Genomic DNA, 56,480 nt, shown 5'->3' with positions numbered 1-56,480 from the left:
GTCGGCGACCAGCACCGTGCCCGCGCGGCGGGAGACGATGACCGACACGCCGAAGACGACGCGCCCGGGGATCGGGTCGATCGCCATGCCGATGCCTTCGAGAGCGACGGAATAGGACCGCGTCGATCCGGTCACGATGGCATCCGCATCCCCGGTCGCCACCATGCAGGCGCCGAAGACATTGCGGTCCTGGTTCACCAGGCGCTGGCAGTCGCGCAGCAGGAAGCCTTCGCGTTGGCGCTTGGCGTAGAGGAATTCCGCATAGCGCCGGTTGGAATCGGACAGCCGCGCATTGTGGATCTCGATGCCGTCGGGCATCGGGATGCCGAGTGCGGCGGCGACCGCGTTGATCCGTTCCTCGCGCCCCACCAGCACGGGCGTGCCGTAGCCGGCGTTGCGGAAGGCGATGGCGGCGCGGATCACCTTCTCCTCCTCGCCTTCGGCGAAGACCACGCGCTTGGGGTTCTGGCGGACGGATTCGGCGATCGCCTCCAGCGCGCCGACCGTCGCATCCAGCCGGTTGGCGAGGTCGCGCGAATACCGCTGCAGGTCGATCAACGGCTTGCGCGCCACGCCGGATTCCATCGCCGCCCTGGCGACGGCCGGCGACACGCGGGAGATCAGCCTCGGATCGAAGGCGTTGGGGATGATGTATTCGGGGCCGAAGCGCAGCGCCTTGCCCGCACCGGCGCCGGCCACTTCCTCGGGCACGTCCTCCCGCGCCAGCATCGCCAGCGATTCGGCCGCGGCGATCTTCATCGCGTCGTTGATGGTGGACGCCCGCACGTCGAGCGCGCCGCGGAAGATGAAGGGGAAGCCGAGGACGTTGTTGACCTGGTTGGGGTAGTCCGAGCGGCCGGTCGCGATGATGCAGTCCGGCCGGGCGGCGCGCGCCTCATCCGGCGTGATCTCCGGGTCGGGATTGGCCATCGCGAACAGGATCGGCTTCGGCGCCATGGCGCGCAGCATGTCGGGCGTCAGCGCACCCTTCACCGACAGGCCGAAGAACACGTCGGCGCCGTCCAGGGCCTGCGACAGCGTCCGCGCATCGGTATTCACCGCATGCGCCGACTTCCACTGGTTCATGCCTTCCGTGCGGCCGCGATAGATGACGCCCTTGGTATCGCACAGGATGACGTTCTCGGGCCGCATGCCCATCGCCTTGACCAGCTCGGCGCAGGCGATCGACGCCGCGCCGGCGCCGTTGATCACCAGCCGCGTCGTCCGGATGTCGCGGCCGGTCAGGTGGATGGCGTTGATCAGCCCGGCGGCGGCGACGATGGCGGTGCCGTGCTGGTCGTCATGGAAGACCGGGATGTCCATCAGCTCGCGCAGGCGCTGCTCGATGACGAAGCATTCCGGCGCCTTGATATCCTCGAGGTTGATGCCCCCGAAGGACGGGCCGAGGTAGCGCACCGAATTGACGAAGGCGTCCACATCCTCGGTATCGACGCAGAGGTCGATCGAATCGACATCGGCGAAGCGCTTGAACAGCGCCGCCTTGCCTTCCATCACCGGCTTGGATGCCAGCGCGCCGAGATTGCCGAGACCGAGCACCGCCGTGCCGTTCGAGATGACGGCGACGAAATTCCCCTTCGCCGTGTAGTCGTAGGCGAGCTTCGGATCGCGATGGATGTGGATGCAGGGTTCCGCAACACCCGGCGAATAGGCGAGCGACAGGTCGCGCGCGGTGATCAGCGGCTTGGTCAGCCGGATCTCGAGCTTGCCGGGCCGGCCCTCGGCATGCATCGCCAGCGCTTCTTCCCCCGTCACGCGGGCGGTGCGCGTGTCCTCGGTCGGCGGCTGCTTCGCGTCATCCATGGAAATCGTTCCCGTCGCCCGTGTCTTTGGTTGCGCTGACGCCATTGTGCAGCCACGGGCTGCGCCCGGCGACCCCCTGGCTTCGCAGGCGCGGTAGGCTCCGCCCGCATTGGCGACAAATTGCTCCGCCATGGATGGGCGGGAGAAACCATGGCCGCCCACCGGGCGGTGCCGGAGGAGATACTGCCCGGTGGCTGGCGATCGGGAGGCGGGGATGCGGCACCTTTGGTGCCGGCGCGACGGTGCCGCGCGGATGGCCCGGCCGATCCGCGCCTTGGCGGCGTGGCTGGCCTTGGGCCTGGCTTTCGGCGGTCCCGCCGCGGCGCAGCCACGCACCGCGGCCGCGCCGGGCGGCTGCGACGTCGCGACCGCCGCGCCGGTGCGCGACATGCACGCGCCGGTGCGCGACATGCAATTGTCATTCGCCCGCGTGCTGCCCTTTGCCCGCGACGTGCTGGCGCATCATCGCGTCGCGGCCTCGATCCAGGGCGATGGCCGGGAGGCACGGATCGAACTGCATCTGCGCGACGTGCGCGACCTGGAACTGCCGGAGGGCCATCCGGCCACGACCTATCGCACCGAGGTCGACGGCGCCGCCATCCTGCAGGACCGGCGGTCCCGCCACCCGGCGCTGTGGCGGGTGGACACCGCCACCGTCGCCGCCGCCAACCGCGCCTACGACGTGCGTGACGCCGGGCCCGGCACGCCGCCGCGGCTGGAGGAGGCCGAGCGGGATGACGCGCTCGACGACTATGCGCTGATCGGCCTCTACACCGATCGCTACACCGGCTTCGCGGCCATGGTGCTGGAGGCGCGCGGGGCGGGCGCCCGCCCGCCGCATCGCATCTACGCCATCGCCGGCACGCATGTCTTCGAGCGCACCGACCTGCGCAGCTGGGCCTCGGGGCTGACCATGGGGCGCGCGCAATATGTCTCGAACGCCGCGCTGCGGATGATGCGCGACGCCGCCGATTATGCTGCCGACATGCGGCGCGGTGGGGAGGTCTTCGTCACCGGACAGAGCCAGGGCGGGCTCGCGGCGCAGGGGTTCGGCGCGCTGCTGCAGGCCTATCTCGATGCGCGGGGGGGGCGGCACCACCTGGTGCATGTCGTGTCCTGGGGTGCGGCTGGTGCGCGGGAGACGCTGGCCCGCGCCATCGCCCAGCAGCGCGCGGGCGGCGGGCGCGGTTTTCCCGCGCAGATGGAACGCCATTGGGCCGAGACCGAACCCGGTCATGCGGCGACCATGGCGGTGTGGGATGCCATCGCGACGCAATGGGCGCGCATCCCGCCGGGCGGGGAGGATGCCTGGCTGACCGCCGTCGCATCGCGCATGCGCGTGGTCGGCTTCTTCTTCGAGATCGACGTCTTCGCGCGCGGCGGCAGCTTCCTCGGCACCGCCTTCGCCTTCCCCACCGCGCTGGTGCTGCCGGAGGAATGCGACATGACCGTCGCCGAGATCATCATCGGCATGCAGCCCGGCGCCTTCGGCGTGCGGCTGGAATCGCACTTCCTGAAAGGCTACCGGCGCGCGGTCGGGCGCGGCGCGATCGCGGTGGCGCGCCCGGCCAGGCCCGCGCGCTGGGAATGGTTCTCCGACCTGATGCCAGTGATCGAGGATGTCGGCGACATCTGGCTGGAGGTGCTGCATCTGTCGCGTGACGCGGCGCAGCCGGCGCATTGGCAGGCCTGCACCGGCAGTGCCGAATGGTTCACCCAGGCGAACCGGTTCTGCCGGGCGGATCACTGGCCGGGCTGTGGTCCGGCGCCGGGGGAGGAACGCTGGTGCCTGGTGCGGCGCGGCCGGCGGTGAAGCGTTTTCCGCTGAGGCGGAAGCGGCGCCAGCCCACACCCCGACCGTCGGCGTGAGTATCGTGAAATGGGAGGCCGGCTGGGGGTGTGGGCCGGTGCCACCGGTTCTACGGGGTTCCGAGCCGCGCCCGCACCAGCGCCAGCGCCGCGGCGAAGGCGGCCTCGGCATCAAGCGCGGTGGTGTCGAGCAGCAGCGCGTCCTCGGCCGGCTTCAGCGGCGCCACGGGGCGGTTGGCGTCCTGTGCGTCGCGGTCGCGGATCTCGGCTTCCACCTGGGCCGGATCGGCGGCCACGCCGCGGTCGCGCAGTTCCAGGCAGCGGCGGCGGGCGCGTTCCTCCACGCTGGCGGTGACGAAGAGCTTCACCGCGGCATCGGGGAACACCACCGTGCCGATGTCGCGCCCGTCCAGCACCGCGCCGCGGTCCCGCCCGAAGCCGCGCTGGAAGTCGAGCAACGCGGCGCGCACGGCGGGGATCGCCGCCACCGCACTCGCCGCCATGTCAGCCATCGGCCCGCGCAGGTCGGTCCGGTCCAGATCGGCCGGCGTCAGGGCGCGGGCGGCGGCCTCGGCCTTGGCCGCGTCGCGCGGGTCGGCCCCGGCATCCAGCACGCGGCGCCCGACGGCGCGATAGAGCAGACCAGTGTCGAGATAGGGCAGGCCGAGCGCCGCGGCGAGCCGCCGCGCCAGCGTGCCCTTGCCGGCCGCTGCCGGGCCGTCCACGGCGATGACCGCGCCGTTCGGCGTCGTGAAGCCCGGCGGCGCCATGGCGTCAGGCCGGCCCGATCGGGCTGCCGCCGGCCAGCCCGTTCATCAGCGCGGCGAAGCCTGGGAAGGAGGTGTCGATGAAGGCCGCATCGTCCACCGTGACCGGCGCGCGCGTGGCAAGGCCCATGACCAGCGCCGACATGGCGATGCGGTGGTCCATGTGGGTTTCGACCGTGCCGCCGCCGGGGATGGCCCCGCCGGTGCCGTGGACGATCATGTCGTCCCCCTCGATCTCGACCTTCACGCCATTGGCGGCGAGCAGCGCGGCGGTCGCGGAGAGCCGGTCGCTTTCCTTCACCCGTAGTTCGGCCAGACCCTTCATGCGCGTGGTGCCGCGCGCCGCGGCGGCGGCCACCGCCAGCACGGGGTATTCGTCGATCATCGAGGGCGCGCGGCCGGGCGGGACGGTGACGCCGGACAGCACGGTGTATTCGGCGACGATGTCGCCGACCGGCTCGCCGCCGGCGATGCGCTCATTTTCGACCCGCAGCGCCGCGCCCATTTCCCGCAGCGTGGTGATCAGGCCGGTGCGCAGCGGGTTGAGGCCGACATTCTCCACCACGACGCGCGATCCCGGCACCAGCAGCGCGGCGACGATCGGGAAGGCGGCCGAGGACGGGTCGCCCGGCACCAGCACGGGGGCGGCGACCAGTTCCGGCTGGCCTTCCAGCAGCACCACGCGGCCTTCCGGCGTGTCCTGCACCGAAACGGCCGCGCCGAAATGGCGCAGCATGTTCTCGGTGTGGTCGCGGGTGGGTTCCTTTTCCACCACGCGGGTGGTGCCCGGCGCGCAAAGGCCGGCCAGCAGGCAGGCGCTTTTCACCTGCGCCGAGGCAACCGGCAGCACGTAGTCGATCGGCAGCGGGTCCGCGGCACCCCGCATGGCGAGCGGCAGCCGCCCGCCCTCCCGCGTCCAGAAGGATGCGCCGGTGGCCGAGAGCGGGTCGGTCACCCGCTTCATTGGACGCTTGCGCAACGATGCGTCACCCGTCATCACCGCGAAGACCGGATGGCCCGCAAGCAGCCCGAGCAGCAGCCGCGCCGCCGTGCCGGAATTGCCCATGTCGAGCACGTCCGCCGGTTCGACCAGCCCGCCGACGCCGCGCCCGGACACCCGCCAGGCGCCGGGGCCGACCCGTTCGACCTCCGCCCCCAGGGCGCGCATGGCGGCGGCGGTGCGCAGCACGTCCTCGCCTTCCAGCAGGCCGCTGATCTCGGTGGTGCCGACCGCCAGGGCGCCGAACATCAGGGCGCGGTGGCTGATGGATTTGTCGCCCGGAACGCCGAGCCGGCCGGTGAGCGGGGCGGCCGGCGCCTGGGCCTTCAGGGGGCGGGGATCGGGATGGGACATGGGCGGCGTTTGACATGGCCCGGCAGGGCGTGGCAATGCGCCCGACCCTTTGCACAGGCGCGCGGAGCCCCGTGCGCGAGACGGAAGTATCCCCATGGCGAAGCCCGAACTCGGCCTGAAGCGCAGCTGCGTGGCCTGCGGCACCCGCTTCTATGACCTCGCCCGCAGCCCGGCCGTCTGCCCGAAATGCGGCACGGAACAGCCGGCCGAACAGCCCCGCCTGCGCCGCGCGGCGCCGGCGCCGATCCCGGACGAGAAGCTGAAGAAGCGCGCCGCCTCCCCCGAAGCCGAGGCCGACGACATCGAGGTGGAGGACGTCGAGGGCGACGAGGCGATCGAGGACGCCGAGGAGCTCGAGGACGACGCCGACGAGATCGACGAGGCGATCGAGGTCGAGGCGGAGCGCGACGAGGAAGGCTGATATTTTCGCGGGGCCGCCGGGAGCGGCCCTGCGAAGGGTTTTTGTGCGTCCCTGGTTTTGTTGCGCCCTCAAACGCCAGGCGGGCCGCATCCGCGGCCCCTGGCTTCGCGCCGCGCACTGGCGCGCCGAGGGCCGTTGACGGTCTGGGCGCGGTCGCGCTGTGCGCTCCCGGATCGCGGCCCGCGCCCGCCGAACAGGTCATGTGCTGCGCGGCTTGTCTTCGTGCCGCGGCTTGGCGTTCCCGGTTAGGGCCGAGATCCGCAGGTGCCGAACGGCGCGGCGGCCGTTCTTTCGACGGATCATGTTGCCGGGCGGCGTTGCAGCCTCCATCCTTCCCGAAGCTGGAGGAAGGGCTTCACCGATGACCATGTTGAACCGACGCGGCGTCCTGCTGGGCGCCGCCGGGCTTGTTGCGGCGGCCGCCTCGCGCCACCCCGCCTACGCCCAGGCCCCGGCCGGGCCGTTCACGCTGCCGCCGCTGCCTTACGCCGCGAACGCCAATGAAGCCGCCATCGACGCGATGACGATGGAAATCCACCATGGCCGCCACCACGCAGCCTATGTGGCGAACCTCAACGCCGCGGTGCGCGAGCACACGGCCCTGGCGCAGATGCCGGTGGACGAGATCCTGATGCGCCTGTCCCAGGCGCCCGAGGCCGTCCGCACCGCCATCCGCAACAATGGCGGCGGCCACGCCAACCACACCATGTTCTGGGAGATCATGGGCGGGTCGGGCGGTGAGCCGACCGGCGACCTCAAGGCCGCAATCGACCGCGACCTCGGCGGCATGGACAAGTTCAAGACCGACTTCAACACGGCCGGGACGCGCGTCTTCGGGTCGGGCTGGGTGTTCGTCGCGGTGACGCCGGCGGGCAACCTCTCGCTCGTGTCGAAACCGAACCAGGACACGCCGCTGATGGATGGCGGGCGCACCCTGATGGGCAACGATGTGTGGGAACACGCCTATTACCTGCGCTACCAGAACCGCCGGGCGGATTACCTGGCGGCGTGGTGGAACGTGCTGAACTGGGAGAAGATCGGGGAGCGGTACGCGGCGGCGAAGGCCGGGACGTTGCGGGTCTAGCTGCCGGCATCCTGAGTGTTGCCCGTATGACCGCCGTCCGCTGGCTGGCGCTGTTGATCTCGGAGATCGCGGTATTCACCGCGATCTTCTTATTGCACCCCCCTACGGATTGGCTGCTGCTGACCATCGCGCCCATTGTCATGCCGATCGTCGTGTTCGGCTTTGTCGTCATAGTGGCCGATGACATCCGATCTCGCTTCGTCGCGGGAGGAATCGCGCTCTTCGGCTTCCTCTGGCTTGGCGCGGAGCTCTGGCCGGTGGCGAGGGCGTATGGATATCTGCCGCCCGCAGCATCGGTGACCGGCGTCGCCTACTTCGATTCCCGCCGGAGCGCGCGGCAATTCTGGCCGAACCCTCCATGGACTCGGAATTGTTCGATGACGATCTTTGACCTTGATCCGAGGACGGCCAGCCAATGGATTGGCGAAAGTGCCGAGGCTCGACGCGAGACACCGGCTTTCCGCGAACCCCGGCTTTGGTCAGGCGCAGGCACGCTCCCCCCGTGGGTTAGTCAACACGCCCCGTCATATCTGTCCAACCCAAGACTAAATGCAATGTATCACATGATCGACTTCGGACGATGCGGCCCGACAGGGCATGAATATACTCTAGGATACTCTGGAAATATGCTATTCAGTGAGCTCCTGGGCGTGATTGTGCTCATCGATCCACACCCTCGCTATCCGAAGGCCATGGTCGTTTCCTCTCCAGAGTTGTAGTCGCGCCGCTCTGCCCGCCGCGGGGCCGGAAATGCGATCCCTGGGATCGGACGGCAGCGGTCCCGACCTTGCCTCCCGCACCGCCCAGCGCCATACCGCCCTGGATTTGCAAGACTGGGAGCGCCCGATGCGCGTGAAGGACGTGAAGAAGGTCGTGCTCGCCTATTCCGGCGGGCTCGACACCAGCGTGATCCTGAAGTGGCTGCAGACCACCTACCGATGCGAGGTGGTGACCTTCACCGCCGATCTCGGCCAGGGTGAGGAGCTCGGCCCAGCGCGCGAGAAGGCGCTGCTGCTCGGCATCAAGCCCGAGAACATCTACATGGATGACCTGCGCGAGACCTTCGTGAAGGACTTCGTCTTCCCGATGTTCCGCGCCAATGCGCTGTATGAGGGCATGTACCTGCTCGGCACCTCGATCGCCCGGCCGCTGATCTCCCAGCGCCAGATCGAGATCGCGGAGAAGGTCGGCGCCGACGCCGTCGCCCATGGCGCGACCGGCAAGGGCAACGACCAGGTGCGGTTCGAGCTGTCCTATTACGCGCTGAAGCCGGACATCAAGATCATCGCCCCCTGGCGCGAATGGGAGCTGACCAGCCGCACCCGGCTGATCCAGTTCGCCGAGGAACACCAGATCCCGATCGCGAAGGACAAGCGCGGCGAGGCGCCGTTCAGCGTCGACGCGAACCTTCTGCATTCGTCCAGCGAGGGCAAGATCCTCGAGGAACCCTGGGACGCGCCGGATGAGATGGTCTGGCAGCGCACCATCTCCCCGATGGACGCGAAGGACGAGGTCACCGAGATCACCATCGAGTTCGAACGCGGCGACGCGGTCGGCATCAATGGCGAGCGCCTGTCCCCGGCGACGCTGCTGACGCGCCTGAACGCGCTCGGCAAGGAGAACGGCATCGGCCGGCTCGACCTGGTCGAGAACCGCTTCGTCGGCATGAAGTCGCGCGGCTGCTATGAGACGCCGGGCGGCACGATCCTCTATGTCGCGCATCGCGCGATGGAATCGATCACGCTGGACCGCGAGGCCGCGCACCTCAAGGACAGCCTGATGCCGCGCTATGCGGAGATCATCTACAACGGCTTCTGGTTCGCCCCGGAACGCCGGATGATGCAGGCGCTGATCGATGAGAGCCAGAAGAGCGTGACCGGCACCGTCCGGCTGAAGCTCTACAAGGGCAACACCATCGTGACGGGCCGGCAGTCGCCCAACAGCCTCTACTCGATGAAGCACGTCACCTTCGAGGACGACCAGGGCGCCTACGACCAGTTCGACGCGCAAGGCTTCATCAAGCTGAACGCGCTGCGCCTGCGGCTCGGCGCGATGGCGGGCCGCAAGGGCGGCGCGCTCTGATCCCATCCCCTGGCGCCGGGTTCGACCGGCGCCAGGGCGATCATCCCCGGATCATGCCGGCAGGCCGATCCGCCCGAGGCCCGGCAGCTTCAGCGCCGGGCGGCGTATGTCGATCCCGGCGACACCGCCGAGGATATTGACCTCGATCCCCTCGACCCAGCCGATCGTCACGCCGGCATATCCGCCGAGTGACAGCCGCAACCCGGTGCCCGACGCCGTACGGCGCAGCCATCTCCCGTCATAAGGGTAGTCCTTGCCGATCGCGGTCGGCGGCAACACGCCCTGCGCCTCCGGCACGCTGTCGAGCACGGCCGCGACGAAGGTGTTGGAATTCGGCCCAGGCCAGACGCGATAATCGCCATGGCGTCGCCAGGCGTAGCTTTCGACTGCCGCCCGCATGCGCGGGATCAGCGCGGTGGCGGCATCGCCATCGGCGGCGAGGATCACCTCCGGGCTGCGCCCGAACCAGCGGCCATCCGGTTCGAAGCCGTTGACGCGGATCGGCTCGCCCCATGCGGTGTAGTCGTATCGCGTGTATGCGGCGGCCCCTTCCGGCTTCACGACGATCCAGCAATGCACCGCGAAGATGCCGCGCCAGCGCACCGTCGGCGCGGCGAAGACGCGCACCACCGCCGGCGCATGCGCTCCCGCAGGCGGCAGGTGCCCGATGCTGGAACGGTCGGCATTCCACCATCCGGCGCCGATGCCGTTCTGCTGGTGCAGCACCGCCGAGACACCGATCGGCACGGGATAGGCCAGCGCGAGCAGCGCCAGCGCGGTGGTCGCGCGCTTCATCGCCGGCATGATGGCCGGTCGCCCGCGCCCGCCGCAACGATCTACACCGTGCCGGCCGCCGCCCCTTCGGCGAAGCCGCGCAACCGCGCGGCGATGACCTCGCCCACCGCCTCCGCCGCCGCGCGACGCGGGAAGCGCGCGCGCCAGGCAATGCGCACCGTCCGCCCCGCGCGCGCCGCCAGCGGCCGCAGCACGATGCCCGCATCCTGCGCCGCCCCCGCCGCGAGCCCCGGGATCAGCGTCGTGCCATAGCCGGCGGCGACCATGTTGAGCAGCGTCGACAGGCTCGCCGCGCGCAGCGTGCCGCCCAGCGCGCCGCTATGCCCGCAGGCCGCGAGCGTCTGGTCCCGCAGGCAATGCCCATCGGCCAGCACCAGGATGTCGCGCGCCAGTTCCGCTTCCGCCACCGCCTCGCGCGCCGCGAGCGGATGCTCGGGCGGCAGCGCCGCGAGGAAGGGTTCGGCGAAAAGCGGTTGGCTCGCGAGGTCGTGCCCATCGACCTCGGTCGCCAGCAGCACGGCATCGAGTTCATGCGCGCGCAGCCGCTCGACCAGCGCCGCGGTCTGGTCCTCCCACGGCTCGACCTCCAGCGCGGGCAGCGCCTCGCGCAGCGGCGCGAAGACCAGCGGCAGCAGATAGGGCGCGAGCGTCGGGATGATGCCGAGCCGGAAGCGGCCCGCCAGCGGGTCCCGCAGGGTGCGCGCCACGGCGAGGATGGCCTCGCCTTCCGTCACGGCCGCGCGGATGTGATCGATCAGCCGGTCGCAGGCGGCGGTCGGCGCCACCGTCTTGCTGGTGCGCTCGAACAGCGCGACGCCAAGCAGTTCCTCGAGCTTGCGCAGCTGCACCGACAGCGTCGGCTGGCTGACACCGCAGGCTTCGGCGGCGCGACCGAAATGTCCGTGCTCGGCCAGGGCCAGCACGTAGCGAAGATCGCGGAGGTTCATCGGGGCAGGGGCACTGTCATGATAGTCAGTGTCTATCGCATTCTTCATCGTCCGGGGCTTCCTTTTATGCTCGGGAAGCCACTAGCGTTGCGCATGGACCACGCGGCCCGGGGAGCAACGGCACACCTGTAGCCTGGCGACGAAAGCCGGCACGACTTCGCCGGCAACCGGAACGACCGTGCGGCGGGCCGCGCGGCCTGTCCGGAACGTCCGCCGTGCATGGAGGCCGTCTTCCAGGACCGTCGCGGTCTTTGCGCGCGAACCAGGTCATCAACGCAGTCACGATCGGAGAGAAACATGGACGGAAACAAGGGACCGAGCGCCGGCATGTGCCCGGTGGCGCATGGCAAGCCGACGGCGGCGCGCTTCACGACCCGGTCGAACCGCGACTGGTGGCCGAATTCGCTGAACCTGCGCATCCTCAGCCAGCAATCGGCCAAGTCCGATCCGATGGGTGCGGGCTTCAACTACGCCACGGAATTCAAGAAGCTCGACCTCGCGGCGCTGAAGAAGGACATCATCGCGCTGATGACGGTCTCGCAGGATTGGTGGCCTGCGGATTACGGCCACTACGGCCCGCTCTTCATCCGCATGGCCTGGCATGCCGCGGGCACCTACCGCACGGCTGACGGACGCGGCGGCGCGTCCAACGGCGCGCATCGCTTCGCGCCGGAGAATTCCTGGCCGGACAATGCGAACCTCGACAAGGCGCGCCGGCTTCTGTGGCCGATCAAGCAGAAATACGGCAACAGGATTTCCTGGGCCGACCTGTTCATCCTGACCGGCAACTGCGCGATCGAATCCATGGGGCTCAAGCCCTTCGGCTTCGGCGGTGGCCGCGAGGACATCTGGGAGCCGGAGGAAGACGTCTACTGGGGTGCCGAGACGACCTGGCTCGGCGACGTGCGCTACAGCGGTGACCGCCAGTTGGAGAACCCGCTCGCCGCGGTGCAGATGGGCCTCATCTACGTCAACCCGGAAGGGCCGAACGGCAATCCGGACCCGGTCGCCTCGGGCCGCGACGTCCGCGAGACCTTCGCGCGCATGGCGATGAACGATGAGGAGACGCTGGCGCTGACCGCCGGCGGGCACACCTTCGGCAAGTGCCACGGCGCCGGCGATGCGACGCTGGTGGGACGTGAGCCGGAAGCAGCGCCGATGGAACAGATGGGCCTTGGCTGGAAGAGCACCTTCAAGTCCGGCAAGGGCGTGGACGCCATCACCAGCGGCATCGAGGGCGCGTGGACGCCGACGCCGACCAAGTGGGACAATTCCTACTTCGACATGCTGCTCGGCTACGACTGGGAACTGACGAAGAGCCCCGCCGGTGCGCATCAGTGGAAGCCGAAGGATCCCGCCGCGCAGACGCTGGTGCCGGACGCGCATGACCCGACGAAGCGCCACCCGCCGATGATGACCACGGCGGACATGGCGATGAAGATGGATCCGGAATACCGGAAGATCGCCGAGCGCTTCCACAAGAACCCGGACCAGTTCGCCGACGCCTTCGCCCGCGCCTGGTTCAAGCTGACCCATCGCGACATGGGGCCGAAGGCGCGCTACCTCGGGCCCGACGTGCCGAAGGAAGACCTGATCTGGCAGGACCCGGTCCCGCCGGTGACGCACAAGCTGGTGGATGAGGCGGACATCGCCGCGCTGAAGGCGAAGATCCTCGGCTCCGGCCTGTCGGTCTCGCAGCTCGTCTCCACCGCCTGGGCCTCGGCCTCGACCTATCGCGGATCCGATCGTCGCGGCGGGGCGAATGGCGCGCGCATCCGCCTCGCACCCCAGAAGGACTGGGAGGCGAACCAGCCCGCGCAGCTCGCAACCGTGCTGGCCAAGCTCGAAGGCATCCAGAAGGACTTCAACGCTTCGGCTTCGGGCGGCAAGCAGGTCTCGCTCGCCGACCTGATCGTGCTCGGCGGCGGCGCGGCGATCGAGGCGGCGGCGAAGGCCGCCGGCCACGACCTGATGGTGCCCTTCAAGCCGGGCCGGACCGATGCGTCGCAGGACCAGACCGACGCGGCATCCTTCGCGCCGCTGGAGCCGGAGGCGGATGGGTTCCGCAACTACCGCAAGGCTCGCTACACGGTCTCGGCCGAGGAGCAGCTGGTCGACAAGGCGCAACTGCTGACGCTGACCGCACCCGAGATGACGGTGCTGGTCGGTGGGCTGCGCGTGCTCGGCGCCAATCACGGCGGGTCGCCGCATGGCGTCTTCACCAAGCAGCCGGGCAAGCTGACGAACGACTTCTTCGTCAACCTGCTCGACATGGGCACCGCCTGGGCGCCGACCGACGAGACGGCGGAGGAGTTCCAGGGCCGCGACCGCGCCACCGGCACGGTGAAGTGGACGGGCACGCGGGTCGACCTGATCTTCGGGTCGAACTCGCAGCTTCGCGCGCTGTCCGAAGTCTACGGCCAGGCCGACAACCAGGTGAAGTTCGTAAAGGACTTCGTTTCGGCCTGGACGAAGGTGATGAACGCGGATCGCTTCGACCTCGCCTGAGGTCGATGCGGCACCCGGGCGCGGCTGGAAGCAGGCCGCGCCCGGGATGCGCCTTCCCTAACCGCCCGATTCGCGCGCCGCTAGGGCGCGCAGTTCGGTCCGCGCGGCCTCCACCACCTCGGCCTGTCGCGCGCGACCGCCTTCCGCCTGCGCCGCCAGCAGCCAGCGCCGGGCCTGCGCGCCCTCCCCGCGCTGCGCGGCGCCACGTCCCGCCCGCAGCCACAGATCGGCCGCGGCAGCGCGGTCCCCGGCCATGCTCGCCGCCTCGGCCTGGATCGCCAGCGCGCGGCTGACGCCGCGGTAATCGAGCGCATCCCGCCGCGCATCCGCCGCCGTCGCCGCCGCATCGCGCGCGCCTGCTGCATCCCCCGCCGCGAGCGCGGCCAGCGCCGCGAGTTCACCGGCATCCGCCCGGAACGCCGCTTCCTCGGGTGCACCGAGCGCGGTCCGCGCCGTCGCGAGGCCGGGAGCATCGCCGCGCTCGGCGGCGACGAGCCCGCGCAGGAAGACCGCCCGCCGATACGCCGCCTGGTCGTCGCCGGCCGTCTCGGCAGCCCGCACGGCGGCGGCATCTGCGCCAGCAAGGTCGCCGAGGCGATGCAGGGCGATGGCTTCGGCAAGGGTCAGCGAGGCGGGCACCGGCAGGTTGCGCCGCGACAGTTCCCGGCCGGCGGTCCGCGCCGCGGCCAGGGCTTCGCGTGCGCGGCCGCGTGCCAGTTCGGCAGCCGCGAGGCCGGTCGCGGCATCGGCGATCGCCTCCGCATCGTCCCGCTCCCGCGCGCGCGCCAAGCCCTGCTCGTAGAGCCGCGCAGCCTCCGTCGGCCGTTCCAGTTCCAGTGCGAGGCGCCCGGCGCGGGTCAGGCGCGACAGCGCCTCATCCTGCGGTGCCGCGGGCGTGTTGGCGGAACCGCCGCAGGCCTGGAGCGCGAGTGCGGCCAGGAGCATCATCAGGCGCGTCACGGGCGCAGCCGTTCCGAGGACGGGCGGCGCGGTTCCGCCGGGGGTGGCCCGCCGCCGCCCAGCAGCCACATGCCGCGCAGCTGGGTCAGCAGCAATTCCAGCTCGCGCGTCGTCTGCTGCGTCTGCGTCAGAAGCGCCGGCAGGTTGGCGGTGCCTTCCTCGACATTGCGCATGGTCTGCGGCAGGCGCGGCGTGGCGCGCGAGATATCGCGCGTCGTTTGCTGGAGATTCGCGAGTGTCTGGTCCACGCGCCGGATCAGCGCGGGGATGCCCGAACTGCCCGATCCCGCCTCGCTGACCAATCGGTTCGCCTGTTCGGCGACGGCATCCAGGCGTTCCACCAGGCGCCCGATGTTGCGGATGATGTTCGCGACATCGGTCGCGGCACCTTCCGCCGTGCGGGCGAGGCCGTCCTCCATCAGCAACCGGCCGATCGATCCTTCGCCGCGTTCGACCCGCTCGACCAGCGTCGCGACGGAATGCGCGGTGCGCTGCAGGTCGTCCAGCAGGGGGAAGACGCGCTGCTGGACTTCGTCCAGCACGGCGCCGACGGTTTCGGTGGGCGCGCGCTCGCTGGTCGCCTCGATCACCGCGAAGGACCAGTCGAGTGGTTGCCCGCTGCCCCGCAGGACATCGAGATAGGCCGCGCCCGCAACGCCGAAGCGGCGGCGGATGACGGCGGCGGAATCGCGACGGATGAAGGGGCGAGCCTGCTCCTCGACATCGATCTCGGCGACCATCCGCTGGTCCTGCTCGAAGACGATGCGGCGCACCGTGCCGGCCTTGGTGCCGAGCACCTCCATCTCCGATCCGACCGACAGGCCGGAGACACCCTGCGCCGGCAACAGCACGCGCAGTGTCGTGGTGGTGCGCATCCAGTCGCGCAGCACGCCCGCCTGCAGCACGGCGACGAGGAAGGCGGCGACGGCGACCAGCACCAGCAGCCCGACCCACTCATCGGCGTTGCGCAGGCCGAAGCGGCGCGGGTTCGGGGTCATGAGCGGCCCCGCCCGCGGCGCAGGCCGAGATCGGTCAGTTCCAGGCGCTGGCTGGCCGGCAGGCCGGCATCCGTCCACACCGAAGGCGAGGTCGTCATCCACAGGCAGGCCGCACCGCGTGCGCGCGCGGCGGCGATGGCGTCGCGCAGCGGCGCGGCGATCTCCGGCGCACGCCCCTGGGCGAGCGGATTCTCGAGCAGCAGCAGCATCGGTTCCCCAAGAAAGGCGCGCACGCAGCCGGCGCGCGCGAGGTCGGTCCCCGACATCGCAGCCGGTCGCCCGAGCGGCAAGCCGGGCAGGCCGAAGGCGTGGGCCAGCGTCGCGGCGCGTTCGCGCAAATCCTCCGCCGCGGTGCGCGTGTGGTGCAGCAACGGCAGCAGGATGTTGTCGGCGAGAGAAAGATGCGGCAGCCAGCCGCCATCGTGGAAGACGCGCCCGATGCGCCCGCGCAGCGCATCGGCGATGTCGTGCGGCTGCCGCGCCCAGTCGCGTCCCAGGAAGGCGACGCGGCCCTGTGCCGGCGCGCCGACCCCGCTCGCAAGGTCGGCGCAGCGCGCCGCACGGCCGGGATCGGGGGCGAGGACCAGCGCGAGTTCCCCCGGCGCGAGGCGCAGGTCGAACAACAGCCCGTCCTCCGGATCCTCGAGGTCGAGTGCGGCTTCCATCAGCAGTACGGGGGGCGTTTCCGTGGCGCCGCTCACACCGCGAGGCTCAGCAGGCCGGAGGTGAGCAGCACGGCGAGCACGCCGCGCAGGAAGCCACGCGGCAGCAGCGTGGCCGGACTGTCCCCGCGCCGCGCCGACAGCCCCGTCAGCACCGAGCAGAGCGCGACCAGCATGCCGATCGCGACGAGCTTGCCGGGGAAGATCGCGAAGTCGCTCGGCCCCATCGCGCGCAGCACGGCATCGAGGAAGCCGGGCAGGGACAGCCGCACCACGCCGAGCAGGCTGCCCGCGACGAAGCCGGTCAGCAGCGCCGTCAGCACGAACAGCACGCCGAGCGTGAAGCCCGCCACCGCGAAGGCCAGCACCCGCGGCAGCACGAGCAGGCGGAACGGATCGAGCCCCATGCCCTGCAGCGCGCGCACCTGTCCGCCGGCCTGCAACGCGCCGAGCTCGACGATGGCGACCATGCCGCTGCGCCCGAGCAACACGAAGCCGACCAGGATCGGCGCGACCTCGCGCACCAGCACCGTCACCAGGATAGGGCCGACCAGCCCTTCCTGCCCCGCCTGGCCGAGCCAGTAGATCGCCTGGTAGACCAGCGCGAGGCCGACCAGCGCGCCGGTCACCGCGATGGTGGGGAAGCCTTCCCCGGCCGCCGTGCCGAGCACGCGACGGAACTCGGCGCGCACCGGGCGCCGCCAGGCATCGGGCCGTGCCGCTTCGCGCAGGGTGCCGAAGGCAAGGGCAGCCATCATCAGCAGGAAGCCGGCCCGTCGCCGCACCGGGGCGCCGATCCGCGCGAGCCAGGAGGGGCGTTCGGCGACGGTCCCGCTCATGCCTGCCCCGCGAGGATGAAGGAGCGCATCTCGCCGACACGCGGCAGGTAGAAAGCGCCGCGCGGACGGAACATGAAGCCGCGGCGCAGCGCGTCGTAGAGCGGCTCGCTCGCCTGGATGCCGCCAGTCGGCGCGGTGCTGGCAAGGTGTCCCGCCGTGCGCACCGCATCGCCCCAGAGGTTGAAGAAGCGCGGGCCCCGCCCGACGCTGCCGCCGATCGCGACGCCGAGGTCGAGCCCGATGCGGAAGGCGGGTGGCTGGTGCGCTTCCTCGAACAGCGCCTGGCAACGGTCGCGCAGGTCGAGCGCGGCGGCGGCGATGCGCTGCGCGGCACCTGCGCCCGCTTCCTGCGGCGTGAAGCCGGCCGCGGCGACCATTTCCTCCCCGGCGAGGCGGGCATAGGGGAGACCATGCGCGGTCGCGACCTCCTGCAACAGGCAGGCGATGGTGTCGGCCACCGGGATGCCGGGCGTGGAGACACGTGCCAGCGCCACCGGGTCGGTGAAGTGCAGCGCGAGCACCGCGACGCCGGGCAGCACCTCGGCGGCCAGCCCTTCGGCTGCCATGGGTAGCAGGGCGCCGTCGGCGAGCACGGCGCGCGCCGGTTCGCTGCCGGCACCCGGCGCCTCGGCCATCGGCGCGGCGGCTGCCGGCCGGCCGGCCATGCGCAGCACCACCATGTTGGCCACGGCGCGGGCGAAATCGGCCGCCGCCGGCGTGTCCTCGCGAACATCCTCCAGCAGCACGGCGCCGGCCGTCGCGTCCCCGATGCGCACCGGGACGGCGAGCAGTGCGCGGCTGCCGAAGCCCTGCATCCAGGACCGGTGCAGTTCCGCCGTCGTCGGATCCCGCGCGGCATCCGGCGCGTCGATCGTGTCGCCGGAGGCAATGCGGCGGAACAGTGCGGGCATCTCGCGCCGGTGCAGCTCGATGCCGGCGACATGGCCGTTCGCCTCGCGGTCGTAGCAATCCACGCAGCGCAGCGCCTGGCCGCCCGGCAGCAGGCGCCAGATGCTGGCGCGCCGCGCGGTGGTGACATTCGCCAGCGCATCGGACAGCGCACGCGACGCAGTGTCGCTGTCCGGGTCGAACAGCCCGGCGGTGGCGGCAAGCTGGGCGAAGGCGCGGCTCTGCGCCTCCAGCGCGCGGGAGCGTTCGAGCACCTGCTGCGCCGTGCGGTCGGCCCGCAGCCCCTGGCGCACCAGCAGCAGCCCGAGCAGCGCGGCCAGCGCCACCACGGCGAGCGACATCGCCAGCACCTGCCGGTTGTTGGCGCTGACAAAGCCGGTGAAGTCCGATTCCGGCGCGGTGATCAGCACACGCCAGCCGCGCCCGGCGGCCGGCAGGCTGTTGGCGACGAGGATGTGGCGCACGCCGTCCACTTCCTCCACGCGCCGCAGGTCGGGCTGGAGGCGCAGATGGTCGTAGGCGCGGGTGAGGACCGGGTCGCCCAGTTCGTCGAGCCGCACATGGCGCAGCGTGCCGCCTTCGTCGCGCAGCACGCGGGTGGGGTCGGGATGCGCGACCAGGCGGCCTTCCGCATCGAGGATCATCGCCCGCCCGCTGCGCCCGATCCGCAGGCCGGACAGGAAGCGCGACAGCGCGACCAGGTCGATGTCGAGCCCGATCGCGCCGGCCGGCCCGTTCCACGCGGTGGGCAGGGACACGGTCAGCCCCGGCGCGCGCGCGGTGAAGAAGACATAGACATCGGTCCAGGCGAGGCCGTTCGCGGCCAGCGCGTCGCGATACCAGGGCCGCGTGCGCGGGTCGAAGCTGTCGGACGGATCCTCGGTCGTGCCCGTCACCGCTCCGGCCGCGTCACGTCGTACGAAGGTGACGCGGCGTGCGCCTGGTGCGTTGAGGATCGTTTTCGTCTCGGTGCCGCCATCCGGCAGGCGGCGGACGAAGAGGTAGTTGCCCTCGGCATCGCCCGCGCCGGCGAGCGCGACCTGCGGCAGCACCTGCAGCACCGAGCTGGCGCCGCGTTCGAAGACGAGGCGGCCCGGCTCGGTCGCGATGGGCAGGGCGGAGACGTCGCGCGCGATCCGCGCGGCGCGATCGACCGGGCCGAGAAAGGCATTCACCTCCTGCTCGACACGCTGGCCGAGCGTCTGCAGCAGGTCGGCCGACAGGTCCACCGCGCCGCGCTGGCTGGCCGTGTGGGCATAGACGGCGATGCCGAGGATGGCGGCGGCGATCACCGCGACGCCGGCGATCGGCACCACGATGCGCAGGACCCGGCGGCGCACACGCCGCCGCCCCGCCGCCGCATCGAAGGTCACGTCCAGCTCTGCCTGGTCGGCCAAACGGTTGGTCCTGTCGCCGTTGGTGGTCGTGCCGCCGTTGGATACCCGGCAGGTTACAGGCCTGTCCGGCCCGGCCTCAAGTTCAGGCGGCATACCGGACACGGCTGCGCAACGACCTGCCCGGAAAATCCGCTTGCGGCGACACGGACCGCCATAGGACGCTTGGCGAGTGCTCCGCCGGCATGCGTCCGGAAGCCCGGCGAATTGAGGGAGGCTGTGCTGCCGCATGCAGCCGAACCGGGCATCTGACGCGGAGTTGCGTCACCCCCCACGCCGCCGGCCGCCGCACCAGGAGACGCCAGCCCCATGATGACCTTCATCAGCGACCTGCTGGGGGCGCAGCCCATCCTCTCGCTTTTTCTCGCGATCGGGCTCGGCTACGCGGTCGGGCAGATCACCATCCTCGGCTTCTCGCTCGGTATCGGGGCGGTGCTCTTCGTCGGGCTGTTCATCGGCGGCATCGCGCCCAAGGCGGCCATCGCCGGGCCGATCGGGCTGATCGGGCTGATCATGTTCCTCTACGGCATCGGCATCCTCTACGGGCGCCAGTTCTTCGAAGGGCTGCGCGGCCCGGGACGGGTGTACAACCTGCTCGCCTTCGTCGCGGTGGGGGCGGGGCTGCTGGTGGCGCTGCTGCTCGGCTGGGTCTTCGGGCTGCGGCTTGGCCACACGCTCGGCCTGTTCGCGGGGTCGATGACCAGCACGGCGACGCTGCAGGCGGCACTCGACGTGACCGGGAACAACGAACCGTCGATCGGCTATTCCGTCGCCTATCCCTTCGGCGTGATCGGGCCGATCCTCTGCTTCTACTTCCTGACGCGGCGGGTGAAGCCGGTCTTCCCGCCAAAGCCCGCGCGCTTCCACATGGGCGAGATCACCATCGAGCAGCTGCCCGAGGGCGACGGCACTCTCGGCAAAGTGATGGCGCTGCTGCCCGAAGGCGTGCAGGTCGCCACGGTGCGGCAGGACCATCACAACCGCCTGCCGGATCCGACGCTGCAATTGCGCGTAGGCGATGCGCTGATGATCGCCGCCGACCGTGCCGAGGCGATCGCCGAGACCGCCGCGCTGCTCGGCCGGCTCGATCCGGGGCGGATCGCGAAGGATCGCGCCGACCTGTCCTATCAGCGCTACTTCGTGTCCAAGGCGTCGCTCACCGGCCGGCCGCTGGACCAACTGCCCATGCCCGCGGGCACCGAGATCCGCATCCTGCATGTCCGCCGCTATGACGTGGACCTGGTGCCTTCCCCGGACCTGATGCTGGAGATCGGCGATCGCGTCGGCGTGCTGGTGCCCGCCGATGAGGTGGCGGTGGCGCGGGCGCATTTCGGCGATGCGCTGAAATCCGCGGCCGAATTCTCCTATGTCTCGGTCGGCTTCGGCATGGTGCTCGGCGTGCTGCTCGGCCTGGTGCCGATCCCGATCCCGGGGGTGGGCACGGTGACGCTGGGGATCGGTGGTGGGCCGCTGATCGTGGCGTTGATCCTCGGGCGGCTGCGGCGCACCGGTCCGATCGCCTGGGTCATGCCGCTGCCGGCGAACATCGTGCTGCGCAATTTCGGCCTGACGCTGTTCCTGGCGAGCGTGGGCATCAATTCGGGGCAGGCCTTCGTGACGACCGTCGCATCCCAGGGGCCGTTGCTGCTGGTCATCGGGGCGATCGTGCTGCTGACCACCGTCGCGATCGTGCTTGGCGTCGGGTACTACGTGCTGAAGCTGCCCTATGACGACCTGCTCGGCGTTGCATCGGGCGCGACGGGCAACCCGGCCATCCTCGTCTACGCCACCCGCATGGCGCCGACCGAACGGCCGGATATCGGCTACGCCATGATCTTTCCCTCGGCGACGATCGTGAAGGTCATCGCCGTGCAGATCATCGGCCTGATCGCGCTGGGGGGGTGAGTGGACCCGTTCACGCCCGGACCAGCACCACCCCTTCGGTGTCGAGGGTGAGGCCGATCGGATCGCCCTGGCGCAGCCGCGCCGCGCCGCGCGGCCCGATCGCGAAAAGTTCCCCCATGGCGGTGCCGAACAGGCATTCGGCGTGCGATCCCATGTAGATTGCCCGCGTCACGGTCGCGGGGATCGACGTTTCCCCCGCCGCGGCCAGGCGGATCGCCTCCGGCCGGATCACCACATCGACAGGCCCCGAGCCGAGGCCACGCGCGGGCAGGTCGACCGCCAGCCCGCCGATCGACACGCGGGCAACGTCATCGGCGACGGATTCGATCACGCCCTGCACGCGGTTGGCTTCCCCCATGAAGGTCGCGACGAAGACGGAGTTCGGCCGCGTATAGAGCTCCTCGGGCGTGCCGGCCTGCGCGATCTCGGCGTTGCGCATCACCACGATGCGGTCGGACACCGCGAGTGCCTCCGACTGGTCGTGCGTCACATAGACGACGGTCAGGCCGAGGCGCTGCTGCAGGGCGCGGATCTCCTCCCGCATGCTGCGCCGCAGCCGGGCATCGAGGTTGGAGAGCGGTTCGTCGAACAGCAGCACATCGGGTTCGAGGACGAGCGCGCGCGCGACAGCCACGCGCTGCTGCTGGCCGCCCGACATCTCCGACGGCAGGCGCGTGCCGAAGCCCTTCAACCCCACCGTTTCCAGCGCCGCTTCCGCCTTCACATGCGCATCGCGCTTGCGCATACCGGAGGAAACGAGACCATAGGCGACGTTGTCCAGCACAGTCATATGCGGGAACAGCGCGTAGGACTGGAACACCATGGAGACGTTGCGCGCCCCGGCCGGCAGCAGCGTCACATCCCGCCCGCCAATGAACAGGCGGCCCTCGGTCGATTGCTCCAACCCCGCGATCATGCGCAGCAGCGTCGTCTTGCCGCAGCCGGAAGGGCCGAGCAGCGTGACGAGCGTGCCGCCTTCGATCGTCAGGTCGAGCGGCTTGACCGCCTGGACCTCGCCATAGCGCTTGCCGATGCCTTCGAGGCGCACTTCCGCGCCGGTGCGTTGGTGCGTCATGTCCGGCCTCCGACCGGGATAGCGGGCCGGGCGGCCTGCCGGCGGCCGAGGCGGCGGCTGCCGACGAGAAGGTTGATCAGGCCGATCGCGCTCATCATCAGCACGATCAGCACCGCGCAATAGGCAATGGCGAGGCCATAGTCGCCGTTGATCACACGGTTGATGATGAAGACCGTCGCCATTTCGTACTGCGCGGAGACGAGGAAGATGACGGCCGAGACCGTCGTCATCGCGCGCACGAAGGAATAGACCAGCGCGGTGACGATGGCGGGCTTGAGCAACGGCAGCACCACCGTGCGCAACGCCCGGAAGGTCGAGGCGCGCAGCGTCACCGCGGCCTCGTCCAGCGACTTGTCGAGCTGGCTCATCGCCGCGACGCCCGACCGCACGCCGACCGGCAGGTTGCGGAACACGAAGCAGATCACGAGGATCATCGCGGTGCCCGTGATCTCCACCGGCGGCAGGTTGTAGGTCAGGATATAGGCGACGCCGATCACCGTGCCCGGCACCGCGAAGGTCAGCATCAGCGCGAATTCCAGCGCGGTGCGCCCGGCGAAGCGCTGGCGCGTCAGCACCCAGGCGGCGAGCAGCCCCACGCTTGCCGTGATCGGCGCCGCGATGGCCGCGAGCTGGATGGTGGTGAACAGCGAATGCCACGCGCCGCCTGAGAAGATCAGCCCGCCCGACGGCGCCCATTCCAGGGCGAAGGCGCGCTGGAAGTGGCTGAGCGTCGGCGTCCAGTCGCGGCCCCAGACGCGCACGAAGGCGCCGGCCAGCGCCATGGTGTAGACCACGATGGTCAGCACCGCCCAGGGAATGGCGACCGCGAAGGCCACCGCCTTGACGCGGCGGGGCAGGGGCTGCGGCAGGCCGACATCGCCCTTGCCGGTCATCGAGACGTAGGACCGCGTGCCGACCACCGCACGCTGCACGATGAAGGCGATCAGCGCCACCGTCAGCATCACCGCGGCGAGCACCGCCGCACGCCCGAAATCCTGCTGGGCGCCGACCACCGCGAAGAAGATCTCGGTGGAGAGCACGCCGAAGGAGCCGCCGAGCACGATGGGGTTGCCGAAATCGGCAAGGCTTTCAACAAAGGCGACGAGCCAGGCATTCGCCAGCCCCGGCAGCATCAGCGGCAGTGTCACCGACGAGAAGGTGCGCATATGAGATGCGCGCAGCGTCTGCGACGCTTCTTCCATGGTGGGGGAAATGCCTTCGACCACGCCAATCAGCACCAGGAAGGCGATCGGCGTGAAGGAGAAGACCTGGGCGAGGAACACCCCGCTGAAGCCATAGATCCAGCGGCCGAGCTGCAACCCGAAGAACGCCTCGGCCAATTGGTTCACGACGCCCGAGCGGCCGAAGATAAGGATCAGGCCAAGGCCGATGACGAAGGGCGGGGTGATGATCGGCAGCACGGTCAGCAGCCGCAGGCCGCGCCGCATCGGGAAACCCGTGCGCGTGACGATCAGCGCGAAGCACAGGCCGAGCATCGTCGTCGCCGTGGCGGTGCAGGTGGCGAGCAGCAGCGTGTTCCAGAACACGCCGCAACTGACATTCCCGGTGACGCAGGCCAGCCCCCAGATCTTGCGGTCCACCAACCGGTCCGCGAAGGCGGCGGCGACGCCGAGATCCCCGCGCGGCGTGAACATCTGCGACAGCACCGTCAGCACCGGCCAGGCGGTGAACAGCAGGATCGAGGCGGTGAGGACGCCGACCGCCCCGGAGACGAAGCGATCCCCGCGGAACAACCCGCGCATCGCGAGCCCGTCCGTCAGCAGGATGACGAAGGCGAAGAAGGCGACCGCACCGCCGAGGCCCATGCCGAACTGGCGGTCCTCCAACTCCCCGAACAGCGAGGTCAGCCAGGCGTAGGACCAGCCCTGCACGCCGATGGCGACGCCCTGCACCGCAATGGCCAGCACACCGAAGGCGCCGCCCCAGACCAGGAAGCGCGCGCGCGTGGCCGCACTGCCGGCCGGCAGCGCGCCGGGCAGCGTGACGACCAGTGCCGCGACCACCGGCCAGAACCAGAAGCGGCCCTGCGCCATCGCTTGCCACAGGGCGGAGGCGGCCTCTGTATCCTCCTGTCCGAAGCCGAACAGTGCGGCGAGCGTCAGCCCATCCTGCTGCATGTGCCAGGGCAGGATGAGCGTCGCGATCGCCGCGGCCGACCAGGCGAGCAGGGAGGAGGGACGCGTCATCGCGGCAGCGCGCCCACCTCGCGGTCCCAGCGCGCCAGCAGCCGCCGGCGCTCGGCGGAGGCGCCGAAGCGCGCATTGTCGTATTCGATGATGCGCGCGGTCGCCATGTTGGGCGCGCCGTCGGTCAGCGGCACGTTGCGGTTCGCCATGGTCTGCAGCTTGCGCGCCTCGCGGCTCGCGACGATCTGCGCCTCGGCGCTCAGCGCCCAGTTGTAGAAGCGCTGCGCGTTGGCCAGGTTGCGCGCGCCACGGATGATCGACATCGAGCCGATCTCATAGCCCGTGCCTTCGCAGGGGACGGCGTGGCCGACGGGGAAGCCGGCCGCCGCTTCCTCCGCGGCGTTATGGACGAAGGAGATGGACAGCGCCGTCTCCCCGCGCGCCACCGCCGTGATCGGCGCGGTGCCGGACCGCGGATAGGCGTTGATGCTGGCATGCAGGCGCTTCAGGTAGTCGAAGGCCGGCTCCTCCCCCATCATCTGCACCAGCGTCGCGATGACGATATAGGCGGTGCCCGAGGAATTCGGGTTCGCCATCTGGATCTCGCCCCGATAGGCCGGGTTCAGCAGATCCTGCCAGCAGCGCGGCGCGGGCAGATTGCGTCGCGCGATCAGTTCCGTGTTGAAGCCGAAGCCGAGGACGGAGGCATAGACGCCGACGGTGCGTCCTTCGGTCTGGCGCCACTGCGCCTGCGCCCAGTCGTACAGCTCCGCGATGCGCGGGCTTTCATACGCCTGGGTCAGCCCTTCCTCGCCGGCGGCGACATGCGGGTCGCCGGTGCCGCCCCACCACACGTCGCCGCGCGGGTTGCGCGCCTCGGCGCGAAGCTGCGCCAGCATCTCGCCGGTCGACTTCTGCGAAAGTACGACGCGGATGCCGCTCTCGCGCTCGAAGCCGCGGGCGATCGGCGTGCACCATTCGATCGTCGCGGAGCAGTAGAGGTTGAGCTGGCCCTGCGCGACGGCAGGAGTGGCAGCCGCCGCCGCGAAGGCGGTGGCGATGATGGGAAAGCGCATGTGGGTCATCTCAGCGAGGAAGCGACCCGATCTCGCGATCCCAGCGCGCGAGGATGCGGCGCCGCACCTCCGGGTCGCCGTATTTCGCGAAGTCGTAGTCGATGAGGCGGATCTGCGTCAGGTCCGGGATGCGCGGATGCGGTGCGGCACCCGGATGCGCGGGGACATGGAACTGGTTCGCCGTGATGCCGATGTCCATCGCCGCTGGCGTCAGGTACCAATCGACGAAGCGCCGCGCCTGGGTGAGGTTGCGCGCGCCGCGGATGATCGACAGGCAGGCGACCTCATAGGAGGTGCCCTCGCTCGGATAGACCATCTCGATCGGGAAGCCGGCATTCGCCATGGAGGCCGTCTCCATGTTGAAGCTGGCGGCGAGCGCCGTCTCCCCGCGCGCCACCGCCTGCATCGGCGCCGCGCCGGATCGCGTATAGGCGTTCACATTCGCATTCAGCCGCTTCAGGTATTCGAAGGCCCGGTCCTCGTCCCACAACTGCACCAGCCCCGCGATGATGGTGTAGGCGGTGCCGGAGGAATTCGGGTTCGGCAACTGCACCTCCCCGCGATAGGCGGGGCCGGCCAGGTCTTCCCAGCTACGGGGGACGGGCAGGTTGCGCCGCGCCATCACCTCGGTGTTGTAGGCGATGCCGATGGCGCCGGAGGAGACGCCGACGCAGCGTCCGCCGGAGGCCTGATGCGCGCGCTGCGCCCAGGGCTGCAGCTGGGCCATGTTCGGCGAAGTGTAGGCCTGTAGCAGGTCGCCGGCCGAGATGTGCGTCTCGGCCGAGGCGCCGAACCACACATCGGTGCGCGGATTGGCTGATTCGGCGCGGATCTGCGCCAGGATCTCGCCGGCCGACTTGCGAGCCATGTTCACGCGGATGCCGGTGTCGCGCTGGAAGCCGGCGGCGATCGCCTCGCACCAATCGGCCTGCGGGGCGCAAAGCATGTTCAGGCTGCCCTGCGCTGCGGCCGGCGCGGCGAGGGAGGCGAGCAGGGCGCCGGCGACGGCGAGGCGGCGGAGCATCATGGCAGGCTTCCTTGGCGGTCGTCGGTGGATCAGCGCGGCAGGCTGCCGACCTCGCGGTCCCAGCGTTCGATCAGGCGGCGGCGTTCCGCCGCACGGCCATACTTCGCGAAATCATAGTCGATCAGGCGGATGCGCGAGAGGTCCGGCGCATTGGGCGGCAAGGGCGCCTCGCGGTTCGAGGGCTGCTGCAACTGGCCGCCGGCCTCGAAGCCGAGCCGCTGCGCCGGGGCGGTCAACGCCCAGTCGTAGAAACGCCGCGCCTGGGTCAGGTTGCGCGCGCCGCGCAGGATCGACATGGAACCGATCTCGTAGCCGGTGCCCTCGCAGGGCGTGGCGTAGGAGACGGGGAAGCCGGCATTGCGCTCGACCACTGCGTCATGGACGAAGGAGATCGAGACGGCGGTCTCGCCACGCGCCACCGCCTTGATCGGGCCCGTGCCGGACCGCGCATAGGAATTGATGTTGGGATGCAGGCGGCGCAGATACTCGAAGGCCTGGTCCTCGCCCATCAACTGCACCAGCGTCGCGATGACGACATAGGCGGTGCCGGAGGAATTCGGGTTGGCGATCTGGATCTCGCCGCGGAAGCGTGGGTCGAGCAGGTCGGCCCAGCAGCCCGGCGCGGCGATGTTCTTGCGCGCCAACAATTCGGTGTTGAAGCCGAAGCCGACGGCGCCCGCATAGACGCCGATGGCGCGGCGGCCCGACTGTTCCCACTGGCGCAACGCCCAGTCATGCAGCTGCGTCCGGGCGGCGCTCTCATAGGCCTGGGTCAGGTTGTCCTCGGCGGCGGCGAGGTGCGGGTCGCCGGTGCCACCGAACCAGACATCGGCGCGGGGGTTCTGGCTCTCGGCGCGGATGGCGGCGAGCGTCTCACCCGAACCGCGCTGCGTCATGTTCACGCGGATGCCGGTGTCGCGCTGGAAGTTGGTGGCGATGGCCTGGCACCATTCCACCTGCACGGAACAATACAGGTTCAGCGTCCCCTGCGCCTTGGCGGGGGTGGCTGCGAAGGGCGCCATCGCGCAGGCGAGCGCGGCAAGAACGACGTGGCGAAACCTCATCTGACGTAGTCCCTTCGTCTTGCTTGGGTCGCGAGCACGGCACGGCACCGTCCGGGGCAGACCCCCGGCACCCTGCGACCTGACATGGAATTGAAAGAAAAATGTCATTATCGCTGGCGTTGGGCAAGCAAGCGCGGGGCCTGGCTCCGGCCGCCCGCCCCTGCTGCGCCTGCACAGCGCCCGCGTCGCGATGCTGGAATTCAGTCGCCCAGGCGATCGAACAGCGGCGCCACGTCCTCGATCGACTCGAGCCTGAGCAGATCCTCGATCGCCCGATCCGCCTGGGCCGCGCCCAGCACGCCGCGCACATTGGCGCGGAACTTGGCGACGATGTCCGCCTGCGGCAGCGGATTGGCGCGCGTGCCGCGCATGTCCTCGATGCTGTGGCTCACCACGCGTCCGTCGCGCAGCCGCACCGTCACCATGCCGCCGGAGCGCGTCGCCGTGGTGGTGGGATCATCCTCATACACGACCAGATCGGCGATGGCGTTGATGACGGGATCGCGCAACGCCGCCTCGTCATAGGCGTCCTTGTCCATGCGGCCGCGCACCAGCGCCTCCGCCACCGTGTGCTGCAGGCTGATCCTTCCGTGCCAGGTGGTGGCCGGGCGGCGCTTGTCGGCCACCGGCTCGCAGACCGTGGCGAAGGAACGCCGGCCGATCCGGCAGGTCACGCCCGCAATGTCCTCAGGCCGGATCGCGAGGCGTTCCCGCAGCATCAGCGCGCATTCGATATGCGGCATCATGGTGAAGGCGCAGGGATGCACCTTGGATGCGATGTTCAGCACCTGCCAGTCCTCGCCGAGGCCCTCGCACAGAGCGTCGAAGCGCAGATCGTCGCGCCCCTGCACATGGCTGCGGAACCAGCCGAAACGGCCATCGATGACGGTGCGCGGGCCGGAGATGCCGGCCTCCGCCAGTGCCATGGCGCGCATCGCCCCCGTCGCGGCCATGCCGACATGCATCATCTTGGTCGAGCTGCCATCCTCGAAGGAGGCGTTGATGCCTGCCGACAGGCTGCCCGCCGCGCCGATCGCATCGGCGGTCGTCGCCGCATCATGGCCGCGCAGCTTCGCCAGCGCATAGGCGCCGCCGAACACCCCGAACACCGCGGTCGGATGGAAGCCGAGCGTATGCAGACGCACCGGCGTGATGCGACCGAACCGGCAGGTCAGCTCGCTGCCGAGCAGCACGGCCTCGATCAGCGCGCGGCCGGGCAGACGGCGTCGTTGGCATTCCGGGAATGCGACGGAGACGACCGGTGCGGTCGGATGGATGAAGCTCTCGATATGGGTGTCGTCGAACTCCAGCACGGCGGTCATCACGCCATTCACGAAGGCCGCGGCCATGGGCGAGACATCCAGCGCATCGCCCAGGATCCGCGCGCCGGCACCGCCATCCAGAGCGATCGCGGCACGCCTCGCGGAGGCCACCAGCGGCAATGGACGCGCCGCCAGCATCACGCCCACGAGGTCGAGGATGCGCAGCTTCGTGCTCTCCACCACCTCGGCCGGAACATCGCGCAGCGAAAGCCCTGCCGCCCAATCCGCGACGCGTGCGCTCAGCCCCGTCATTCGCCGGTGATCCCGGCGCTGCGGATGATGGCGCCGAACTGGCGGCTGTCCTCGCGCAGATCCTCGGCGAGCTGCGTGGGCGAACGGTAGCTCGGCACGACGCCCACGCGCGCGAGGCGCTCGACGAAGGCCGGGTCGCGCAGCATCGCCTCGACATGGCCGGCGATCATATCCACCACCGTTGACGGCAGGCCCGGCGGGCCCATCAGCGCCTGCCAGCCGGATGTGCGGACATTGGGGAAGCCCTGCTCGGCCAGCGTCGGGATGTCGGGGAATTGGGGCAGGCGACGCTCGCCGACCGCCGCCAGGCCGCGCAGCCGGCCCTGCTGCACATGCTGGATCACCACCGTTTCGATCATGAAGTCCACATCGCCGCTCAGCATCGCCTGCACGCCGGGCGCGGAGCCGCGAAAGGGGATGTGCGTTGCCTCGAAGCCGGCCTCGCGCCGGAACATCTCGGTCATCACATGCACCGTCGAGCCGACGCCGGCAGAACCGTAGTTCAGCCTGCCGGGATTGGTCTTCCCATAGGCCACGAGCTCCGCCAGCGTCGCCACCGGCAGCGACGGGCGCGATGCGAGCAGGCGCTGGGATTCGCTAATATTGGCGATGGCGGTGAAGCCGGCGACCGGGTCGTAGCCGACATTCGCCATATGCGGCAGGATCGCGAAGATCGCATTGCCTGCGAGCAGCATGGTGGTGCCGTCCGGCGCCGCGCGGCTGACCATGCGCGCGGCGATCGCACCCCCCGCGCCGCCCTGGTTCTCCACCACCGCCGGCACGCCGAGGCGCTGCGACAACGATTCCCCGACCATGCGTCCGACCAGGTCGCCGGTGCCGCCGGGCGCATAGGCGACGATCAGGCGGATCGGCCGGTCGGGGAAGGCGGCGAGGGCGGGGGCCGCGAGCACCGCGGCGGCGCCCGTCAGCAGCAGGCGGCGCGTCATCCAGGCAGCGACCATTGATCCCTCCCGTCCCTCGTCCTGTGACGCTAACAGGCGTCGCGGCGGATCACGCCGGTCGCGGTGCGGTATTCCGCAATACGGAAGGCTACTGCTTCTCGACGCCCGCACGTTCGATGATCCGCGCCCAGAGCGCGATGTCGTCGCGCAGCAGTCGGCCCATCTCCCCGGGCGTATTCGCCAGCGGTTCGACGCCGAGGCCGATCAGGCGCGCATGGATGGCGGGCTCGGCCAGGATCGCCGCGACATGCCGGTTCAGCAGGTCGATGATCGGCCGCGGCGTGCGCGCCGGCGCGAACAGCGCGTTCCAGCCGGTGACGGCGTAGTCGGCGAGGCCGCCTTCCCGCAGTGTCGGCACATCCGGCAGCAGGGCGGATCGGCGCTCGCCGGTGCCGGCCACGGCGCGCAACTGCCCGCCTTCCAGCACGCCGCGCGCGGCAGCGAAGGATTCGAAGCCGATATCGGCATCGCCGCGCTGCACTGCCGTCAGCACCTCCGGCGTCGTGCGATACGGAACCACCGTGGCATCGAGCCCCGCCGCGACGCGCAGCCATTCCGCCGCAAGGTTCTGCGTGCTGCCCGGGCTGATGGTCGCCATCACCAATCGTCGCCCGCCACGCCCCGCCGCGAACAGATCGGCCGCGGTCCGGATGCGCGACCCGGCGGCCGTGAGCACGATGAGGTCGAAGCTCACCATGGCCGAGATCGGCGTGAAATCCGCGACGGGATCGTAGGGTAGGGAACGGAACAGCGAGCGGTTGATGGCGTTGCCGGTGCTCAGCACCATCAGCGTGTGGCCATCCGGTTCCGCGGAGGCGGCAGCGCGTGCCGCGACGCTGCCGCCCGCGCCGGGGCGGTTGTCCACCACCACCTGCTGGCCGAGCCGCCTGGCCAGTTGCTCGCCGACCAGGCGCACCGTCAGGTCGGCAAGGCCGCCGGCCCCGAAGCCAATGATGATGCGCAGCGGGCCGGACGGAAAACCCTGCGCCCGCGCCGCCCGTGGAAGCGATGCCGTCGCGGCGCCGAACAGCATGGCGCGGCGCGTCGGCGCGCCACCGGTTCCGCTGGCCGGAACGCGCGGCGGCGACAGTCGCGCTCTGCCATCGTCACGTCCCAGGATGGCGCCCTGCGGAACCGGGCGGCATTGCGATCGGCCGGACATGGCGGGAACCTCCGTGGTTGGTGATCGGCGAAGGCCGGCCTGCGGGCCTGGATGCGGTCCCGGCCTGCAGCAAGGGGAGTGCGAAGGCATGAGCGACCTGAAGAACGGCAACCTCGGCCCCTATGGCCTGGCCGGCCGCGTCGCGGTGGTGACCGGTGGCAGTAGCGGCATCGGCGCGGCCTCGGCGCAGCGGCTGGCTGAACTCGGGGCGACCATCGTGATCGGCTACAATGCCGGCCGCGACCGGGCGGAGGCGCTGGCGGCGCGGCTGCCCGGCAGCGGCCACCTGCCGCTGCATCTGCCGCTGACCGACAGCGCGGCGATCCGTGCCGCGGCCGCCGAGGTGGAGGCGCGCTTCGGCCGCGCCGACGTGCTGGTGAATTCCGCCGGCACCACGCGCGCTGTGCCGCATGCGGATCTCGAGGCGATGGATGACGACACTTTCGACCGCATCCTGATCACCAATGTGCGCGGGCCCTTCTCGGTGATTCGCGCCTTCGCGCCGCTGCTGCGGCGCAGCGGCGATGCGGTGGTGGTGAACATCTCCTCCCTCGCCGCGGTGACCGGCCAGGGCAGCAGCGTCGCCTATTGCGCCGCCAAGGCGGGGCTCGACACCATGGCGATGTCGCTGGCGCGGGTGCTCGGCCCCGAGATCCGCGTCATCGGCATTTCGCCCGCCGGGGTGGATACCGATTTTGTTCCCGGGCGAAGCCGCGAGGCCGTGCTGAAGCAGGCGGGCCTGTCGCCGCTCCGCACCGTCTGCCAGCCCGACGACGTCGCACTTGCCGTGGCGGCGGCCGTGACGCATCTGCGCCTGACGACGGGTTCCACCGTGCTGGTGGATGGCGGACGGCATCTGTGATCCGTCCCGCGCCCGCCCGCCCTCAGCCCGAGGTCGGCCGGCTGCCCTTGAACAGCGGCCGGGTGGTGCGGGAGGCATAGCGCCACCGTCCATCCGCGCCGCGCACGCATTCGTCGGTGACGGCGCCGATCAGGATGGGCGGCTCCGACATCAGCGGCGGCACGCCATCCTCGGCATAGAGGCACATGGTCCATTCCGCCGTCGCGTGGTTCTCGTCCCGCACGGTGACGTGGAAGTTGTGGATCAGGTGCCGCGCCACGCGATCGCCGCGCGACTGGCGCTCGGTGTAGAAGCCGCGGATCGCATCGTGGCCCGTGCGCGCCTTGTGGCTGGTGGTGTAGACGCCGTCCTCGGTGAAGAAGGTATGGGCGTTGCGGCCCCAGTTGGAATCCACGTCGTGCCAGAAGGCGATGTTGAGCACTTCGAGTTCCTGCCGGATCCGCAATTCGTCGATGGCCATCGTGTCGTCGTCCTGGTCTGCATGTGATGGGGTGCGCGATGTGCCGCGGCGGGTCATTCCACCACGATGTTCGCCGCCTGGATGACCGGCCGCCACAGCGCGACTTCCGCGGCCATGCGGCGGGTCAGTTCCACGGGCGTGCCGCCGAGCGGCGTCAGCCCCAGCGGCGTCAGCATTGCCTTCGTCGCGTCGAGTGCGAGATAGGCGTTGCTCGCCTCGTTCAGCTTGCCGATCGTCTCCTCCGCAAGGTTCGCCGGGCCGAGCAGCGAGATCCAGCCGGTCGCCCGGTAGTCCGGCACGCCCTGCGCCTGAACCGTCGGCGTCCGCGGCAATTGCGGGATCGGCGCGTCGGTGGTGACGCCGAGCGCGTTCAGCGTGCCGGCCTGGATATGCGGCAGGTAGGTGGTGACGAGGTCGATGCCCATGTCCACCGCGCCCCCCAGCAGGTCGTTGGTCAGCGGGGCGGAGCCACGATAGGGCACCAGGTTGAGCCGGATGCCGGTGCGGTGCATCAGCAGCTCCACCGCGAGATGCGCGACCGAGCCCAGCGGCGGCGTGCCGCAATTGACCTTGCCTGGGTTCGCCCGCGCATAGGCGAGCAGCTCCGGCACCGTGCGATAGGGCATCTGGCTGCGCGCGGCGAGCACGACCGGCAGTTCCGCCAGCAGCGCGACCGGCGTGAGGTCGGTCACCGGATTGTACGGCATTGAGCGGAACAGCAGCGTGTTGTTGGTGATCGGGCCGTTCGTCGTGATCAGCAGCGTGTAGCCATCCGGTGCGGCGCGCGCCGCGGCGGCCGTGCCGATATTGCCGTTGGCGCCCGACCGGTTGTCCACCACGAAGGGCTGGCCCAGGCGCCCGCCGAGGTACTGCGACACCGAGCGCGCCAGCACATCGGCCGAGCCGCCCGCCGGCCAGGGCACCAGCACGGTGACCGGCCGAGCCGGCCAAGCCTGGGCGGCGGCGATCCGCGGCGTCGCGATCGTCGCGACACCGAATGCGAGCCCGCCAAGTCGCCGCCGTGTGATGCTGGACATGCTGCTTCTCCCCGTTTCTTTCGTGCTTTCACGTGCCGAAATACAGCCGCATCGGTGTCTCGCCCGCGATCAGGCGGCGCGTCGCCGCATCCGGCACCCAGTCGTGCAGATCCGCGATGGCCTGGGCGTAGGTGGTCTTGTCCTCGAAGGCGGCGAAGGGCCAGTCGCTGCCCCACATCAGCCGCTCACCGCCCGACACGCGTAGCAATGCCTGCGCGTAATGGCGCGCCGCCTCCGGCGATGGCATGCGGAAGCCGGCGGACATCTTGACCCAGGTGCGCCCGCGCTCCACCGCCGCGAGCAGCGCCTTGAAGCCCGGGCAATCGACGCCGAGCCGTTCGTCCGGCTTGCCGAAATGGTCGATCACGAGTTTCACGCCGGCGCCTTCGATGGCATCGATCACCTGCGGCAGCGCATCGCCGCTGACCAGCGTATGGACATGCCAGTCGAGGTCGCGCACGCGTCGCAACAGCATCCGGTATTCATGCGATGCCAGGTCGGGCGGCGTCGGCACGCGGCGGAAGAACAGGCGGATGCCGACGATGCCATCCGCCTTCATCTTCTCGAGCGTGTACATGTCCGTCTCCGGCCGCACGAAGGCGGTGCCGCGCAGCCGCGGATGGCGGCGGAGCGAGCGGATGACGTAGTCGTTGTATTGGCCATGCAGGCTGGCCGCCGCGACGACGCCGAAGCCGATGCCATGGCGGTCCATGATGTCGATGAAGCGCTCCGCGGAGGCATCCTCGGGCGGGTGATGCCAGGCCCAGGATGTGAGCGGCATGTCTGTCGTGTAGAGATGGAAATGCGTGTCCACGAGCGGTGTGTCGGTCATTCGCGCGGGATTCCTGCGGCCTCGGCGACAGATTTCCACAGGGGCACTTCGGCGCGCATCCGTGCCGAGAGCGGCTCCGGGCCATCCAGCATGGTCTCGGCGCCGACCTCGCGCAGGCGTTCGGCCAGCAGCGATCCCCCGCGCAGCGGCGCCAGTTCGCGCATCACCATCGCCTGTATCGCTGGCGTCAGGTCGCGCGGCCCGAACAGGGCGAACCAGAGTTGCACGCCGTCATAGACCGGCACGACCTCCCGGATCGTCGGCACCTCCGGCAGCAGGGACCGCGTGGGCGCGCAATCGGCGAGCGCACGCATGCGCCCGGCGCGGATATGCGGCAGCACCTCGATGGGGCTGAGGAAGCCGGAATCGACCTCCCCGGCCAGCACCGCGGTCGCGGAGGGCGCCGAGCCGCGATAGGGGACGTGCAGCAGGTCGATCCGCGCCCGCGCTCGCAGAAGTTCCGCGGCCAGGTGCACGGTGGTGCCGATGCCCAATGTGCTGAAGCTGACCTTGCCCGGCGCGGCCCGTGCGCGGGCGATGAACTCCGCGATGCTGTCGAAGGGCGAATCACCCCGCACTACCAGCAGGATCGGCGAGGCCGCCGTCATGGTGATCGGCACGAGGTCGGCGAGCGGATCGAAGCCCGGATCGCGCTGCAGCGCCGGCAGCACGGTGACGGCGGAGGTCGTGTGCAGCAGCGTGTGGCCGTCGGTCGCCTGCGCCACCATGCGGATGCCGAGCGCGCCGCCTGCCCCGGAGCGGTTCTCCACCACGAAGGGCTTGCCGAGGCGTTGCGTCAGGTGTTCCGCGATGATGCGCGCGGGAATGTCGGTGGTGCCGCCCGGCGCGAAGGGCACGACGATGCGGGCCGGGCGCGTGGGCCATGCCTGCTGCGCGAGAACCGGTGCGGCCGGCGCGACCAGGGCTGCCGCCAGCAGGTTCCGGCGGCGCAGGGCTGGCGGCATGCAGGCAGCCAGGGGGGACATCGATTCCTCCGCGGCGCATGGGCCTGCGCCGTTTCCGGAAGCCTATTGAGGCGCCGCCGGGCCAGCCAGGACGGTGTCGTTGCATTCCGCATCCCGGAATGCCGGGCGGCATGCCCGGCTACGGCCGGACCGTCATGCTAGGTCGCAGGCAGGGGAGGGCGTGGCACATGCGGGTAATCGAGATCAGGGGAAAGGGCGGTCCGGAGGTCCTGGCGCTGGCCGAGCGGCCCGTCCCCGGCTGTGGGCCCGGCGAGGTGCTGGTCCGGGTGGCGGCGTCCGGCGTGAACCGGCCGGATGTTCAGCAGAGGAAGGGCCTCTACCCGCCGCCGCCCGGCGTCACCGACATCCCCGGCCTCGATATCGCCGGCGTGGTGGAAGCCGCGGCGCCGGACGTCGCCTGGCCGCGGCCGGGCGATGCCGTCTGTGCGCTGGTGTCCGGTGGCGGCTACGCAGAATTCTGCGCGGTGCCGGCGCTGCAATGCCTGCCGGTGCCGCACGGCTTCAGCTTCGCCCAGGCGGCGACGCTGCCCGAGGTGTTCTTCACCGCCTGGAATAATGTCTTCTGGCTCGGCCGCATCGCGAAGGGCGAGACCCTGCTGGTGCAGGGCGGCACCAGCGGCGTTGGCATGGCGGCGATGCAGATGGCGCGCCACATGCGCGGCGCCACCGTCATCGCGACCAGCAGCTCGGCGGAGAAGCGCGCTGCCTGTATCGACTACGGCGCGCACCACACGGTGGACTACCGGTCGGCCGACTGGCCGGACCAGGTGCGTGCCCTGACCGGGGGGCGCGGCGTGGACGTGATCCTCGACGCCCAGGGCGGCGACTACACGCCGCTGGAAATGGGGCTGCTCGCGATGGATGGCAGGCTGGTGCTGATCGCCAGCCACCGCGCCCCGAAGGCCGAGATCAGCACACGCGACATCTATATCCGCCGGCTGACCCTGACCGGATCGACGCTGCGCGCGCGCCCGCCCGCCTATAAGGGCCGCATCGCGCGGGAACTGGTGGAGCAGGTCTGGCCGCTGCTCGAGGATGGCCGCATCCGCACGCACATCTGCGGCGTGCACGCGCTCGCCGATGCTGCGGCTGCACAGGCCGTGCTGGACGCCAATGCGCAGATCGGGAAACTGGTGCTGACCGTCTCCGATCTCGCCATGACCGTGCCGGAGCCATCACGCTGAACGACCCGCCCGTCCAATCCGTGCTGCGCGCCCTGTCGATCCTGCGGGAGCTGAACCGGCAGCAGCACACCACGGTGGACCAACTCCACCGCGTCACGGCGCTGCCGAAGCCGACGGTGATGCGGCTGCTCGGGACGCTGATGACGGCCGGGCTGGTGGCGAAGGGCGAACGCGGCATCGGCTATCGCGTGACGGCGGATGTGCAGGCGTTGAGCTCGGGCTTCCATGGCGGGCCGCTGGTGGCGCAGGCCGGGCGGCCCTGGGCGGCGGACCTCACGCGCCGGCTGCGCTGGCCGGCGGCGATCGGCGTGCTGGACGGGGCGCGCATTGCCATTAGTGTCAGCACCGTCGCCAGCAGCACCATGTCGCCTTTCCATGCCACGATCGGCGTGCGGCACAGCCTCGTCACCCGCGCGCTCGGGCGCGCCTATCTCGCCTGGTGCCCGGAGGACGAGCTGCGCATCCTGTTGCGCATGCTGGCCGCCTCCGCCGATCCCGAGGACAGGCCGCCGAACCTGGAACGCGTCGTGCGCATGACGATCGCCACCACGCTGCGCCAGGGCTATGCGCTGCGCGACCCGAAGGTGGAACCGCGCTCGTCCAACACCGTCGCGGTGCCGATCATGCACGGGTCTTCCGTCGCCGGGACCATCGGCCTGAGCTTCTTCCGCTCGGCGGTCGGCCACCAGTCGCTGGTGGAGGAACTGGTGCCCGCCCTGCGGCAGGCGAGCCTGGAGATCACCGCCTCGATGACGCGGCTGCAGCGCAGCGCGCCGGTGCCCGCCGAGGCGGTGTGACGCCGGCGCGTTCCGCCATGCGGAATGGAGGCAGATCGTTCTTCAACCGCACGACGCCAGGGACCTAGCCTCCGCGCAACACGCGAGGGAACGCCATGTCGTCACTGGAGGCAACGCCGCGCCGGGCGCGCTTCGACGTACCGCCGCTGGCCTGCGATGCGCACTGCCACGTCTTCGGCCCGGCGGACCGCTTCCCCTATGCGCCGAACCGCAGCTACACGCCCGAGGACAAGCCGAAGGAGGCGCTGGCCGCGCTGCATGCGAGCCTCGGCCTCGGCCGTGCGGTCATCGTGCAGGCGAGCTGCCACGGCACCGACAACCGCGCCATGGTCGACGCGCTACGGTCGGACCCCGCGCGCTATCGCGGCGTGGCGATGATCGAGGACGCGACGCCGGATGCCGAGCTCCATGCCATGCATGACGCCGGCGTGCGCGGCATCCGCTTCAATTTCATCAAGGCGCTCGGCGGCGGGCCGGAGATGGGGTTGGTGCATCGCTCGGCAGACCGTGTGCGGCCGCTCGGCTGGCACATCGTGCTGCATGTGCAGGGCGACGGCGTGCGGGAGATGGAAGGCACCATCCGCGGGCTGAACATGCCCGTCGTGATCGACCATATGGGCCGCGTCGATCCGGCGGCGGGCGTCGATGGCGGGGCCTTCCGCACCCTGCTCGATCTGCTTCGTGACGAGCGCATCTGGGTGAAGCTCAGCGGCGCCGAGCGCATGACGCGCGCGCCCTTCGCCGATGCCCTGCCCTTCGCGCGCGCCTTGCTGCGCGCGGCGCCGCGCCGCGTGCTGTGGGGGACGGACTTCCCACATCCCAACCTCACCACCCCGGTGGATGAACTGGAAACGCTGAACCTGCTCGCGGATGTCGCGCCGGATGCCGCGGACCGCCAGCGCCTGCTCGTGGACAATCCCGCCGCGCTCTACGACTTCTGAAGGGTCCCACCATGCCCGCCGTCGATTCCCACGCCCACGCCTTCGACCTGACGCGACAGGGCTGGGGCGGCGATCGCGGATTCGACATCCAACCCAACGAACTGGGCACTGCGCGGCAGTTCCTGCACATGCTGTCCTGCCACGGCTTCACCCATGGTGTGCTGATCAATCCCCTGGGCGGTTACGGCGCCAACAACACCTACATGCTGGAGGCGATCCGCGAGGCCGGCGGGCGGCTGAAGGGCGTCGCCCTGCTGCCTGACGGAACGCCCGACGTTGAGATCCGTCGAATGGTCGAAGGCGGCATCGTCGGCATCCGCTTCAACCTCGACTTCCCGACCAGCCCGCCGCTGTCCGGCCCGACGGGGGACCGCGCGCTGGCGCAGGCGAGGGAGGCCGGCTGGTTCATGCAGATCCACTACCACCACGGCGCATCGATCATCGCAGCACTGCCCAGGCTGCGGGCGGCCGGCGTGCCGGTCATCATCGACCACAGCGGCAGGCCGGAGCTGGATGGCGGGCTGCAGCAGGAGGGCTTCCGGGCGCTGCTCGACTTCGGCCGCAACACCGATGCCGTCATCAAGCTGTCCGGTGTCTTTCGCTTCAGCAGGATCGGATCGCCCTATGAGGACACCGATCCCTACATTGCCGCGCTGATCGGGGCCTTCGGCGTCGATCGCTGCATCTGGGGGTCCGACTGGCCCTTTCTGCGCGCGAGGGAGCGCATCGATTTCGGACCGTTGCTGGCGGCGCTGCATCGCGTCCTGCCGGACCCGGCCGATCGCACGAAGGTCCTGTGGACCAATCCCGCACGGCTGTTCCGTATGAGCCCGTGACAGGCGGAGGAGAGGAGGCAGGCCATGATGATCAGCCGGCGCGGCGCCATAATGAGCGCGAGCGTATTGTTCGGCACGCGGGCCGCCCATGCGCAGGATTATCCGAACCGCGCCATCCGCGTCATCGTGCCCTATGCGGCGGGTGGCGCGGACCAGTTCATCCGGCCGCTGCAGAGCCGGATCAGCCAGGCGCTTGGCCAGGCTGTGGTGATCGAATCCGTCACGGGCGCTGGCGGCGCGGTTGGCGCGGCACGCGTGCGCAGCGCAGCGGCCGATGGCTACACGCTGCTGTTCGCCGGCACCGGCGCGCTGACCGCCGTGCCGCGATTGCAGCGCCTGAACTATGGCATCGCGGATTTCGCGCCGATCGCGAATCTGATCGCCATCCCCTATGTCCTGGCCGCGCGGCGCGGCGCCAGCTTCACGGACTTCGCCGGCTTCCTGAACGCGGCACGCGCGCGGCCGGAGGGATTGTCCTATGGCACGCCGGGCGCGGGCAGCACGCCGCATCTGGTGATGGAAGCCCTGTCCAAGGCCGCGGGTATCCGGCTGCTGCATGTGCCCTATTCGGGCGTGGCGACGGCGGTGGTGGCGCTGCTCGCCGGCGACATCGACCTGGTGATGGGCGCGCCGGGCAACATCATGCCGCTGGTCGAACGTGGCGTGGTGCCGCTGGTGCAGACCGGCACGCGACGCAGCGTCGTGCTGCCGGACCTGCCGACGCTGCGCGAGAGCGGGCTCGACGTGGACCTCGTAACCCGTTTCGGCTTCTTCGCGCCGAAGGGGACGGAGTCGGCGGTGCTGGACCGCTGGGCGGGGCTGGTCCTCGAGGGCGGCGCGGACCCTGCCTATGTCGCGGCGATGAACCGCGCCTTCAACGATGTGGAACTGCTGGACCGCGCGCGCTTCCAGGCCTTCCTCGCGGCGGAGGACGCCGCGACGGCGCGGATGCTCGACGAACTGAACCTGCGCTGATGCGGCAGCGCAGGATGCTCTCAGCCCTTCGGCATCGGATAGTCGTCGGCGTTCAGCACCCAGCCGGGCTTGAGCGAGAAATCCACCCGTGGCGGGCAGAAAATGTCCACCATCTGGCCCGCTTCCTCGGCGCGGGAGGTATGGACCGAGGGCGGCGGGATGACGGTGACGGACGGCGCCTTGCAGTATTCGTGCTGGTCCTCCTGCCAATGCGTCATGTTGGTGGTCCAGGGCCAGCGGATGTGGTGCGTGTAGGCGCCGTTCAGCACCAGCGAGCATTGCTCGAAATCGTCGTGGTGATGCGGCGAGAGCTTGGTCAGGTCGCGCGGCCCCGCGGCGGGGTCGAGGTAGTTCACCATGAAGGTGGTGCAGCGCCAGATCTTGCCGAAGCGGCCCGCCTCCTTCGGCACCTCCAGCGTGTAACTGCGGATGCGGAAGCCATCCGGCGGCGTCGGCCAGTCCTGCAGCGGCGGGATGCGCGGGTCGGGCTCGGTGAAGCCCGCGGCATTGCTGCATTTCGCGGCGAGATCCGCGGAGCGTGGCGTGAAGAGCCGCACGATGCGCCCGGCCGTCTTGATGGCGATGCGGCTGTCACCGGGCGGGATGAACGTGACGGAATAGCCGTCCACCGCCTTCGTCTCACCGCCGGCCGTGACCTCCGCCGTCACGCCGTGGTCTGGAAGCAGCAAGACGTATTCGTCGACCTGCCCGCTGCGGCTCAGCACGCTGCCTGGCTGCACATCGGAATAGGCGACGATGAAGTTGCGGCCGCGTGCGTACCAGGTCCGGATTCCGCCGGAATCCTCCTGTGGGGCCGTCTCGTAGAACTTGGCGTAGTGCGCGGCCGTGAAGGGCCCGGTCACCGCCTGGGGCGCGGTCGCGGGGGCCAGCGCGGCACGCGGGTCGGAGGCATCATACGCCATGAGACATCTCCTCGGCGGCCCTTCCCGCCTTTATGTTTCATTGAACAGAACAACGATCCGTTCTGTGATCTATTTGTGTTGGCGGGGCGGGGCGCTGTCAACGCCATCCTGTGCTGCCGCTCCGAGCTGCGCGGAGATGCGCGCCGCGGCCTGGCGCAGGTGCAGGACCTGGGCAACGGACGGCTCCGCCTCGATGAACTGGATGGAGCCGAGGATGGCGATGGCGCCGACCATCTCGCCGCCGCCCTCGAAGATTGGCGCGGCCAGCGCGTTGACGCCGAGCATGCTTTCGCTCGGCGCCACCGCCCATCCGCGTTCGAGGATGTGGGCCAGTTCGTCCCGCAGCACGGTGGGGCTGGTGATGGTGTGCGGCGTGCGCATGTCGAGCCGCGACAGCAGCACGCGCTCGCGCACCGCCGGTTCGGCATGGGCCAGGCCGAGCTTGCCCTGCGCGGTGCAATGCGGCGGCAGAATGGAGCCGGGCTTGACCGCGATCTCGATCGCCTCGCGTCCCGGCAGGGTGGCGAGGACCACGGCGCCGGCGACCTCGGCCCTGCTGATCACCACCGACTGGCCGAGCGTGTCGCGCAGCGCGCGCATCTCCTCCCGCGCCAGGGTGGCCAGGTCGAAATTCTCCGCGACGGTCCGCCCGAGCGTGACCAGGCGATTGCCGACGCGATACTTCTCCGAATCCGGCGACTGCACGATGTAGCCGGTCTCCACCAGCGTGCGCAGGTGGCGGTGCACGCGGCTTTTCGTGGTGCCGAGCGCCTGCGCCAGCGCCGTGACGCCGACGCCACCGCGCTGCGCGGCCAGGTATTCCAGGATGCGGATCGCCATGGCGACCGCCTGGAGGCCATCACCGATCTTGGCACCGACGATGCGCGGCATGCGGGTGCTCCGTTTGGCAGCGGCGTTCTTGACTTGGGCCGTGCCCGGGATGATGTTCTAATAGAAGGCTCAATGTTCTGTTTATCAGAACACAAATGCTCCGGTCAAGCGCCGGGCGCAGTTCAGGGAAGGTGCGTCCATGGTCCCAGCCCCTCTCGCCGACGGCTTCCGCGCGCGCCTGCTGCGCGGCGATGTCCTGGTTGGCAGCTTCCTGAAGACGCCGACGCTGCACGGGGCGGAGATCCTGGGCGGCCTCGGCTTCGACTTCCTTGTGGTGGATGAGGAGCATTCACCCTTCGATCGCCAATCGACCGACGCGGCGTTGTTTGCCGCGCGCGCGACCGGGGCGGCGGGCCTGGTGCGGGTGCAGAGCGCGGCGCCGCATCATCTGCTCTCAGTGCTGGATTGCGGCGCGACGGGCGTGCTGGTGCCGCATGTCGCCACGGCCGCGCTGGCCGTGCAGGTGGCGGCCGCCTGTCGCTATCGCGGCGGTCGGCGCGGCTATTCCGGTTCGATCCGTGCGGCGGGCTATGGCGGCGGGAAGATGTGGGACTACATCGGCGCCGCCGATGCGGCGACGACGGTGGTCGCACAGATCGAGGACCCCGAGGCGCTCGATGAGATCGACGCCATTGCGGCGACGGAGGGGATCGACGCGCTGTTCATCGGCCGCGGCGACCTGACCGCGGCGATGGGCGCGCCGACCAACGACGCGCCAGCCATCCGCGATGCGGTGGACCGCATCGCCGTGGCGGCCAAGCGCGCGGGCAAGCCGGTGATGGTCTTCGTCGGCGGGATGAAGGAAGCCGAGTGGCTGCGCGGCATCGGCGCGACCGCCTTCGTTTATTCGTCAGACCAGGGTCTCATGAAGCAGGCCGCCAGCAAGGCGCTGACGGACATCCGCGGTCTCGGCGCCACGCAGGCGGCCTGACGCCACCGATCCAACACACCCCAGGCAGCGAGGATGACATGAGCACAGCCACCCAGGACGCCGCGCGGGACGCCGAGGTCGCGGAACTGCTGGTCGGGGCGGTGGATTTGCATTGCCACAGCGGTCCGGCCGCCATGCCGCGCACGCTGGACCACCATGAGGCGCTGCTCGACTGCGCGGAGGCGAAGTTCAGCGCGCTGCTCTACAAGGACCACTTCTACCTGGGCGTCTCGCACGCCGTGATGCTCGAGAAGCTGTTTCCTGAGCTTGGCGTGAAGCTGTTCTCCGGTATTGCGCTGAACAATGCCTCCGGCGGTATCAATCCGCATGCGGTCGATCATGCAGTGAAGATCGGCGCGCGGATCGTGTGGATGCCGACGCTGTCGGCCGCGAATCACATCGAGCAGTCGATGCGCCAGGGCAAGTCCTTCCCCAAGACCGCGAAGAAGATGCTGGATGCCATTCCATTGCGCGCGACGGATGCCAATGGCGTGGTGACCGACGCGACGAAACAGGTGCTGGACCTGATCGCCGAGGCGGATGTGATTCTCGCCGGCGGCCACCTTGATGCCGCCGAGATGATCAAGGTGTTCGAGGAAGCCCGGCGGCGCGGCGTCAATCGCCTGCTGGTCAACCACCCGACCTATCTGATCGGCTGTACGGATGAGGACATCCGCGCCCTTGTCTCGATCGGTGCGCATATCGAGCATTCGATCTGCATGTGGGTCGAGGGAAAGTCGAAGAAGTTCACGCCGGAGGAGTTGGTGCATCTTATTGAAGTCGCTGGCGTGGATCGCACGATCCTGTCCTCCGATCTCGGCCTGCTCGGCTCCCCCCGGCCGGTGGATGGCTTTCGCGGGATCGTGCATCTGCTGCTGGATCAGCAGGTGCCGAAGGCGGACATCCGCAAGCTGGTCTGCACCAATGCGGCGAAGCTGCTCGGGTTGGAAACTGTTAGGCCGGCGTAGCGTCGGGAGGGACCTCGCAGATCGGTTCCTTCCCATGCGCCAGCACTTGCGCGCAGACCGCGATATGACGCTGGCGGCCACTTTACCAATGGGCTTCAGCGCCAGGAGTTTGGTTGAGGCTGCTCTTGGGCGAGCCTGATTGCGGCCTTCGGAAGAGCCGCTTCACGACGCGCGACCAGCGCGATGTAGCCAACGCGCTGGTGTGGGTTCAATGCCATGTCCAACGCCCGGGCCCGCGAGGGACCCCGGAGGTCGCCAGTCCGGCCGGTCCGCTCGATCAGAGCACGAAGTCGGAAGCCTCAAGCCCCCAGACGCCGCTCACGAGGATCGCGAAATCGGCCCCTCCGTCACCGTTCACGTCGCCCTCGACCATCGAGCCGAGGAACGTGCTCCGGGTCCACAGGTCGCCTTCACTGCCGAAGAAGGGCTGATCGCCCGTGAAGTGGAACGCCTGGTTCCCGGCTGCGCTGAAGTGGGCATCGATGCCCGACAGGTCGATCAGGTCCTCGCCCCGGGCGAAGTCCATGATCCGGTCGAAGCTTCCCACGGCGGTCTCCTGCGCGGTGCTGAAGAAGAAGCGGTCCGCCCCGCCCTCGCCATAGATCACATCTACCCCGCCCTGGCCGCGGAGCTGATCATTCCCATCGCCGCCACGCAGGATGTCGTTGCCGTCACCAGCGTAGATGATGTCATTGCCCGCTTCGCCCGAGATCGTGTCGTTGCCGACGTCGCCATGGAGGAAGTCGTCGCCGGTCCCGCCGCGCAGATCATCGTTTCCGGCATTGCCATAGACGAAGTCGTCCCCGTTGCCGCCGAGCACCGTGTCATGGCCAGCGCCGCCATAGACGAAGTCGGAGCTGTCGCCGCCATCGACCAGGTCGTTCCCGGCATCACCGTACATGATGTCCTTGCCGTAGCCGCCGGACAGGTCGTCGTTGCCGTCGCCACCACGCAGCGTGTCGTCGCCGAAATCGCCGGAGATCACGTCATGGCCGGCGCCGCCGTCGAGATAGTTGTTCCAGGCGTTTCCAGTCATCGCGTTGTCGAGCGCGTTGCCGAAGCCCTCGCTGGTGCCGGTGCCGATGATCTGGAGATTCTCGACATTCTCCGACAGGGTCGTGGACTGCAGCAGGCTGTGTACCGTGTCGACACCGTAGTTGGCGAACTCGATCACCACATCGGTCGCGTCCTCGACCACATAGGTGTCGTCGCCCGCGCCGCCCTTCAGGGTGTCGGCGCCGGTCTCGCCGTCGATGTAGTCATTGCCGGCATCGCCGAAGACAAGGTCGGCCCCGCTGCCACCGTAGAGCGCGTCATTGTCCGCGCCGCCGTAGAGCGAGTCGTTGCCGGCGCCACCGCGCAGCATGTCCGCGCCGGCCAGGCCGTAGAGGCGGTCCGCACCGGCGGCACCGTAGATATCGTTGTCGCTGCCGTTGCCGGTCAGGCTGGCATTCTGCGTCCAGTTGGCATCAAGCACCAGGTGCTCGACATTCGCAGCAAGCGTGTGGCTGTTCGCGGCGACGTAGACGGTATCGATCCCGCCATCGGCCACCTCGACGATCGTGTCGGCATCGCCCTCACGGATGCGGTAGGAGTCGTTGCCGAAGCCACCATGCATCTCGTCCTTGCCGGCGCCGCCGTCGAGGTAGTCGCTGCCTTCGCTGCCGTCGAGAAGGTCGTCGTCGTCGCCGCCGTAGAGTTCGTCGTTGTCCGTTCCGCCGGTCAGTGTGTCCTCGTCATCCCCGCCATAGAGCTTGTCGTTGCCCTCACCGCCTTCGAGGATATCGCGCCCTTCAAGGCCCTTCAGGACATCGTTGCCGGTATTGCCATAGAGCCAGTCCTCCAGGTCATTGCCCGAGATCGTGTCGTGTCCGGCGCCGCCGTCGATGGCCCAGCCGATGTCATAGTGAACGTCGCCGAATCCCGGGATCCAGATGCCGTCCGGCCCCGACATGTTGTAGTCGGGTTCGATCACGTCGTCGGTGTCACGGCCCGATTGCAGCTCGTAGAACACAGCCTCGCCGTCAATGTGGTTCAGACCGTAGGTCCGGGTGTTGTGGATCGTGGTGAAGTGGCTGGACATGGCATCTTTCCGTTTTGCTCTCCGGCCCGTTCAGGCCTGATGGCAGGGGTATCCGTTGTCCGTGTTGCTGCTTCGTATCGCGGGAGACGGGCGATTGTGTCCGTGATCACAAGAGGAGCGGCGGTCGCCACGCAAAGAGGCGGTGCTGATCGACGCGGCGCTGCCGCTGTCGGCGGGGTCGCGGGATCGAAGGCAGAACGCAGTCGGTGCGCGGCCGATTGATCGACAACGGGGAGGATGCCGTTTGGGGCAGGGGTCTGCGCCACCCTCATCGATCACGGCCGGACAGCCCTGGCGAAGGTCGAGCAGCATCTCGCGGCGACCTGCCCGGCAGGCGACCATGCAAGCTCTGTCGGACATGCCGGGATTCTGCATTCGGGCGATGTTCTCGGGCAACGCGCATGCGCCGAGCGTTCCATCCCGAAGCAGGCCACCGGGCTGGCGCCCGGGAACCCGCAGCGTCATTGACACGCATGGCCTCAGGATGGGTACCAACGGGCGACGCGCGGCTGGCGATCGACGCCTGCCGACGCCGGGCGCGGCCAGGGCCGGGAGCAGAGGGGCGTGCAGCGTGCCGCGACGATTGCTGCGCCATGGACGATCGACCCGCCGTCCTTGGAGTTCTTCGCGCCGACCTCGGGTGTCGAACCGGGCGCGGAGCCATCGCGTCAACGCCGGGAGGCAAGCCCGGTGCAGCTATCCCTGACGGTCCGGCGGTGCCGGTCCGGCGCCGCCGTCCAGCGGTCGTTGCCGTCCTCGCCATGGAGGATGTCCGTGCCCGCACCGCCCAGCAGGCTGTCGGTCCCCGCGCCGCCATAGAGCCAATCGCTGCCAACGCTGCCGTCCAGCATGTCGTTGCCGGCATCGCCATAGAGACGGTCGTTGCCAAGATTGCCGAAGATCCGGTCGCTGCCGCCGCCGCCTTCGATGACGTCAGCGGCGAAGCGGCCCATGATGACATTGGCCAGCGCGTTGCCGGTGCCGGTGAAGTTGCCATCGCCGATGAAGGTCAGGTTCTCGATGTTTGCGCCGAGCGTGTAGGTGCCAAGCGTCGTGCGGATCTCGTCGATGCCTTCGCCGGCATACTCGATCGCCGTATCGGCACTGCTGTCCACGACATAGATGTCATCGCCGCTTCCACCAAGCATCCGGTCGCCCTGCGCACCGCCGTCGATGAAGTCGTCATCCCCGCCACCCAGGATGTCGTCCGTGCCGTCGCCACCGCGCAGCGTGTCATCCCCGTCGTAGCCATGGATCGTGTCGGCGCCGGCATTCCCGATGATGGTGTTGTCGAGATACTGGCCCCTCAGTTCCACCCCATGACCATTCATCGCGATCAGCGTCTCGAAGTTCGCGAGGAGCCCGAAGTAGTTGTCCGTGACCCCGTTGTCGAAAAGGACGGTGTCGAGGCCCTCGTTCTCGGCCTCCTCGATGTGGGTCGGCGCCGCGTACAACGGCGGACCCACCAGCCCTTCGCTGCTGTCGCTGCCGGCAATGGGAACCAGGGGCGCGAACGTCACTGCATGGCCCGATGCAGCCCCATCGCTGCGAAGGCGCCATGGCCCTGCCACCGGACCGCCTTGCGGCGTTTGACTCACACGGAACAGGCGCGGGTCTCGATGAGGGACGCTATCGTTTGACGGACTTCGTCTGGACCGAAGGGCTTCTCCAGCACCATCACGCGCTCTGCGTCGCCACCCCGGGCAATGGCGCCGGGCCCTTGCACCGTGTCGCCGGTCATGATCACCACCCGATCCGCCCAGCGGGGGTCCTGCGCGATCAGCGCGCGACGAAGGGCCAGCCCGTCCAGGCCTGGCATGCGCAGATCGGCGATCACCGCATCGAAACCGCCGCCGAGCGCCATGTCCAAGGCCGCCGGCGCCGCCGGTGCGACGATCGCTCGATGGCCGAGGTCCTGCAGGATCTCCGCAAGCGAGGTCGCGATATCGTGCTCGTCGTCCACGATCAGCACGGCAAGGCCACCACCGGATGGCGCAGCAGGTACTGCGAGCGTCGCCACCTGTTTCGTTGCCCGTAGCCGCACCAGGAACCGCGCCCCTCCACCCGCCGCGCCGAGCAGCTCGATCCGCCCGCCATGTGCCTCCACCACGCTGCGGCAGATCGACAGGCCGATGCCCGTCCCGACGCCGGCGGGTTTCGTCGTGAAATAGGGATCGAAGATCCGCGCGGCCGCATCCGCCGGTACGCCCGGGCCATTGTCCTCCATCTCCAGCTCGACCCAGCCTTCCGATGTCGCCGCGTCGGGCACCGCGCGTGTCGTGACGCGGATGTGCCGCGGCCCGGGGTGCTCGGTCAACGCCTGCTGTGCGTTGATGAGGAGATTGGCGACGACCTGCCCCATCATGTCGCGGTCGAGCTCGGCCAGGGGCAAGGCGGGGTCGAGCGCTTTCTCCACCTCGATGCCTGCGCTACGGGCACCATAGGCGGTCATCTCCAATGCCGCCTCGACCACCGCGTTGAGCGAGGCCGGGACGCGTTCCGGCGCCTTCTGCCGGGCCATGGCGAGGAAGCTTTTCACGATGCGGCCGGCGCGCTCGGCGGCGGCGTGGATGCGCTCGGCGCGGCGGCGCAGATCGGGGGTGTCGGCCTTGTCGCGTAGCAGTGTGGATTGCGCGACGAGGATCGCGAGCGGGTTGTTCAGCTCATGCGCCACGCCGGCGAGCAGCGAACCCATGGCCGACAGCTTCTCGATCTGGTGGATGCGCGTCTGCTGCTCCTCGATCTCGCGTGCCGCGGCGCGTTGCTGCGTCAGGTCCCGCGCATAGGCGGCGAAGATGTCCTCGCCCGCGACCGACACGTGGTGAATGGCCAGCTCCACCGGGAAGCGGCTGCCGTCGGCGCGGATCGCCTCCAGCTCCAGCCGACGGCCGAGGACCGTGGCCTTTCGCGAGCGGCGGAACCGTTGCATGCCGGCCTCATGCGCCGCACGCAGCTCGGCCGGGACGATCAGGTCCCCGATACGCTGCCCGATCGCGGCCGTAGCGACGAAGCCGAATATCCGCTCGGCACCCGGGTTGAAGGCGATGACGCGGCCGTCCCCGTCCGCGATGACGACGGCATCGAGCGCCGCATCCACCACCGCCGCCTTCAGTGTCTCGGCCAACTGCGTCTGGAGACTGAGCGCCCGCCTTTCCCGCACCGAGGCTTCCAGCCCGGTGAACCAGGGGCGCCACAAGGGCGGCACCTCGGGCGGGGATGGCACCTCGGCCTCGTCAGCCAGACGCTGCGCGTAGTTCGCGAGCCGCACCGCGGGCTGCAGGAACTGTTGCAGCATGACGGCAAAGAGCAACCCAAGCCCGGCAAGCACGACCGCTGCGAGGATGAGGTAGGGCACCACCTCAGCCAGGGCGGCCTGTCGGATCGCGCTGGCATCGACGCTGTGCACCAATTGCCAGGGCGTGCCTGCGATCGGCAGGGTCATCAGATAGGCGCGACCGGTGCGCAGCCATCCGGTCCCGGCAGCGGGCGGCGCGCCGTCGAATAGCTCGCGCGCCTCACGCAACTGGCCGCCCACGCGCCGCTCGGCGTCGGCCACGGCGTTTCCCTTCTGGTCGAGCACGACGTAGCGCCCGCCCTGGCCGTGCTCCGCGAGCACGTCGGAGAGGTAGGAGACGAGGAGATCCGCGCCGACCGTCGCCTGATAGGTCCCGCCCACATCCACCGGCATGGCGTGCGAAACCATCAGCCCCGTGCCGCCGGCATCCACATAGACCGGTGTCCAGTAGCTGCGGCGGGCCGGGTTGAGCACGGGCCGTGAGCCTTGCACCACCTCATAGTCCCACCAGCCCTGCAAGGTCCGCAGCGCGGCCTCGCCCTCTCCCAGCACAGCCACCGGATCCACCCAGGGATAGAGGGTGACGAAGGCCCGGTCGGCGTCGAAGACATAGGACCAGCGGAGTTGCGGCGAAGCCTCACGCAGCGCCCGCTGCAGCGGGAACAGGGATTGCGCGGCCGCGAGGCGTTCGTGCGCCCGGGGCGCCTCGAGCGACCCCGGCGGGCTGAGGGCGACGCCTTGCGAAGGGCCCGGATCCGACCTCCCCCCGATGCCGCCCGGAGCGACCGTGGGCGCGGAGCCCGCGCTGAGCGCGACGAGGAACTCGTTTCGGAGCAGCCGGACGCTCAGATTCATCATCTGCGCGACCTGCTCCAGCGCGGCACGCCCCGCTTCGGCATCCGCGCGGCTGCGGTCGAGCGCATCCTGCTTGGCCGAGCGGTACGCATGGGCGCCGAGCACCGAGAGCAGCATGAGCGAAGCCGCCCCGCCGCAGGCGAGCAGCAACAGGAAGCGCCGGATCATCAAGCGGGCAGGTGAGGTCATGCGCCCGATCCCGGCACCAGCATGTAGCCTTCACCACGAATGGTGCGGATCGGGTTGGCCCCGCCAGGCGCGACCTTGAGCTTCGACCGCAGTCGCGCGACCCGGACGTCGATGGCGCGGGCGGACCCTTCGGTCGCGTCGCTGCCCGCGAGCTCCAGCAACTGCGCACGGCTGAGAATGCGATTTGGGCGGGCGACCAGGATCGCCAGCAATGCCGCTTCGGCCGCGGTCAATTCCACCGGCCGGCCCGATGGGTCGAGCAGCCGGTGGCTGAGCGGATCGAAGCTGTGGCCGCCGAAACGGGCCGAGGCAGGCCGCTCGACGGGCGCGGGCGCTGCGGCCGCCTCCGTGGCCGGCAGACGGCGCAGCACGCTGCGGATCCGCGCCAGCAATTCCTGCAAATCGTAAGGCTTCACCAGATAGTCGTCGGCGCCGAGTTCAATCCCGGCCACGCGGTCCGGCGCGGCGCCCAGGGCTGTCGCCAGGATGATGCCCGGCCGCTCGCCCCGCGCCCGCAGCCAGCGGGCGAGCGACAGCCCATCCTCTCCCGGCATGACGATGTCCAGCACCGCGACGTCGATCGCCTCCTTCCCCGCCAGGTCGCGCATCCCGGCCGCATTGGGGACGGCAAGCACGCGGAGGCCGTGGTCTTCCAGATACTCGACGACGGCCTCGCGCAGATGCTCTTCGTCCTCGACGATCGCGACGGATGGTCTCATGGGGCGCCCTGGTCGAACGATTCGATATTGAATAGTTGAGCCGCACCATGCGACAGCAACCCGCCAGTGGGGAAGGCATCAGGTAAGGGGGGTCATGAGTCGAGGCGCCTGCATCGCCATGGTGGATGACGAGCCGGATCTGCTCGACGCCTATGCCGAGTACCTCGCCGACCTCGGCTATGAGGTCGCGATGGCGGGTTCCGTCACGGCCTTCGAGGCGCTGCTGGCGACAAGGCGGCTTGACCTGGTCGTGCTCGACATCTCGATGCCGGGGGAGGATGGCTTGTCGTTGCTCCGGCGGCTGCGGGCGGACCTGACCATGCCGGTGCTGGTCATGACGGCGGTGACCGACCGCGTCGAACGAATCCTTGGCCTGGAACTCGGCGCCGACGATCTGATCGCCAAGCCCGCGGAACCGCAGGAACTGGCCGCGCGGATCGCGGGGCTGCTGCGGCGGCACGGGTCGCGGCCGCGGGAGCTGCTCCAGCTCGAACGCAGCACGGTGGATTTCTCAGCCGCGCGGCTGCTGCGCGTCGGCGCGCCGCCCGAGCCGCTGCGCCCCGGCGAGGTCATGCTCCTGCGCGCCTTCGCCGCGCGCCCCAATCGCATTCTCAGCCGGGAAGCGCTGATCGAACTGGCCCCGGGCGAGAGCCGTGAGGCGGGGGAGCGCGCGATCGACATGCGGATCGCGCGTCTGCGCCAGAAGCTGGATACGGACACGATCGTCACGCTTCGGGGGCGCGGCTACATGTTCGTTCCGCCGGCGCGGAAGGCGACGGCGGACGAGATCGGCTGACGCCACTACGCCGCCAGGGGCTGGCGCGCCGCCTCGATCATGGCAGTGCTCAGCATGGCGTAAGCGGCGGCCCAGGCCTCGCGCAGCTCCGGCGTGAAGGCATCGCCGAGCCCCTGCTCGAGGGTCCAGAGCAGGGCGGCGCCGACGATGGCGTAGTGGTCTTCCTGCACGCCGTAGCCGGCATGGCGAACGGCGAGGCCGCGCGCCGCCGGCAACAGCGTCTCCGGCTGGCGCAGCGCGCCGACCACGAAGCCGAGCGTCGCCATGAGCTTCTGACCCTGCTCGGCGATGTCGGTGTTGCGGAACAGGGGGCGGAGCTGCGGCGCGATGTCGAACAGGCGACCGTAGAAAAGGCGCGCGGCCTCCTGCCTGATGGGCGCCACCAGGCGGAAGCTGTCCTGAACGCGGGTGATCTGGTCGGGGGTCATGTGATGGCTCCTGCGTCGTGCGGCGTGCTGCGGAGCCGAAGCTGTATGCGACCTGTGTTGCTGTTCGGTATCGCGGCGGGAGGCTTCGGGGTCCCGAAGCAGCCGAGACGAAGTTCCGGCAGCTTGGCGCGGCCGCGCGCCCCGTGCGGCGTTCGGCAGCCATGCAGCTTGCGGCGAGACAGGCACTCCGCCCGGCGTCAGGGGCGCTTTGCGGCAATCGGGAGGGCATGATTCGAATTGACAAATTTGTAAAGAAACTGGCAGCCTCGGAGCAATCCTGTCAGGGAGGGCTTCTTGATGGCCGTCATGGAAACGACTCGCGTTGCCGTGCTGCCCACGGGCGCGGCTCTGGGGGCGGACATTACCGGCTTCGACCCAGCGGACTTCACGCCCGAAGATTTCGCGGCAGTTCGCCAGGCGCTGTTGGACTATCTGGTGATCCGGATCCGCGGCACCGACATCACGGACGCCGATTTCGAACGCTTCGGCGCGAAGTTCGGGACGCTGAAGCCTTCTCCGGATTTCACCCGCAGCCGGCCCGTCTATCTGCGCGACGCCCCGTCGGTCACCATCATCTCGAACGTGACCGAGGACGGAAAGCCGATTGGCGAGCATGGCGACGGCGAATTGAACTGGCACACCGACCTTGCCTTCACCGACGAGCCCTCGGCGCTGACCATGCTGCTGGCGCGGGAGGTGCCGCCGACCGGGGGCAATACCTCCTTTGCAAATATGTATGCGGCCATCGACGCGCTGCGGCCCGAAACCCGGGACTATCTGGAGCATCCGGGTGGCCGCAAGGCGGGGCTGACGTGCAAGCACCAGGCAAGCCACAATGCCCAGGGCGGGCCGCGGCCCGGCTACAAGGACATCGAGACCGACGACGTGCGGGAAATGCCCGGGCCGATCCATCCGATGCTGCGCACCCACCCCGAGACCGGCCGCAAGGCGCTGTTCCTCGGCCGCCGCTTCGGCGGCTACATCCCGGGCCTCAAATTGGCGCAGAGCGAAGCGCTGCTGGACGAACTCTGGTCGGCCGCGGCACTTCCGCAGAACGTCTGGACCCAGGAATGGCGCGTCGGCGACCTGATCATCTGGGACAATCGCTGCACGATGCACCGCCGTGACGCCTTCACCGGTCTTGGCCTCCGCCGCATGCACAGGCTGACCACGCTTGGCGAGCGGCCATCCTGACCGCATGACACGCGGCAGCGCTCTTCCGGACACGCCCGCCGGCGAGGGACGACCGGCGAGCCTGGCCGATCGGGTGGAGGAGCAGATCCGCCGCCTGATCGACCGAGGCGAATTCCCGCGCGACGTTCGCCTGCCGACCGAATTCGAGCTGTGCCGCCGCTTCTCCGTCTCACGCCCGGTCGTGCGCACCGCGCTGCAGAAGCTTCGGGATGCGGGCTATGTCAGCTCGCTCAAGGGGTCCGGCACCATGGTGCTGCGCGGCCCCGACCCCGGCGGCCTGCGGTTTCCGTTGATCCGCACGATCGCCGATGTTGAGCAGTTCTTCGAGTATCGTGCTGCGCTCGAGGGGGAGATCGCAAGGCTCGCCGCGCTGCGCCGCACGCCCGAGGCGTTGGACGAGATCGAGGCAGCGTTGGTCGAGCCCGAGGAAGTCCTGCGGCTAGGCGCGCCGGAACTCACGCGCGATGCCAATTTCCGCTTCCACAGGGCGGTCGCGCGCGCCACCGGCAACGCATTTCACATCGCGACCATCGAGCAATTGCCGAATCTGATCGGACTCGGCCCCATCGAGGTGCGAAACTTCGACGAACGCGACCCGGCGGCACGCAATGCGCGGCTCATGGCGGAGCATCGGTCGATCCTGGAAGCCATCCGCACCCGTGACGCGGCGCGTGCCCAGGCTGAGATGCAGGCGCATATCAATGCCGCGCGCCAATACGTCTACCAACGCCACACGGCCAATATTTCCGACGAACAGGTGTGAAGGCGACGCGACCGAGGGAGGCAGCACCATGTCGACAAGGCGAAACGTCCTGCTGGCCGCAACAACCGCGCTGGTCACGCCACTGGCAAGGCCCGCTTTGGCGCAGCCGCGCCGCTTCGTCATCATCAGCCACGCGGTGCACCGCAATGTGCTGACCACGGGGCCCGGAGGCGACAGCACCGCCGAATGGCGGCGCCGCACCGGCATGGATATCGAATGGCTGACCTTCGGCGTCGAGGCCGTTCACGAACGGCTGTACCGCGAAGCGCAGCTGTCCCAGGGCGGCGTGGATGCCTGCTTCATGCTGGAGCGATACGGCGGTCCACACATCGCCCCATTGTTCGAGGATCTGCAGCCCTACCAGCAGGCCGAGCCACTTGAGCATCCCGAGGAGATCTCGCCATCGATGGTCGCCGCGCACACTTATCGCGGACGGCAGGTCGGCGTGCCCTTCCGCCATGCCACGCATGGCTTCTTCACCAACAAGGCGCTGATGCGTGAGCGCGGGGCGGAGCAGGCGCCGGAATCCTTCGAGGAGATCATCGCGCTGGCGGACCGCATGACCTTCGTTCGCGGCGACGGCAGTCGCGTAGCAGGCTACACACTGTCGATGGACGATCCCTCTGCCTTGATGGACGTGATCCGCGCGCATGGCGGGGACTTCATCACGCGGGACTATCGCTTCGTCGCCGACCAGCCGCAGGCGATCGCGGCGATCGTGCTGCTGCGCGACTGGTACCGGCGCGGCGTGTTGCCGCGCAACGTGATGACCTTCAAGACCGAGGAGGTGATCACCGCGATGCAGCAGGGGCGCGCTGCACTGACCAACCAGCCCTTCGGGCGCATCGTGAACTACAATGATCGGCGCGCCAGCCGCTTCCCTGGTGAGATCACGGTGGCGAACATCCCGATGATGCAGTCGGTGGCCGGCCAGAAGGGCGCGCTGGTGCCGGCCAAGACCTCCGTCTGGGCGATGGGCATCCCACGGAACTCACCAGCCAAGCAACTGGCCTGGTCCTTCATTCGCGAGATGTCGTCCGTCGAGAACACGATCCGCGCGGCGGTCAACGGCAATGGGCCGGTGCGCATGTCGGCCTATGACGATCCGCGTGTGCGCGAACTGGCGCCGTATGCCGACCTGGAGCGCCGCGCCTTGCCGACTGCGGCGCTGACATTGCCCGGCTTCGAGCAGGCGGGCCGGGCGATGGACATCTTCATGGAGGAAGTGCAGCGCGCCATGCTTGGCCAGTCGGACCCGCAGGCCGCGATGCGCGCCGCGAAGGGCCGTATCGAGCCGCTGCTGCCGAGCTGAGGCCGTGGCGCCATCCGACATCGCCGCCGGCACGGCCACCATGACGGCGTCGCCCGGGAGCAAGCGCGTGCGGCGTTCGCGCCTTCCGGGCGGCACGCGGCCGGCGCCGATACACTACGCGTTGCTCGCCCCTGCGCAGATGCTGCTGGTCGGGTTGATCCTGCTGCCGGCCATCTATGTCGCGTGGATGAGCCTCCAGAAGGTGAGCTTCGGCGCGGATGCTGTCTTCGTCGGCCTGGACAATTACCGCGCCCTGCTGGCCGATACGGTGTTCTGGCGCGCCGCCTGGAACACCTTCCTCGTCGTCAACGTCGTGGTCTATGGCGAGCTGCTGCTGGGTCTTGGCCTTGCCCTGCTCGTCTCCGGCTGGATGCCGTTCCGACGCACGATCATCGCGCTGCTGATCGCGCCCTATGCGATCAACGAGGTCTCGGCCGTGGCGATGTGGCGTTTCGTGCTGGAGCCGGATATCGGCATGGTGAGCTGGGCATTGATGCAGCTGGGCATCGGGCAGCTCGACTGGACGGCCGATCCGACAGATGCGCTGGCGCTTGCCGCGCTGCTCAGCATCTGGATCCACACGCCCTTCACCTTCCTGATCCTCTACGCCGCGCTGCAGGCCGTGCCGCAGGAGGTGAAGGAAGCCGCGACGGTGGACGGTGCCAATGCGTGGCAGTCCTTCCGGCACGTCGTCTTTCCCTTCATCCTGCCGGCACTGCTGGTCGCGCTGATGTTCCGCTACATCACGGCGATGCGCATCTTCTCCGAGATCTGGCTGCTGACCGAAGGCGGGCCGGCGCGCATGACCGAGGTGCTCGCCGTGTATCTCTACCGCGCCGCCTTCCGGTATCACGAATTCGGCTTGGCCTCGGCAACCGCCT

Annotated in this window: 49 protein-coding genes (2 of these 49 only partly in view); 20 read left to right on the top strand and 29 right to left on the bottom strand. The window is 69.6% G+C overall.

Translation table 11 applies throughout. The features are described 5' to 3' along the window. Nucleotides 1-1,821 carry the 5' portion of an NADP-dependent malic enzyme gene (locus AC2YHJ_RS15210; protein WP_487396926.1) on the bottom strand. It extends 480 nt beyond the left edge of the window, so 1,821 of the gene's 2,301 nt are visible here — the first part of the coding sequence; it begins with the start codon at nt 1,819-1,821; the stop codon falls past the left edge of the window. A 190-nt stretch (nt 1,822-2,011) separates the two neighbouring features. Between AC2YHJ_RS15210 and AC2YHJ_RS15205 the strand changes: the two genes are divergently transcribed. Then, a complete protein-coding gene (locus AC2YHJ_RS15205) occupies nt 2,012-3,634 on the top strand; it encodes a hypothetical protein (protein ID WP_487396925.1) in 1,623 nt (540 codons plus the stop codon). 106 nt (nt 3,635-3,740) lie between these two features. Here the strand turns inward: AC2YHJ_RS15205 and cmk are convergent, their stop codons facing one another. Beyond that, nucleotides 3,741-4,400: a (d)CMP kinase gene (gene cmk, locus AC2YHJ_RS15200; protein WP_487396924.1), complete on the bottom strand. Its 660-nt coding sequence runs from the start codon at nt 4,398-4,400 to the stop codon at nt 3,741-3,743. 4 nt (nt 4,401-4,404) lie between these two features. Further along, nucleotides 4,405-5,751, bottom strand: a complete 1,347-nt coding sequence (gene aroA, locus AC2YHJ_RS15195; RefSeq protein WP_487396923.1) for a 3-phosphoshikimate 1-carboxyvinyltransferase — start codon at nt 5,749-5,751, stop codon at nt 4,405-4,407. A gap of 94 nt (nt 5,752-5,845) precedes the next feature. On the opposite strand from aroA, the gene AC2YHJ_RS15190 reads away from it, so the two are divergent. From AC2YHJ_RS15190 to AC2YHJ_RS15175, 4 genes are all read left to right on the top strand, one after another. Then, nucleotides 5,846-6,172, top strand: coding sequence for a TIGR02300 family protein (locus AC2YHJ_RS15190; RefSeq protein WP_487396922.1), 327 nt, complete (start codon nt 5,846-5,848; stop codon nt 6,170-6,172). Between the two features lie 361 nt (nt 6,173-6,533). Then, nucleotides 6,534-7,256, top strand: a complete 723-nt coding sequence (locus AC2YHJ_RS15185; protein ID WP_487396921.1) for a superoxide dismutase — start codon at nt 6,534-6,536, stop codon at nt 7,254-7,256. 26 nt (nt 7,257-7,282) lie between these two features. Next, nucleotides 7,283-7,975 (top strand): hypothetical protein, encoded by a 693-nt coding sequence (locus AC2YHJ_RS15180; protein WP_487396920.1) that lies wholly within the window; start codon nt 7,283-7,285, stop codon nt 7,973-7,975. Nucleotides 7,976-8,102: 127 nt separating this feature from the next. After that, the gene (locus AC2YHJ_RS15175; protein ID WP_487396919.1) at nt 8,103-9,338 is read left to right on the top strand and encodes an argininosuccinate synthase; all 1,236 of its coding nucleotides are present in this window, start codon (nt 8,103-8,105) and stop codon (nt 9,336-9,338) included. 51 nt (nt 9,339-9,389) lie between these two features. Here the strand turns inward: AC2YHJ_RS15175 and AC2YHJ_RS15170 are convergent, their stop codons facing one another. Next, a complete protein-coding gene (locus AC2YHJ_RS15170; protein ID WP_487396918.1) occupies nt 9,390-10,142 on the bottom strand; it encodes a DUF3750 domain-containing protein in 753 nt (250 codons plus the stop codon). A gap of 32 nt (nt 10,143-10,174) precedes the next feature. Continuing rightward, complete coding sequence (locus AC2YHJ_RS15165; RefSeq protein WP_487396917.1) at nt 10,175-11,128, bottom strand: LysR substrate-binding domain-containing protein; 954 nt, start codon at nt 11,126-11,128, stop codon at nt 10,175-10,177. 249 nt (nt 11,129-11,377) lie between these two features. Between AC2YHJ_RS15165 and katG the strand changes: the two genes are divergently transcribed. Then, nucleotides 11,378-13,588, top strand: a complete 2,211-nt coding sequence (gene katG / locus AC2YHJ_RS15160) for a catalase/peroxidase HPI (RefSeq protein WP_487396916.1) — start codon at nt 11,378-11,380, stop codon at nt 13,586-13,588. A gap of 57 nt (nt 13,589-13,645) precedes the next feature. On the opposite strand, the gene AC2YHJ_RS15155 is transcribed toward katG, so the two are convergent. The 5 genes from AC2YHJ_RS15155 to AC2YHJ_RS15135 are packed head-to-tail and all read right to left on the bottom strand — an operon-like array spanning nt 13,646 to nt 19,353. Beyond that, the gene (locus tag AC2YHJ_RS15155; RefSeq protein ID WP_487396915.1) at nt 13,646-14,548 is read right to left on the bottom strand and encodes a hypothetical protein; all 903 of its coding nucleotides are present in this window, start codon (nt 14,546-14,548) and stop codon (nt 13,646-13,648) included. Next, nucleotides 14,545-15,546 (bottom strand): MlaD family protein, encoded by a 1,002-nt coding sequence (locus AC2YHJ_RS15150; RefSeq protein WP_487396914.1) that lies wholly within the window; start codon nt 15,544-15,546, stop codon nt 14,545-14,547. Before AC2YHJ_RS15150 ends, AC2YHJ_RS15155 begins: the two co-directional genes overlap by 4 nt. Then, nucleotides 15,543-16,247, bottom strand: coding sequence for an ATP-binding cassette domain-containing protein (locus AC2YHJ_RS15145; RefSeq protein ID WP_487396913.1), 705 nt, complete (start codon nt 16,245-16,247; stop codon nt 15,543-15,545). The genes AC2YHJ_RS15150 and AC2YHJ_RS15145 overlap by 4 nt, the downstream gene beginning before the upstream one ends. Then, entirely contained in the window at nt 16,244-17,047 is an 804-nt protein-coding gene (locus AC2YHJ_RS15140) for an MlaE family ABC transporter permease (protein ID WP_487396912.1), read from the bottom strand. Before AC2YHJ_RS15140 ends, AC2YHJ_RS15145 begins: the two co-directional genes overlap by 4 nt. Beyond that, complete coding sequence (locus AC2YHJ_RS15135) at nt 17,044-19,353, bottom strand: cache domain-containing protein (RefSeq protein WP_487396911.1); 2,310 nt, start codon at nt 19,351-19,353, stop codon at nt 17,044-17,046. Before AC2YHJ_RS15135 ends, AC2YHJ_RS15140 begins: the two co-directional genes overlap by 4 nt. Before the next feature lie 306 nt (nt 19,354-19,659). Between AC2YHJ_RS15135 and AC2YHJ_RS15130 the strand changes: the two genes are divergently transcribed. Beyond that, the gene (locus AC2YHJ_RS15130) at nt 19,660-21,255 is read left to right on the top strand and encodes an aspartate:alanine exchanger family transporter (protein WP_487396910.1); all 1,596 of its coding nucleotides are present in this window, start codon (nt 19,660-19,662) and stop codon (nt 21,253-21,255) included. 10 nt (nt 21,256-21,265) lie between these two features. On the opposite strand, the gene AC2YHJ_RS15125 is transcribed toward AC2YHJ_RS15130, so the two are convergent. The 8 genes from AC2YHJ_RS15125 to AC2YHJ_RS15090 all read right to left on the bottom strand — a co-directional run bounded on the left by AC2YHJ_RS15125 (nt 21,266) and on the right by AC2YHJ_RS15090 (nt 31,342). Next, entirely contained in the window at nt 21,266-22,330 is a 1,065-nt protein-coding gene (locus AC2YHJ_RS15125; RefSeq protein ID WP_487396909.1) for an ABC transporter ATP-binding protein, read from the bottom strand. After that, on the bottom strand, nt 22,327-24,537 hold the full coding sequence (locus AC2YHJ_RS15120; RefSeq protein ID WP_487396908.1) for an ABC transporter permease: 2,211 nt from the start codon (nt 24,535-24,537) through the stop codon (nt 22,327-22,329). Before AC2YHJ_RS15120 ends, AC2YHJ_RS15125 begins: the two co-directional genes overlap by 4 nt. Then, on the bottom strand, nt 24,534-25,553 hold the full coding sequence (locus AC2YHJ_RS15115; RefSeq protein ID WP_487396907.1) for an ABC transporter substrate-binding protein: 1,020 nt from the start codon (nt 25,551-25,553) through the stop codon (nt 24,534-24,536). The genes AC2YHJ_RS15120 and AC2YHJ_RS15115 overlap by 4 nt, the downstream gene beginning before the upstream one ends. 10 nt (nt 25,554-25,563) lie before the next feature. Then, entirely contained in the window at nt 25,564-26,580 is a 1,017-nt protein-coding gene (locus AC2YHJ_RS15110) for an ABC transporter substrate-binding protein (protein WP_487396906.1), read from the bottom strand. 29 nt (nt 26,581-26,609) lie between these two features. Continuing rightward, nucleotides 26,610-27,644 carry an ABC transporter substrate-binding protein gene (locus tag AC2YHJ_RS15105; protein WP_487396905.1) on the bottom strand — a complete coding sequence of 345 codons (1,035 nt, stop codon included), beginning with the start codon at nt 27,642-27,644 and terminating at the stop codon, nt 26,610-26,612. Between the two features lie 200 nt (nt 27,645-27,844). Continuing rightward, nucleotides 27,845-29,218 carry an MmgE/PrpD family protein gene (locus AC2YHJ_RS15100; RefSeq protein ID WP_487396904.1) on the bottom strand — a complete coding sequence of 458 codons (1,374 nt, stop codon included), beginning with the start codon at nt 29,216-29,218 and terminating at the stop codon, nt 27,845-27,847. Then, nucleotides 29,215-30,180: a Bug family tripartite tricarboxylate transporter substrate binding protein gene (locus tag AC2YHJ_RS15095; protein ID WP_487396903.1), complete on the bottom strand. Its 966-nt coding sequence runs from the start codon at nt 30,178-30,180 to the stop codon at nt 29,215-29,217. The genes AC2YHJ_RS15100 and AC2YHJ_RS15095 overlap by 4 nt, the downstream gene beginning before the upstream one ends. Before the next feature lie 88 nt (nt 30,181-30,268). After that, the gene (locus AC2YHJ_RS15090) at nt 30,269-31,342 is read right to left on the bottom strand and encodes a Bug family tripartite tricarboxylate transporter substrate binding protein (RefSeq protein WP_487396902.1); all 1,074 of its coding nucleotides are present in this window, start codon (nt 31,340-31,342) and stop codon (nt 30,269-30,271) included. An 88-nt stretch (nt 31,343-31,430) separates the two neighbouring features. Here AC2YHJ_RS15090 and AC2YHJ_RS15085 point away from each other — a divergent pair, with 88 nt between their 5' ends. Next, nucleotides 31,431-32,204 carry an SDR family NAD(P)-dependent oxidoreductase gene (locus tag AC2YHJ_RS15085; RefSeq protein ID WP_487396901.1) on the top strand — a complete coding sequence of 258 codons (774 nt, stop codon included), beginning with the start codon at nt 31,431-31,433 and terminating at the stop codon, nt 32,202-32,204. Between the two features lie 22 nt (nt 32,205-32,226). On the opposite strand, the gene AC2YHJ_RS15080 is transcribed toward AC2YHJ_RS15085, so the two are convergent. The 4 genes from AC2YHJ_RS15080 to AC2YHJ_RS15065 are packed head-to-tail and all read right to left on the bottom strand — an operon-like array spanning nt 32,227 to nt 35,519. Beyond that, nucleotides 32,227-32,664, bottom strand: a complete 438-nt coding sequence (locus tag AC2YHJ_RS15080; protein WP_487396900.1) for a nuclear transport factor 2 family protein — start codon at nt 32,662-32,664, stop codon at nt 32,227-32,229. Between the two features lie 53 nt (nt 32,665-32,717). Next, a complete protein-coding gene (locus AC2YHJ_RS15075) occupies nt 32,718-33,701 on the bottom strand; it encodes a Bug family tripartite tricarboxylate transporter substrate binding protein (RefSeq protein ID WP_487396899.1) in 984 nt (327 codons plus the stop codon). A gap of 28 nt (nt 33,702-33,729) precedes the next feature. Beyond that, nucleotides 33,730-34,533 carry an amidohydrolase family protein gene (locus AC2YHJ_RS15070; RefSeq protein ID WP_487396898.1) on the bottom strand — a complete coding sequence of 268 codons (804 nt, stop codon included), beginning with the start codon at nt 34,531-34,533 and terminating at the stop codon, nt 33,730-33,732. Beyond that, entirely contained in the window at nt 34,530-35,519 is a 990-nt protein-coding gene (locus AC2YHJ_RS15065) for a Bug family tripartite tricarboxylate transporter substrate binding protein (protein WP_487396897.1), read from the bottom strand. Before AC2YHJ_RS15065 ends, AC2YHJ_RS15070 begins: the two co-directional genes overlap by 4 nt. A 167-nt stretch (nt 35,520-35,686) precedes the next feature. Between AC2YHJ_RS15065 and AC2YHJ_RS15060 the strand changes: the two genes are divergently transcribed. From AC2YHJ_RS15060 to AC2YHJ_RS15040, 5 genes are all read left to right on the top strand, one after another. Further along, on the top strand, nt 35,687-36,703 hold the full coding sequence (locus AC2YHJ_RS15060; protein ID WP_487396896.1) for an NAD(P)H-quinone oxidoreductase: 1,017 nt from the start codon (nt 35,687-35,689) through the stop codon (nt 36,701-36,703). 20 nt (nt 36,704-36,723) lie between these two features. Then, entirely contained in the window at nt 36,724-37,500 is a 777-nt protein-coding gene (locus AC2YHJ_RS15055) for an IclR family transcriptional regulator domain-containing protein (protein ID WP_487396895.1), read from the top strand. Nucleotides 37,501-37,595: 95 nt separating this feature from the next. After that, nucleotides 37,596-38,441 (top strand): amidohydrolase family protein, encoded by an 846-nt coding sequence (locus tag AC2YHJ_RS15050; protein WP_487396894.1) that lies wholly within the window; start codon nt 37,596-37,598, stop codon nt 38,439-38,441. Nucleotides 38,442-38,452: 11 nt separating this feature from the next. Further along, complete coding sequence (locus tag AC2YHJ_RS15045) at nt 38,453-39,277, top strand: amidohydrolase family protein (protein ID WP_487396893.1); 825 nt, start codon at nt 38,453-38,455, stop codon at nt 39,275-39,277. A gap of 24 nt (nt 39,278-39,301) precedes the next feature. Further along, nucleotides 39,302-40,252 carry a Bug family tripartite tricarboxylate transporter substrate binding protein gene (locus tag AC2YHJ_RS15040; RefSeq protein ID WP_487396892.1) on the top strand — a complete coding sequence of 317 codons (951 nt, stop codon included), beginning with the start codon at nt 39,302-39,304 and terminating at the stop codon, nt 40,250-40,252. 20 nt (nt 40,253-40,272) lie between these two features. On the opposite strand, the gene AC2YHJ_RS15035 is transcribed toward AC2YHJ_RS15040, so the two are convergent. Together AC2YHJ_RS15035 and AC2YHJ_RS15030 are read right to left on the bottom strand one after the other, a co-directional pair. Further along, on the bottom strand, nt 40,273-41,175 hold the full coding sequence (locus AC2YHJ_RS15035; protein WP_487396891.1) for a cupin domain-containing protein: 903 nt from the start codon (nt 41,173-41,175) through the stop codon (nt 40,273-40,275). A gap of 69 nt (nt 41,176-41,244) precedes the next feature. Continuing rightward, a complete protein-coding gene (locus AC2YHJ_RS15030; RefSeq protein ID WP_487396890.1) occupies nt 41,245-42,066 on the bottom strand; it encodes an IclR family transcriptional regulator in 822 nt (273 codons plus the stop codon). Nucleotides 42,067-42,205: 139 nt separating this feature from the next. Here AC2YHJ_RS15030 and AC2YHJ_RS15025 point away from each other — a divergent pair, with 139 nt between their 5' ends. Both AC2YHJ_RS15025 and AC2YHJ_RS15020 read left to right on the top strand, forming a co-directional pair. After that, nucleotides 42,206-42,997, top strand: coding sequence for an HpcH/HpaI aldolase family protein (locus tag AC2YHJ_RS15025; protein ID WP_487396889.1), 792 nt, complete (start codon nt 42,206-42,208; stop codon nt 42,995-42,997). Nucleotides 42,998-43,035: 38 nt separating this feature from the next. Continuing rightward, on the top strand, nt 43,036-43,965 hold the full coding sequence (locus tag AC2YHJ_RS15020) for a DUF6282 family protein (RefSeq protein ID WP_487396888.1): 930 nt from the start codon (nt 43,036-43,038) through the stop codon (nt 43,963-43,965). Between the two features lie 277 nt (nt 43,966-44,242). Here the strand turns inward: AC2YHJ_RS15020 and AC2YHJ_RS15015 are convergent, their stop codons facing one another. The 4 genes from AC2YHJ_RS15015 to AC2YHJ_RS15000 all read right to left on the bottom strand — a co-directional run bounded on the left by AC2YHJ_RS15015 (nt 44,243) and on the right by AC2YHJ_RS15000 (nt 51,106). Next, entirely contained in the window at nt 44,243-46,048 is a 1,806-nt protein-coding gene (locus AC2YHJ_RS15015) for a calcium-binding protein (protein ID WP_487396887.1), read from the bottom strand. A 668-nt stretch (nt 46,049-46,716) separates the two neighbouring features. Then, complete coding sequence (locus tag AC2YHJ_RS15010) at nt 46,717-47,568, bottom strand: calcium-binding protein (protein WP_487396886.1); 852 nt, start codon at nt 47,566-47,568, stop codon at nt 46,717-46,719. A 74-nt stretch (nt 47,569-47,642) separates the two neighbouring features. Next, nucleotides 47,643-50,387 (bottom strand): hybrid sensor histidine kinase/response regulator, encoded by a 2,745-nt coding sequence (locus tag AC2YHJ_RS15005; protein ID WP_487396885.1) that lies wholly within the window; start codon nt 50,385-50,387, stop codon nt 47,643-47,645. Beyond that, the gene (locus tag AC2YHJ_RS15000) at nt 50,384-51,106 is read right to left on the bottom strand and encodes a response regulator transcription factor (protein ID WP_487396884.1); all 723 of its coding nucleotides are present in this window, start codon (nt 51,104-51,106) and stop codon (nt 50,384-50,386) included. The genes AC2YHJ_RS15005 and AC2YHJ_RS15000 overlap by 4 nt, the downstream gene beginning before the upstream one ends. Before the next feature lie 94 nt (nt 51,107-51,200). On the opposite strand from AC2YHJ_RS15000, the gene AC2YHJ_RS14995 reads away from it, so the two are divergent. Further along, entirely contained in the window at nt 51,201-51,902 is a 702-nt protein-coding gene (locus AC2YHJ_RS14995) for a response regulator transcription factor (protein WP_487396883.1), read from the top strand. Nucleotides 51,903-51,907: 5 nt separating this feature from the next. On the opposite strand, the gene AC2YHJ_RS14990 is transcribed toward AC2YHJ_RS14995, so the two are convergent. Beyond that, nucleotides 51,908-52,330: a globin family protein gene (locus tag AC2YHJ_RS14990; protein ID WP_487396882.1), complete on the bottom strand. Its 423-nt coding sequence runs from the start codon at nt 52,328-52,330 to the stop codon at nt 51,908-51,910. 306 nt (nt 52,331-52,636) lie between these two features. Between AC2YHJ_RS14990 and AC2YHJ_RS14985 the strand changes: the two genes are divergently transcribed. The 4 genes from AC2YHJ_RS14985 to AC2YHJ_RS14970 form a co-directional block, all read left to right on the top strand. Beyond that, nucleotides 52,637-53,524 (top strand): TauD/TfdA dioxygenase family protein, encoded by an 888-nt coding sequence (locus AC2YHJ_RS14985; protein WP_487396881.1) that lies wholly within the window; start codon nt 52,637-52,639, stop codon nt 53,522-53,524. Nucleotides 53,525-53,528: 4 nt separating this feature from the next. Next, nucleotides 53,529-54,287, top strand: coding sequence for a FadR/GntR family transcriptional regulator (locus AC2YHJ_RS14980; RefSeq protein ID WP_487396880.1), 759 nt, complete (start codon nt 53,529-53,531; stop codon nt 54,285-54,287). A 28-nt stretch (nt 54,288-54,315) separates the two neighbouring features. After that, complete coding sequence (locus AC2YHJ_RS14975) at nt 54,316-55,599, top strand: extracellular solute-binding protein (protein ID WP_487396879.1); 1,284 nt, start codon at nt 54,316-54,318, stop codon at nt 55,597-55,599. Nucleotides 55,600-55,666: 67 nt separating this feature from the next. Then, on the top strand, nt 55,667-56,480 hold the 5' portion of the coding sequence (locus AC2YHJ_RS14970; protein ID WP_487396878.1) for a carbohydrate ABC transporter permease. It continues 80 nt past the right edge of the window; only the first 814 of its 894 coding nucleotides appear in the window; the start codon lies at nt 55,667-55,669; the stop codon falls past the right edge of the window.

Source organism: Roseomonas sp. SRI_022, from assembly GCF_057586215.1.
This window is presented reverse-complemented; position numbering and strand designations above follow the sequence as displayed.

What these genes read in the sequence shown, in the direction of transcription:
- cmk (WP_487396924.1), bottom strand. Translation starts at nt 4,400, where the DNA reads ATGGCGCCGCCGGGCTTCACGACGCCGAACGGCGCGGTCATCGCCGTG.
- aroA (WP_487396923.1), bottom strand. Translation starts at nt 5,751, where the DNA reads ATGTCCCATCCCGATCCCCGCCCCCTGAAGGCCCAGGCGCCGGCCGCC.
- AC2YHJ_RS15190 (WP_487396922.1), top strand. Translation starts at nt 5,846, where the DNA reads ATGGCGAAGCCCGAACTCGGCCTGAAGCGCAGCTGCGTGGCCTGCGGC.
- AC2YHJ_RS15185 (WP_487396921.1), top strand. Translation starts at nt 6,534, where the DNA reads ATGACCATGTTGAACCGACGCGGCGTCCTGCTGGGCGCCGCCGGGCTT.
- AC2YHJ_RS15180 (WP_487396920.1), top strand. Translation starts at nt 7,283, where the DNA reads ATGACCGCCGTCCGCTGGCTGGCGCTGTTGATCTCGGAGATCGCGGTA.
- AC2YHJ_RS15175 (WP_487396919.1), top strand. Translation starts at nt 8,103, where the DNA reads ATGCGCGTGAAGGACGTGAAGAAGGTCGTGCTCGCCTATTCCGGCGGG.
- AC2YHJ_RS15170 (WP_487396918.1), bottom strand. Translation starts at nt 10,142, where the DNA reads ATGCCGGCGATGAAGCGCGCGACCACCGCGCTGGCGCTGCTCGCGCTG.
- AC2YHJ_RS15165 (WP_487396917.1), bottom strand. Translation starts at nt 11,128, where the DNA reads ATGAAGAATGCGATAGACACTGACTATCATGACAGTGCCCCTGCCCCG.
- katG (WP_487396916.1), top strand. Translation starts at nt 11,378, where the DNA reads ATGGACGGAAACAAGGGACCGAGCGCCGGCATGTGCCCGGTGGCGCAT.
- AC2YHJ_RS15150 (WP_487396914.1), bottom strand. Translation starts at nt 15,546, where the DNA reads ATGACCCCGAACCCGCGCCGCTTCGGCCTGCGCAACGCCGATGAGTGG.
- AC2YHJ_RS15140 (WP_487396912.1), bottom strand. Translation starts at nt 17,047, where the DNA reads ATGAGCGGGACCGTCGCCGAACGCCCCTCCTGGCTCGCGCGGATCGGC.
- AC2YHJ_RS15130 (WP_487396910.1), top strand. Translation starts at nt 19,660, where the DNA reads ATGATGACCTTCATCAGCGACCTGCTGGGGGCGCAGCCCATCCTCTCG.
- AC2YHJ_RS15125 (WP_487396909.1), bottom strand. Translation starts at nt 22,330, where the DNA reads ATGACGCACCAACGCACCGGCGCGGAAGTGCGCCTCGAAGGCATCGGC.
- AC2YHJ_RS15120 (WP_487396908.1), bottom strand. Translation starts at nt 24,537, where the DNA reads ATGACGCGTCCCTCCTCCCTGCTCGCCTGGTCGGCCGCGGCGATCGCG.
- AC2YHJ_RS15115 (WP_487396907.1), bottom strand. Translation starts at nt 25,553, where the DNA reads ATGCGCTTTCCCATCATCGCCACCGCCTTCGCGGCGGCGGCTGCCACT.
- AC2YHJ_RS15110 (WP_487396906.1), bottom strand. Translation starts at nt 26,580, where the DNA reads ATGATGCTCCGCCGCCTCGCCGTCGCCGGCGCCCTGCTCGCCTCCCTC.
- AC2YHJ_RS15105 (WP_487396905.1), bottom strand. Translation starts at nt 27,644, where the DNA reads ATGAGGTTTCGCCACGTCGTTCTTGCCGCGCTCGCCTGCGCGATGGCG.
- AC2YHJ_RS15100 (WP_487396904.1), bottom strand. Translation starts at nt 29,218, where the DNA reads ATGACGGGGCTGAGCGCACGCGTCGCGGATTGGGCGGCAGGGCTTTCG.
- AC2YHJ_RS15095 (WP_487396903.1), bottom strand. Translation starts at nt 30,180, where the DNA reads ATGGTCGCTGCCTGGATGACGCGCCGCCTGCTGCTGACGGGCGCCGCC.
- AC2YHJ_RS15090 (WP_487396902.1), bottom strand. Translation starts at nt 31,342, where the DNA reads ATGTCCGGCCGATCGCAATGCCGCCCGGTTCCGCAGGGCGCCATCCTG.
- AC2YHJ_RS15085 (WP_487396901.1), top strand. Translation starts at nt 31,431, where the DNA reads ATGAGCGACCTGAAGAACGGCAACCTCGGCCCCTATGGCCTGGCCGGC.
- AC2YHJ_RS15080 (WP_487396900.1), bottom strand. Translation starts at nt 32,664, where the DNA reads ATGGCCATCGACGAATTGCGGATCCGGCAGGAACTCGAAGTGCTCAAC.
- AC2YHJ_RS15075 (WP_487396899.1), bottom strand. Translation starts at nt 33,701, where the DNA reads ATGTCCAGCATCACACGGCGGCGACTTGGCGGGCTCGCATTCGGTGTC.
- AC2YHJ_RS15070 (WP_487396898.1), bottom strand. Translation starts at nt 34,533, where the DNA reads ATGACCGACACACCGCTCGTGGACACGCATTTCCATCTCTACACGACA.
- AC2YHJ_RS15065 (WP_487396897.1), bottom strand. Translation starts at nt 35,519, where the DNA reads ATGTCCCCCCTGGCTGCCTGCATGCCGCCAGCCCTGCGCCGCCGGAAC.
- AC2YHJ_RS15060 (WP_487396896.1), top strand. Translation starts at nt 35,687, where the DNA reads ATGCGGGTAATCGAGATCAGGGGAAAGGGCGGTCCGGAGGTCCTGGCG.
- AC2YHJ_RS15050 (WP_487396894.1), top strand. Translation starts at nt 37,596, where the DNA reads ATGTCGTCACTGGAGGCAACGCCGCGCCGGGCGCGCTTCGACGTACCG.
- AC2YHJ_RS15045 (WP_487396893.1), top strand. Translation starts at nt 38,453, where the DNA reads ATGCCCGCCGTCGATTCCCACGCCCACGCCTTCGACCTGACGCGACAG.
- AC2YHJ_RS15040 (WP_487396892.1), top strand. Translation starts at nt 39,302, where the DNA reads ATGATGATCAGCCGGCGCGGCGCCATAATGAGCGCGAGCGTATTGTTC.
- AC2YHJ_RS15035 (WP_487396891.1), bottom strand. Translation starts at nt 41,175, where the DNA reads ATGGCGTATGATGCCTCCGACCCGCGTGCCGCGCTGGCCCCCGCGACC.
- AC2YHJ_RS15030 (WP_487396890.1), bottom strand. Translation starts at nt 42,066, where the DNA reads ATGCCGCGCATCGTCGGTGCCAAGATCGGTGATGGCCTCCAGGCGGTC.
- AC2YHJ_RS15025 (WP_487396889.1), top strand. Translation starts at nt 42,206, where the DNA reads ATGGTCCCAGCCCCTCTCGCCGACGGCTTCCGCGCGCGCCTGCTGCGC.
- AC2YHJ_RS15020 (WP_487396888.1), top strand. Translation starts at nt 43,036, where the DNA reads ATGAGCACAGCCACCCAGGACGCCGCGCGGGACGCCGAGGTCGCGGAA.
- AC2YHJ_RS15015 (WP_487396887.1), bottom strand. Translation starts at nt 46,048, where the DNA reads ATGTCCAGCCACTTCACCACGATCCACAACACCCGGACCTACGGTCTG.
- AC2YHJ_RS15005 (WP_487396885.1), bottom strand. Translation starts at nt 50,387, where the DNA reads ATGACCTCACCTGCCCGCTTGATGATCCGGCGCTTCCTGTTGCTGCTC.
- AC2YHJ_RS15000 (WP_487396884.1), bottom strand. Translation starts at nt 51,106, where the DNA reads ATGAGACCATCCGTCGCGATCGTCGAGGACGAAGAGCATCTGCGCGAG.
- AC2YHJ_RS14995 (WP_487396883.1), top strand. Translation starts at nt 51,201, where the DNA reads ATGAGTCGAGGCGCCTGCATCGCCATGGTGGATGACGAGCCGGATCTG.
- AC2YHJ_RS14990 (WP_487396882.1), bottom strand. Translation starts at nt 52,330, where the DNA reads ATGACCCCCGACCAGATCACCCGCGTTCAGGACAGCTTCCGCCTGGTG.
- AC2YHJ_RS14985 (WP_487396881.1), top strand. Translation starts at nt 52,637, where the DNA reads ATGGAAACGACTCGCGTTGCCGTGCTGCCCACGGGCGCGGCTCTGGGG.
- AC2YHJ_RS14980 (WP_487396880.1), top strand. Translation starts at nt 53,529, where the DNA reads ATGACACGCGGCAGCGCTCTTCCGGACACGCCCGCCGGCGAGGGACGA.
- AC2YHJ_RS14975 (WP_487396879.1), top strand. Translation starts at nt 54,316, where the DNA reads ATGTCGACAAGGCGAAACGTCCTGCTGGCCGCAACAACCGCGCTGGTC.